This is a genomic window from Pseudomonas lalucatii (assembly GCF_018398425.1).
GTDB lineage: Bacteria > Pseudomonadota > Gammaproteobacteria > Pseudomonadales > Pseudomonadaceae > Aquipseudomonas > Aquipseudomonas lalucatii.
In genome coordinates, this window is record NZ_JADPMV010000001.1 from 1,864,460 (window position 1) to 1,922,130 (window position 57,671).

At 67.1% G+C, this 57,671-nt stretch carries 46 protein-coding genes (1 of these 46 cut by a window edge); 27 read left to right on the forward strand and 19 right to left on the reverse strand.

The features are described 5' to 3' along the window. Positions 1 to 24 precede the first annotated feature (24 nt). From I0D00_RS08515 to I0D00_RS08530, 4 genes are all read left to right on the forward strand, one after another. Entirely contained in the window at positions 25 to 210 is a 186-nt protein-coding gene (locus tag I0D00_RS08515) for a hypothetical protein (protein ID WP_213639291.1), read from the forward strand. 434 nt (positions 211 to 644) lie between these two features. Beyond that, positions 645 to 3,158, forward strand: a complete 2,514-nt coding sequence (locus I0D00_RS08520) for a CoA transferase (RefSeq protein WP_213639292.1) — start codon at positions 645 to 647, stop codon at positions 3,156 to 3,158. A 113-nt stretch (positions 3,159 to 3,271) separates the two neighbouring features. Continuing rightward, a complete protein-coding gene (locus I0D00_RS08525) occupies positions 3,272 to 4,573 on the forward strand; it encodes an MFS transporter (RefSeq protein ID WP_213639293.1) in 1,302 nt (433 codons plus the stop codon). 76 nt (positions 4,574 to 4,649) lie between these two features. Then, entirely contained in the window at positions 4,650 to 5,180 is a 531-nt protein-coding gene (locus I0D00_RS08530; RefSeq protein ID WP_213639294.1) for a hypothetical protein, read from the forward strand. Between the two features lie 52 nt (positions 5,181 to 5,232). Here the strand turns inward: I0D00_RS08530 and I0D00_RS08535 are convergent, their stop codons facing one another. From I0D00_RS08535 to I0D00_RS08565, 7 genes are all read right to left on the reverse strand, one after another. Beyond that, positions 5,233 to 6,180 carry an IS481 family transposase gene (locus I0D00_RS08535; RefSeq protein WP_213638723.1) on the reverse strand — a complete coding sequence of 316 codons (948 nt, stop codon included), beginning with the start codon at positions 6,178 to 6,180 and terminating at the stop codon, positions 5,233 to 5,235. Positions 6,181 to 6,263: 83 nt separating this feature from the next. After that, the gene (locus tag I0D00_RS08540; RefSeq protein WP_213639295.1) at positions 6,264 to 8,378 is read right to left on the reverse strand and encodes a dipeptide ABC transporter ATP-binding protein; all 2,115 of its coding nucleotides are present in this window, start codon (positions 8,376 to 8,378) and stop codon (positions 6,264 to 6,266) included. Positions 8,379 to 8,393: 15 nt separating this feature from the next. Further along, positions 8,394 to 9,215, reverse strand: coding sequence for an ABC transporter permease (locus tag I0D00_RS08545; protein ID WP_420850803.1), 822 nt, complete (start codon positions 9,213 to 9,215; stop codon positions 8,394 to 8,396). Between the two features lie 46 nt (positions 9,216 to 9,261). Continuing rightward, positions 9,262 to 10,194 (reverse strand): ABC transporter permease, encoded by a 933-nt coding sequence (locus I0D00_RS08550; RefSeq protein ID WP_213639297.1) that lies wholly within the window; start codon positions 10,192 to 10,194, stop codon positions 9,262 to 9,264. Between the two features lie 69 nt (positions 10,195 to 10,263). Next, entirely contained in the window at positions 10,264 to 11,931 is a 1,668-nt protein-coding gene (locus I0D00_RS08555) for an ABC transporter substrate-binding protein (RefSeq protein WP_213639298.1), read from the reverse strand. Positions 11,932 to 12,000: 69 nt separating this feature from the next. Then, entirely contained in the window at positions 12,001 to 13,530 is a 1,530-nt protein-coding gene (locus I0D00_RS08560) for an aldehyde dehydrogenase (RefSeq protein ID WP_213639299.1), read from the reverse strand. A gap of 138 nt (positions 13,531 to 13,668) precedes the next feature. Further along, positions 13,669 to 14,631 (reverse strand): NAD(P)-dependent oxidoreductase, encoded by a 963-nt coding sequence (locus I0D00_RS08565; protein WP_213639300.1) that lies wholly within the window; start codon positions 14,629 to 14,631, stop codon positions 13,669 to 13,671. Between the two features lie 279 nt (positions 14,632 to 14,910). Between I0D00_RS08565 and I0D00_RS08570 the strand changes: the two genes are divergently transcribed. Next, positions 14,911 to 15,813: a LysR substrate-binding domain-containing protein gene (locus I0D00_RS08570; protein ID WP_213639301.1), complete on the forward strand. Its 903-nt coding sequence runs from the start codon at positions 14,911 to 14,913 to the stop codon at positions 15,811 to 15,813. A gap of 324 nt (positions 15,814 to 16,137) precedes the next feature. Next, a complete protein-coding gene (choX, locus tag I0D00_RS08575) occupies positions 16,138 to 17,082 on the forward strand; it encodes a choline ABC transporter substrate-binding protein (protein ID WP_213639302.1) in 945 nt (314 codons plus the stop codon). A gap of 162 nt (positions 17,083 to 17,244) precedes the next feature. Here the strand turns inward: choX and I0D00_RS08580 are convergent, their stop codons facing one another. The 6 genes from I0D00_RS08580 to I0D00_RS08605 form a co-directional block, all read right to left on the reverse strand. Next, on the reverse strand, positions 17,245 to 18,414 hold the full coding sequence (locus tag I0D00_RS08580) for an iron-containing alcohol dehydrogenase (RefSeq protein ID WP_213639303.1): 1,170 nt from the start codon (positions 18,412 to 18,414) through the stop codon (positions 17,245 to 17,247). Between the two features lie 8 nt (positions 18,415 to 18,422). Further along, entirely contained in the window at positions 18,423 to 19,811 is a 1,389-nt protein-coding gene (locus I0D00_RS08585) for an aldehyde dehydrogenase family protein (protein ID WP_213639304.1), read from the reverse strand. Positions 19,812 to 19,859: 48 nt separating this feature from the next. Next, positions 19,860 to 21,233 carry a glutamine synthetase family protein gene (locus tag I0D00_RS08590; protein ID WP_213639305.1) on the reverse strand — a complete coding sequence of 458 codons (1,374 nt, stop codon included), beginning with the start codon at positions 21,231 to 21,233 and terminating at the stop codon, positions 19,860 to 19,862. A gap of 139 nt (positions 21,234 to 21,372) precedes the next feature. After that, positions 21,373 to 22,425: a TRAP transporter substrate-binding protein gene (locus tag I0D00_RS08595; RefSeq protein ID WP_213639306.1), complete on the reverse strand. Its 1,053-nt coding sequence runs from the start codon at positions 22,423 to 22,425 to the stop codon at positions 21,373 to 21,375. Positions 22,426 to 22,603: 178 nt separating this feature from the next. After that, entirely contained in the window at positions 22,604 to 23,929 is a 1,326-nt protein-coding gene (locus I0D00_RS08600; protein WP_213639307.1) for a TRAP transporter large permease, read from the reverse strand. Further along, the gene (locus I0D00_RS08605) at positions 23,929 to 24,435 is read right to left on the reverse strand and encodes a TRAP transporter small permease subunit (protein ID WP_213639308.1); all 507 of its coding nucleotides are present in this window, start codon (positions 24,433 to 24,435) and stop codon (positions 23,929 to 23,931) included. Before I0D00_RS08605 ends, I0D00_RS08600 begins: the two co-directional genes overlap by 1 nt. Positions 24,436 to 24,803: 368 nt before the next feature. Here I0D00_RS08605 and I0D00_RS08610 point away from each other — a divergent pair, with 368 nt between their 5' ends. The 21 genes from I0D00_RS08610 (at position 24,804) to I0D00_RS08710 (ending at position 49,930) form a co-directional block, all read left to right on the forward strand. Next, positions 24,804 to 25,040 carry a hypothetical protein gene (locus I0D00_RS08610; protein ID WP_213639309.1) on the forward strand — a complete coding sequence of 79 codons (237 nt, stop codon included), beginning with the start codon at positions 24,804 to 24,806 and terminating at the stop codon, positions 25,038 to 25,040. Positions 25,041 to 25,342: 302 nt separating this feature from the next. Further along, positions 25,343 to 25,717: an osmotically-inducible lipoprotein OsmE gene (gene osmE / locus I0D00_RS08615; protein ID WP_213639310.1), complete on the forward strand. Its 375-nt coding sequence runs from the start codon at positions 25,343 to 25,345 to the stop codon at positions 25,715 to 25,717. A gap of 145 nt (positions 25,718 to 25,862) precedes the next feature. Further along, the gene (locus I0D00_RS08620) at positions 25,863 to 26,774 is read left to right on the forward strand and encodes a glycerophosphodiester phosphodiesterase family protein (RefSeq protein WP_213639311.1); all 912 of its coding nucleotides are present in this window, start codon (positions 25,863 to 25,865) and stop codon (positions 26,772 to 26,774) included. A 721-nt stretch (positions 26,775 to 27,495) separates the two neighbouring features. Beyond that, entirely contained in the window at positions 27,496 to 28,083 is a 588-nt protein-coding gene (locus I0D00_RS08625) for an LOG family protein (RefSeq protein WP_213639312.1), read from the forward strand. Between the two features lie 275 nt (positions 28,084 to 28,358). Then, positions 28,359 to 28,535, forward strand: coding sequence for a hypothetical protein (locus I0D00_RS08630; RefSeq protein WP_208708330.1), 177 nt, complete (start codon positions 28,359 to 28,361; stop codon positions 28,533 to 28,535). A gap of 352 nt (positions 28,536 to 28,887) precedes the next feature. Next, positions 28,888 to 31,842 (forward strand): sensor histidine kinase, encoded by a 2,955-nt coding sequence (locus I0D00_RS08635; RefSeq protein ID WP_213639313.1) that lies wholly within the window; start codon positions 28,888 to 28,890, stop codon positions 31,840 to 31,842. A 34-nt stretch (positions 31,843 to 31,876) separates the two neighbouring features. Then, positions 31,877 to 33,304: a sigma-54-dependent transcriptional regulator gene (locus tag I0D00_RS08640; RefSeq protein WP_213639314.1), complete on the forward strand. Its 1,428-nt coding sequence runs from the start codon at positions 31,877 to 31,879 to the stop codon at positions 33,302 to 33,304. A 696-nt stretch (positions 33,305 to 34,000) separates the two neighbouring features. Beyond that, positions 34,001 to 35,398: a polynucleotide adenylyltransferase PcnB gene (locus tag I0D00_RS08645; RefSeq protein WP_213639315.1), complete on the forward strand. Its 1,398-nt coding sequence runs from the start codon at positions 34,001 to 34,003 to the stop codon at positions 35,396 to 35,398. Further along, complete coding sequence (folK, locus tag I0D00_RS08650; RefSeq protein ID WP_213639316.1) at positions 35,398 to 35,880, forward strand: 2-amino-4-hydroxy-6-hydroxymethyldihydropteridine diphosphokinase; 483 nt, start codon at positions 35,398 to 35,400, stop codon at positions 35,878 to 35,880. The genes I0D00_RS08645 and folK overlap by 1 nt, the downstream gene beginning before the upstream one ends. A gap of 185 nt (positions 35,881 to 36,065) precedes the next feature. Then, on the forward strand, positions 36,066 to 36,866 hold the full coding sequence (gene panB / locus I0D00_RS08655; RefSeq protein WP_213639317.1) for a 3-methyl-2-oxobutanoate hydroxymethyltransferase: 801 nt from the start codon (positions 36,066 to 36,068) through the stop codon (positions 36,864 to 36,866). Then, positions 36,863 to 37,723 carry a pantoate--beta-alanine ligase gene (gene panC, locus I0D00_RS08660; RefSeq protein WP_213639318.1) on the forward strand — a complete coding sequence of 287 codons (861 nt, stop codon included), beginning with the start codon at positions 36,863 to 36,865 and terminating at the stop codon, positions 37,721 to 37,723. Before panB ends, panC begins: the two co-directional genes overlap by 4 nt. A 43-nt stretch (positions 37,724 to 37,766) precedes the next feature. Then, positions 37,767 to 38,147 carry an aspartate 1-decarboxylase gene (gene panD, locus I0D00_RS08665; protein WP_213639319.1) on the forward strand — a complete coding sequence of 127 codons (381 nt, stop codon included), beginning with the start codon at positions 37,767 to 37,769 and terminating at the stop codon, positions 38,145 to 38,147. Positions 38,148 to 38,258: 111 nt separating this feature from the next. Continuing rightward, positions 38,259 to 39,923 carry a glucose-6-phosphate isomerase gene (gene pgi, locus I0D00_RS08670; RefSeq protein WP_213639320.1) on the forward strand — a complete coding sequence of 555 codons (1,665 nt, stop codon included), beginning with the start codon at positions 38,259 to 38,261 and terminating at the stop codon, positions 39,921 to 39,923. Positions 39,924 to 40,012: 89 nt separating this feature from the next. Further along, complete coding sequence (acs, locus tag I0D00_RS08675) at positions 40,013 to 41,950, forward strand: acetate--CoA ligase (RefSeq protein WP_213639321.1); 1,938 nt, start codon at positions 40,013 to 40,015, stop codon at positions 41,948 to 41,950. A 168-nt stretch (positions 41,951 to 42,118) separates the two neighbouring features. Next, on the forward strand, positions 42,119 to 43,297 hold the full coding sequence (locus tag I0D00_RS08680) for an acetyl-CoA C-acetyltransferase (RefSeq protein WP_213639322.1): 1,179 nt from the start codon (positions 42,119 to 42,121) through the stop codon (positions 43,295 to 43,297). A gap of 96 nt (positions 43,298 to 43,393) precedes the next feature. Further along, positions 43,394 to 44,410: a class I SAM-dependent rRNA methyltransferase gene (locus tag I0D00_RS08685; RefSeq protein ID WP_213639323.1), complete on the forward strand. Its 1,017-nt coding sequence runs from the start codon at positions 43,394 to 43,396 to the stop codon at positions 44,408 to 44,410. A 102-nt stretch (positions 44,411 to 44,512) separates the two neighbouring features. Then, positions 44,513 to 47,449, forward strand: a complete 2,937-nt coding sequence (locus tag I0D00_RS08690) for a DUF748 domain-containing protein (RefSeq protein WP_213639324.1) — start codon at positions 44,513 to 44,515, stop codon at positions 47,447 to 47,449. Between the two features lie 9 nt (positions 47,450 to 47,458). Next, positions 47,459 to 47,752, forward strand: a complete 294-nt coding sequence (locus tag I0D00_RS08695; protein ID WP_213639325.1) for a DUF2845 domain-containing protein — start codon at positions 47,459 to 47,461, stop codon at positions 47,750 to 47,752. Positions 47,753 to 47,808: 56 nt separating this feature from the next. Continuing rightward, complete coding sequence (locus I0D00_RS08700; RefSeq protein WP_213639326.1) at positions 47,809 to 48,108, forward strand: DUF2845 domain-containing protein; 300 nt, start codon at positions 47,809 to 47,811, stop codon at positions 48,106 to 48,108. A gap of 58 nt (positions 48,109 to 48,166) precedes the next feature. After that, a complete protein-coding gene (locus tag I0D00_RS08705) occupies positions 48,167 to 48,454 on the forward strand; it encodes a DUF2845 domain-containing protein (protein ID WP_213639327.1) in 288 nt (95 codons plus the stop codon). Positions 48,455 to 48,475: 21 nt separating this feature from the next. Then, a complete protein-coding gene (locus I0D00_RS08710) occupies positions 48,476 to 49,930 on the forward strand; it encodes a rhomboid family intramembrane serine protease (RefSeq protein ID WP_213639328.1) in 1,455 nt (484 codons plus the stop codon). Positions 49,931 to 49,987: 57 nt separating this feature from the next. Here the strand turns inward: I0D00_RS08710 and I0D00_RS08715 are convergent, their stop codons facing one another. The 6 genes from I0D00_RS08715 to infB all read right to left on the reverse strand — a co-directional run. Further along, entirely contained in the window at positions 49,988 to 51,403 is a 1,416-nt protein-coding gene (locus I0D00_RS08715; protein ID WP_213639329.1) for a tetratricopeptide repeat protein, read from the reverse strand. Between the two features lie 118 nt (positions 51,404 to 51,521). Beyond that, positions 51,522 to 53,627 carry a polyribonucleotide nucleotidyltransferase gene (gene pnp, locus I0D00_RS08720; RefSeq protein ID WP_213639330.1) on the reverse strand — a complete coding sequence of 702 codons (2,106 nt, stop codon included), beginning with the start codon at positions 53,625 to 53,627 and terminating at the stop codon, positions 51,522 to 51,524. A gap of 174 nt (positions 53,628 to 53,801) precedes the next feature. Then, positions 53,802 to 54,071, reverse strand: a complete 270-nt coding sequence (gene rpsO / locus I0D00_RS08725; protein ID WP_042554902.1) for a 30S ribosomal protein S15 — start codon at positions 54,069 to 54,071, stop codon at positions 53,802 to 53,804. Positions 54,072 to 54,227: 156 nt separating this feature from the next. Continuing rightward, the gene (gene truB, locus I0D00_RS08730; RefSeq protein ID WP_213639331.1) at positions 54,228 to 55,145 is read right to left on the reverse strand and encodes a tRNA pseudouridine(55) synthase TruB; all 918 of its coding nucleotides are present in this window, start codon (positions 55,143 to 55,145) and stop codon (positions 54,228 to 54,230) included. Positions 55,146 to 55,148: 3 nt separating this feature from the next. After that, positions 55,149 to 55,541 (reverse strand): 30S ribosome-binding factor RbfA, encoded by a 393-nt coding sequence (gene rbfA / locus I0D00_RS08735; RefSeq protein ID WP_213639332.1) that lies wholly within the window; start codon positions 55,539 to 55,541, stop codon positions 55,149 to 55,151. A 111-nt stretch (positions 55,542 to 55,652) separates the two neighbouring features. Continuing rightward, on the reverse strand, positions 55,653 to 57,671 hold the 3' portion of the coding sequence (gene infB / locus I0D00_RS08740; RefSeq protein WP_213639333.1) for a translation initiation factor IF-2. It continues 465 nt past the right edge of the window; only the last 2,019 of its 2,484 coding nucleotides appear in the window; its start codon lies beyond the right edge, outside the window; the stop codon is at positions 55,653 to 55,655.

The window sequence follows — 57,671 nt, forward strand, 5'->3', positions numbered from 1 at the left end:
GCCCGCCCCACTGGCCGCGGCTAGATGACCGAAAACAGCCGGATGGGAACCCTGTCCCTGCCGATCCGCGACGGCGCCCCTGCTGCGACGCCAACCGTCAATATCGAAACGAAACCTATTGTTATGAAGAGCAAAAACCATGAAAAGCAAAAAAATAGCGGCCTATGCCGCGCTTTTTTTTATGGATCTATTAATCAAACTACCTCATGACCTGCGCGACCGATCGCCGACCTAGGTCGCATTGACGGCTCGCCGGCCGGCCGAATGACCGGCAGGTCACGCGCTTATGCACCCATAAGAAAAAACCCGCCTAAGGTCCATTTTTTATTGCTGGTTCCGCCAAATCTTCATTCCTACTATCCGCCTCACCGAAGCAGACCAAGTACCTGCCGACCGCACCCACTGCCTCCCGCGGTGCGAGCGATAAAGGGAACGACTGGATCCGGACGGTTGAGACGAATGAACGGAACAGCGGCCAGGCGCCGTCACTGAAGACGCCAGCCATCAACTTCTCCGTTCAGCTTTCGCACTTCGATATCGGACGCTCGGGACTTGGTCATCACTCGCGACCTTATTCAAACAACACCCCCAACTTGACTGTTTTGCACCAGCAGGCTGGATCGCTCATCGAGGGATAAATTGACATGCACAACAACAATCAATTGCCTTTAACCGGTGTCCGCGTCGTCGACTTCGGCCAGCAGATCGCCGCCCCCGCCGTGGCCATGACCCTGGCCGACCTGGGCGCCACCGTGGTGCACATCGATCCGCCCCAGGGCCCGCAGTGGGACCACCCGGCCAATGCCGTGCTCAACCGCAACAAGAGCTGCCTGCGCCTGGACCTCAAGAGCGAAGCCGGGCTCGCCCAGGCCCTGAGCCTGATCGAGCAGGCCGACATCGTCATCGAGAGCTTCCGCCCCGGCGTCATGCAGAGGCTGGGCATCGACTTCGCCAAGCTGCGCGAGGCCCGTCCCGAACTGATCACCCTGTCGGTGCCGGGCTTCGCCAGTAACGACCAGCTGCGTCGTGAGTGGAAGGCCACCGAGGCCGTGGTCGCCGCCACCGCCGGCGCCTTCACCGACATGGGCTTCAACCGCGTGCTGCTGGGCCTGAACCCGAGCTTCTCGCCGCTGCCTCTGGGTTCGGCTTACGCCACCACCCTGGCCGCCGCCTCCGTCGCCCTGGCCCTGCAGGCCCGCGAGCGCAGCGGCCGTGGCGACGCCATCGAGGTGCCGGTGATCTCCGCGCTGATGGAAGGCCTGTCGTACAACTCCTACGTCATCGAAGGCCTGCCCGAGCGCTACAAGACCATGCGCGAGAAGGAGATCGAGTACCGCAAGGCCAACAACATTGCGATGGACCTGAGCTACGACGACCTGCAGGAATACCTGGACCCCTTCTACCGCACCTACAAATGCGCCGACGGCCGCATGTTCTATTGCGTCTGCCCGTCGCACCGCAACCACGCCAAGCGCGCCCTGACCGTGCTGGGCATCTATGACGAACTGGTCGCCGAGGGTCTGCCGGAAGTCAACGACCTGCACGCGCCGATCAGCGAGTGGGACGGCGAGACCTCCATCGGCGTCTACCCGCTGCCGAAGAAGTGGGCCGACCACATCTCCGCGAAGATGAAGCAGGCCTTCCTGACCAAGACCTCCGAGGAGTGGGCGAAGATCTTCGGCGAAGGCCAGATCCCCGGCGCGCCGCACCGCACCACCCAGGAGTGGGTCAACCATGAGCACACCAACGCCGCCGGCCTGATCGTCGAGGTCGACGACCCCGAGTACGGCCTGATGAAGCAGCCCGGACCCTTCGCCTGGCTGGAAGAGTGCGCCGGGCAGATGGTCAGCCCGCGGCCGCGCAAGACCGTCAGCTTCGAGCAGGCCCTGGCCGAGCTGAGTGAGGTGGCCGCCGCCGAAGTCGTGACCCGTCCGGTCGGCGACGCGATCAAGCCGGCCAGCAAGGCCGGCTGGCTCGACGGCCTGCGCATCCTCGACCTGACCAACGTGATCGCCGGCCCGCACTCCACCGCCTTCCTCGCCCGCTTCGGCGCCGAGGTGATCAAGCTCGACACCGTCAAGCCCATGTACGACCCGCTGATCGGCACCCTGTTCAGCTTCCAGACCAGCATGGGCAAGCGCAGCGCCCTGGTCGACATCATGAGCGCCGAAGGCCGCGAGGTGTTCAACCGCCTGGTGCGCTCGGTGGACATGGTGGTGATCAACGCCCCCGAGCGTCAGCTCAAGGCCCTGGGCCTGGACCACGACAGCCTGCAGGCGGTCAACCCGGGCGTGCTGTTCTGCCGCCTCGACTGCCTCGGCGGCCCGCTGCCCGGGCCGAAGACCAATTACATCGGCTACGACGACATCATCCAGGCCCACAGCGGCATCATGAGCCGCTTCGGTGGCCCGCAGACCCCGGAAGAGCACGCCCACCTCGGCACCCTGGACGTCAACTGCGGCTTCGCCGCCGGCCTGGGCATGGCCGTGTCGATCTACCACAAGCTCAAGACCGGCCAGCCGACCCGCTCGCGCACCTCGCTGTCGGCCATCACCAACCTGGCGCAGCTGTCGTTCGCCTTCGACTATGAAGGTCGCGCGCCCTTCGACGAGCCGTCCGGCCGCGAAGTGCTGGGCCACCACGCCCTGTCGCACTTCTACCAGACCGCCGAGGGTTGGCTGTACCTCGACTCCAAGCAAGCCGAACTGGCGCAACTGGAACAGGTCGAGGGTCTGGCCGGCATCAGCCAGGCCGCGGATGTCGGCGCCTTCCTCAAGGCTGCGCTGCGCAGCGCACCGGCCGCCTACTGGGCCGAGCAACTGCAGGCCGCCGACATCGCCGCGGCGGTGCCGATGTCCATCGAGTCGCTGCGTGAACAGTACAGCCGCGACGGCGATGGTAGCGTGGGCATCGACCGGGGCAGCTTCGCCTTCTCGATCCACCGCGACCACCCGAGCGGCCACTGCCTGACCCAGATCGACCACCTGGCGATCCGTCCGAGCGAAGCCAGCATCAAGGCCGTGAGCCTGCCGGAGCGCTGGGGCCACTCGACCCGCGAGGTGCTGGCCGACGCCGGCTACAGCTCGAGCGAGATCGAGTCGATGCTCGCGCGTAACATCGCCAGCCTGGGCTGGGCCAAGGAGTTCCTGCCCAGCTAAGCTCGGCCTGGCGCGGGCGGAATAGCCGTCCCGTCCGTCACCACCCGGCTCTGCCGCGCACCTGCGCGGCAGAGCCGTTTTGCCTGATGCGCCTGGCATCGTTGGGGGGAATTATGCTGCAGCAGACCGTCCGTTCCGTGTGGCCACTGTTCTTCGGCCTGGGCATCATCGGCCTGTGCATCGGCGCCCAGGGCTCGCTGCTGGGCATTCGCGCCGAACTGGAGGGCTTCGACACCCTCGCCACCGGCCTGCTGATGTCCGGCTACTACGTCGGCTTCCTGCTCGGTTCCCTGCGCGCCCCGGCGATCATCCAGCGGGTCGGCCATGTGCGCGCCTTCGCCGCGCTGACCGCGCTGGCCTCCATGACCATCCTGGTCCACTCGGTGCTCGTCGACCCCTGGGTCTGGGGGCTGATGCGCCTGCTCACCGGCTTCGCGGTGTCGGCCATCTACGTGGTGGCCGAAAGCTGGCTGAACCAGGCCGCCGACAACCGCACCCGCGGCCAGCTGCTGTCGCTGTACATGATCACCATGCTGGCCGGCCTGTCCGCCGGCCAGTTCCTGCTCAACCTGTCCGATCCGGCCGGTTTCGAGCTGTTCACCCTGATCTCCATCCTCATCAGCCTGGCGGCCATCCCCATCCTGATCACCGCCACGCCGATGCCGGCCTTCGAGAGTGCCCGCCCGGTGAGCATCGCCACCCTGTACCGCCTCGCGCCCACCGGCCTGGTCGGCTCCTTCCTGATCAATGCCTGCTACGCCATGGTCCTGGGCATGGGCTCGGTGTATGCCAGCCGCCTGGGCATGCGGGTCGAGCAGATCGCGCTATTCATGGCACTGCTGGTGCTCGGCGGCATGCTGCTGCAATGGCCCCTGGGCCGGCTGTCGGACAGCCGCGACCGGCGCACGGTGATCGCCGCGTCGGCGGTCGCCGCCCTGCTCTTCGCCCTGATCAGCGCCCAGGTCGGCCTGACCGACAACCACAGCCACCTGCTGCTGGCGCTGCTGTTCGGCGGCACCTGCTTCCCCCTGCTGGCCCTGTACCTGGCACTGACCAACGACCAACTGGAAGCCGACCAAGCCACCGGCGCCAGCAGCACCCTGCTGCTGGTCGGCGGCGTGGGCGCCAGCATCGGCCCCTTCCTGATCTCCCTGACCATGGACCGCTGGGGGCCGGCCAGCTTCTTCTGGAGCCTGGCGGCCATGGCCGCCCTGATGGCCGCCCATGCCCTCTACAAGCGCATCAGCGACCCCTTCCCGAGTACCAGCGAGAGCACCAGCCCGTTCCAGATGCAGGCGCCCTTCCCGGTGGGCTCGGTGCTGATGGAGTCGATGCCGGGGGAGGACGGCGAAGGCGAATCGCCCATCGACGACAACCCCGAGGCGGCCGGCGAAAAAGCGCCGCCCCTCGCCTGAGCGCGCGCCCCCGGCGGGCGTGGCGGCGGCGATATCGGCTATCCTTGGCGCCCCATTTCTGACCAGGAACCTCGCCATGCACGCCCAACTCGAAGAACTGATCAACAAGATAAGCTCGGGCTGCATGCTGCCGGAGGAGATCGCCCGCATCGCCGCCGAGGCCGCCCAGGCCTACGCCGACCCACAGGCCTTCCTCGCCGCCAACCCGGACATCAACTACGACGACAGCTTCCCCATCCCCCTCGGCGAATGGGTGGTGGTCGGCAGCCTGCCGGACACCGTGCTGTTCCAGGCCGACAGCTACGAGCAGCTGTTCCAGCAGATCACCGACTCCTTCGGCCCCAGCGTCAACTTCGTGCTCAAGCCCAAGCAACTGGCCAAGGTCGAACCGCTCAAGGCGCTCAACCGCATCCAGGTGCAACTCTCCAGCCTGTCGCCGGAGACCCAGGGCTATGTGCTGCTGGACTTCAGCGAGCCGCTGGACGACGAACTGCAGGCCGTGCTGGTCTACAGCAGCGACCTGCCGCGGGTAATGGCGTTGGCGGTGGAGGTGGGCATCTATGCCGCGCCGGCCTACGAGGCGTGCAAGGCGGCACAGGAGGGATAAGCGAGGCGCGGCCGTCGGCCGGCCTCCAGCGCCGCCGATAGCCGCGGTGGTGCTAGGTGTGTAAACCCAGTACGTTATTCAGTGAAAGCGGAACGCGACTGATTGGTGGCTGGTAGCCGAGGCTGGCGTGTGGCCGGTGCCAATTGTAGTGATGTAGCCAGGGCGTCAGGTGCTGTGCTCGCTGTGCCGAACTTTCATAGCTATGGGCATAGGCCCACTCGCGCAGACTGGTCTGGATGAAGCGCTCGGCCTTGCCGTTGGTGCGTGGCGTGTAAGGTTTGGTGCGCAGATGGCGCAGCCCCAATCGTCTGAGCAAACGCCGAAACGTGCGAGAGCGATAGCAGCTGCCGTTGTCGGTCATGATGCGGGTGAAACGAATGCCCAGGCTGCGGTAGTAGCGCAGCGCCTGGAGCAAGGCTTGGCAAGCACTACGACCACGCTCGTCAGGATGCAGGCTGCTGAAGGCGATGCGGCTGGCATCGTCGATGGCCACGTGGACGAATTCCCAGCCCGCGCCGTCGGAGTTCTGCTGGCGGTCGCCGGTGACCCGATGGCCAGGTCGCCAGAAACGGCCCAGCTTTTTGATATCCAGATGCAGCAGATCTCCGGGTGTCGGGTACTCGTAGCGCACCACCGGTGGCGCCGGCTCCAGCTCAGCCAGTCGATGAAAGCCGGCCCGCCGCAGGCGGCGCGCAACAGTGCTGACGGCCAAGCCTAGCTCTCTGGCGATCTGCCGATAGGTCTTGCGGCATCGCCGATGTTCGATCAGACGCTCGACCACGGTATCGGGTGTCGCATGCGGGCAGTGTTGCGGACGTGATGAACGATCCATCAACCCGGCCTCGCCTTCCTCGCGAAAGCGCCGCAACCATTTGTAGGCGGTTCGCACGCTCACACCGGCCGCCTGGGCGGCTTCTTCGACCCGCAAGCCGTGCTGGATGCGCCGAACCAAAAGGGCTCGACCGCGAGGGGTAAGACGGGCATGTTTATGCAGGTTCATCCGGGGCTCCTGGAAGGCTAGGTTGGTCGCACTTCCAGAATTCCGGGAATGCCCCGGATGAACAACCTACTGAGAGATCACACCTAGGCCACGCCGACCCGCAATGGCTGGTCCGCCGCCGGCGCCTGGACCGGAATGACGCGGTACACCGGTGCCACCTCGCGCAACTCGGTCAACGGAATGTGGCAGGCGATCTGGTGGGATCCCGACGCTTCGAGCACCGGCGGCTTCTCCTGCTCGCAGATACTGCCGAGCTTACGCGGGCAGCGGGCATTGAACGGACAGCCTGTGGGCGGATTCATCGCACTGGGGATTTCCCCCTGGAGAATCACGCGCTTCTTCTCCACACGGGTATCGGCCAGCGGAATCGCCGAGATCAGCGCTTCGGTGTAGGGGTGGTAAGGCGGCGAGAACACCTCGGCGGTGCTGCCCTGCTCGACGATATTGCCGAGATAGATCACCACCACCCGGTCGGCCAGGTAGCGCACCAGGCTCAGGTCGTGACTGATGAACACCAGGGAGGTCTGCTGCTCGGCCTGGATGTTCATCAGCAGGCGCGTGACCGCGGCACCGACCGAGACATCCAGGGCCGAGACCGGTTCATCGGCCACCACCAGGCTGGGCTGGCCGGCGAAGGCGCGGGCAATCGCCACCCGCTGCTTCTGCCCGCCGGACAACTGGCGCGGTTTGCGGTTGGCGAACTCGGCCGGCAGCTTGACCAGCTCCAGCAGCTCCAGCACCTTGGCCTGGATCGCCGCCCTGTCGCTGCAGATGCCGAACTTCTTGATCACCCGCCCCAGCTGGGAGCCGATACTCAGGCTGGGGTTGAGGGTGTCGAAAGGGTTCTGGAAGACCATCTGCATGGCCCGGGTCTGCTCGGCGCCGCGCGCAGTCACCGGCTTGTCGGCGATCTCCTGGCCATTGAGCCGCACCTGCCCGGCGCTCGCCGTTTCCAGCCCCATCAGCACCTTGGCGAAGGTCGACTTGCCGCACCCCGATTCGCCGACCACCGCCACGGTTTCGCTGGCGTGGGCCTGGAAGCTGATGTCTTCCACCGCCTTGACGATCTTCACCCGCTCGCCTTGCAAGGTGGCGCGCAGGGAGCTGTCGGTGACCTCGTAATACTTGCGCATCCGCTCGACCGACAGTTTCAACTCGCCCCGTTGCGAGGCGCTGGGCGATACCGGCGATGCGGTCTGGGACGCATTCAACGCCAGTTCCTGCCAGCGCACGCAGCGCACCGCATGACTGTCCAGCTCCGCCACCCGACTGACCGCGACCGGCTGCTGGTCACAGGTACCGGCGACGAAGTGATCGCAGCGCGGGCCGAAGAAGCAGCCCTTGGGGCGCTGGTGGGGCAAGGGCAGCTGGCCGCGAATCGGCTTCAACGGCCGGCTGTGCTTGTCGGCGGTGGCCGACGGGATACAGTCGAACAGGCCCTTGGTATAGGGATGCTTCATGTGGTCGAAGACGTTCCTGACCTGGCCCACTTCGACCACCTGGCCCGAGTACATCACGTTGACCCGGGAACAGGTTTCCAGGATCAACCCGAGGTTGTGCGAGATGTAGACCAGCGCCGTGTTGAAGCGCGCGGCGATCTCGTCGATCAGCTCGACGATGCCGGCCTCGACCGTGACGTCCAGGGCGGTGGTCGGCTCGTCCAGCAACAGCAGCGAGGGGTTGGAGAGCAGCGCCATGGCGATCACCACCCGCTGTTGCTGGCCCCCGGAAATCTGGTGCGGATAGGCGGTCATCACCCGCGCAGGGTCCGGCAGGTGCACATTGCCGAGCATCTCCAGCGATTGCTGATAGGCCTGCGCCCTGTCGAGCCTCTTGTGGTACTGCAGCACCTCCATCAGCTGCTGGCCGATGCGCAGCGAGGGGTTGAGCGAGGCCATCGGCTCCTGGTAGATCATGGCGATCTCGTTGCCCCTGATCCTGCGCAGTTCCGCCGCGCTCAGCCGCGCCAGGTCCTGACCCTTGTACCTGATCGAGCCCCCGACGATCTTCGCGCTGCCGCCCAAGTACTGCATGATGGCCATGGCCACCGTCGACTTGCCGCAGCCCGACTCACCGACCAGGCCGATACGCTCGCCCGGGTTGAGCGTCAGGTTGAAGTCCACCACCGCCGGAATCTCGCCCGCACGACTGAAGTAGGAGATGCTCAGGTTTTCGATTTCCAGGATCGGGTTGGTCATAGCCAGTCTCTCTTGTCAGTCTTTGAGCGAGATTTCGCGCAGCCCGTCGGACAGCATGTTCAGCCCCAGCACCAGCGATGAGATGGCGATGCAGGGAAAGATCGCCATGTGCGGGAAGACCGGAAACAGCTTGCGCGCCTCGCTGATCATCCCGCCCCAGTCGGGCGTGGGCGGCGGCAGGCCCATGCCGAGAAAGCCCAGCACGCCGATGGTGATGGTCACGTAGCCCATGCGCAGGCAGGCATCGACGATCAGCGGACCGCGTGCGTTCGGCAGGATCTCCACGAACATGATCCACAGGCCGCTTTCGCCGCGGGTCTGAGCGGCGGCCACGTATTCGCGGTTGCGCAGGTCCATGGCCAGGCCGCGCACGATGCGGAAGATCCCCGGTGCGCTGGCGAAGGTCACCGCCAGCACGATGTTGAGCCCGGAGGCACCGATCGAGGCGATGATCAGGATGTACAGCACCAGTACCGGGAAGGACAGGATCACGTTGGCGAGGAAGGACAGCAGGGTGTCCACCCGCCCCTGGTAATAACCGCCGGCCAGGCCCATGACGATGCCGACCAGGTAGGCGCTGAAGGTCGCCAGCGGCGCGTAGATCAGCACCGTCTGGGTGCCGTAGATGATCCGCGAGAGGATGTCCCGCCCCAGCAGGTCGGTGCCCAGCCAGAAGACCCCGCCGGCCGGGTTTTCGGCCAGGGGCTTCTGCATGGGCAGCAGGCTGCTGACCGGATCAAAGGGCGCCAGCACATCGGCGAACAGCGCGATGAACAGCCAGAACAGGCAGATGCCCGCCCCGACCATGCCCACCTTGCTCTCGCGCAACAGGCCGATGACTCGGAAGGCGGAACTATGGATCGACTGATTCATCTGCAAGTCCTCAACTGAGACGGATGCGCGGGTTGAGGTAGCCGTAGCCGATGTCGGCCAGCAACTGCGTCAGCACCGCGGCACAAACGGCCACCATGGTGCAGGCCTCGATCAGGTACACGTCGCTGTTCAGCGAGGCCTCCAGCAGCAGCGCACCGAAGCCTTTGTAGGCGAAGGCGTACTCGACCACGATGACCCCGGACAGCAGCCAGTTGATCTGCAGCATGATGATGGTGAACGGCGCAATCAGGGCGTTGCGCAGCGCGTGCCTGAGGATCACGTAGTGGTAGGGCAGGCCCTTGAGCACGGCGGTGCGGATGTAGTGGGTGGCCATCACCTCGGCCATCGAGGCACGGGTCATGCGCGCCACATAGCCGAAGCCGTAGCCGACCAGCACCATCGCCGGCAGCACCAGCTGCACCGGGTCGAAGCCGCCGGTCATGCTGCTGGTGCCCGGCAGCAGGTGCAGGGAAAAGACGAAGATGGCCGACAGGAACACCGCGCTGGCGAACTCCGGGATCGAGGTGGTGATGATGCAGATCAGCGAAATGACCCGGTCCAGCGGCGAGCCTTCCTTCATCCCGGACAGCACGCCCAGCAGGATCGACAGCGGAATCATCACACCGAAGGTGGCAGCCGCCAGGATCAGCGTGTTGCCGAGGCGGTCCCAGAGAATGTCGGCGACCGGCACACGAAATCGAATCGACTCGCCGAAGTCCCCCACGATGAAATTGCCCACCCAGCCGAGGTAGCGCTCCAGCACGAAGCGGTTGTAGCCATTGGCTTCCAGCCACAGCTGACGCTGCTCGTCCGTGGAATAGGGTCCCAGCACCTTGACCGCCACCGAATCGATGTTCAGTTCGAGGGCCAGGAACAGGATGATCGACACCACCAGCATGGTCAGCGCCATGATGGCGATGCGCCGAATAATCAGAAATGCCACTGCGCAGTCCTCCGTTCGCTTCTCGTAAAAAGGGCCGCGCCCGGCCGGGCGCGACCAAGGGAGAACAGATCAGGACAACCAGACCTTATTGAACTGATGCTGGATCGAAGGCAGCACTGCAGCCCCCTGGACCCGCTGGTGGGTGGTGTTGAAGTTCGAGCGCCACAGGGTCTGCAGGACGATGGCGTCGTCCTGCAGGATCTGCTGGATCCTGGCCATGATCTGGCGCCGCTTGTCGGACTCCAGGGTCATGCTGGCCTGGTCGAGCAGCTGGTCGAACTCCGGGTTGGCGTAGGCCGTTTCGTTCCAGGCCGCGCCACTGCGATAGGCCAGGCTGAGCACCTGAATGCCGAGCGGACGGTGGCTCCATTCGGTAAAGCCGAACGGGGTGGTCTTCCACACGTCCCAATAGCTGCCGCCGGGCATGATATTGACCTTCAGGCGGATGCCGGCCTCGCGCACCTGGTCGGAGATCGCCAGGCAGACGTTCGACTCCCAGGCCGGCTGGGCGACGCAGTCGATGACCAGGTCGATGCCGTTGGGATAGCCGGCCTCGGCCAGCAGCTGTCTGGCCTTCGCCACGTCGCGCTGCAGCTTGGGCAGCGGCGCGTACTCGGGGTGAATCGGCGCGACGTGGTGGTTCTCCGCGGCCTTGCCGAGGCCCTGGTAGCCGATCTTCAGCACCCGCTCGTTGTCCACAGCCAGCGCCAGGGCGCGGCGCACGCGGATGTCGTCGAAGGGTTTCTGGGTGATGTTCATGCGGGCCACGCCGGTGCTGGCGGTCACCGCCTCGTTGACCTGCAGGTTCGGCAGGGTGCGGTGAATGGCCACCTGATCCGGGTCCGTCAGGGTGTTCATGTCGATCTGGTCGGAGGCGAAGGCTGCCAGCTCTGCCGAGGTATCGTCGCCCAGATCGACGTAGGTGATCTGATCCAGATAGGGCGCCTCGCCCCAGTAGTCGCCGTCCGGACGGCGCTTGAGCACCGCGCTGACGCCCACCTCCATCTTCTCCAGGGTGAAGGGCCCGGTACCGACCCGGTGCTTGAGCAGATCGCCCTGGTAACCACGATGCACGATCAGCGCCGGGTAGTCGGCAATGGCCTCGGGAATGCTGATGTCCGGACGAATCAGGTTGAGCCGCACGGTGTGATCGTCGAGCCGCTGTACGGCATTGTCACCGGCGACCCGGGTCATCTTCGGCGAGCCGTCGTCATTCTTCTCGCCGGTTTCGACTTCGACCGTCAGCGCCACCAGACGACTCTGCATGGAGGAGCCGGTCTTGGGGTCCAGCCAGCGGTTGAAGTTGAACACCACGTCATCGGCGTTGAAGCTGTCGCCGTTGGACCACTTCACCCCGCGGCGCAGATGCAGCGTCACCGTCAGCAGGTCATCGGAGACCACCCAGCGTTCGGCCAGGTGCGGGCGGGTGATGCCGTCGGCGCCGATCTGGGTCAGGTTCTCGACGAAGTGGCGGGCGATATTGCCCTTGTCGGGCCAGTCGTAGAGGGCCGGATCGGTGATTTCCTTGACCCGCATGGCCACCCGCAGATTACCGCCGCGCTTGGGCGTCTCGGCCAGGGCCATGCTCGACATCGCCATGCCCGACAGCCCGTAGGCGGCCGCGACGGACATGCCCAGCAGCACCGATTTGCGCAAGAACTCGCGACGATCCAGCTTGCCGGCGTCCATCTCTTGCTTGAGTAGATCGACGTGCGGATTTATCACTTCGTTTTCCATAGCAGCCTCATGATGTTGTCTTTCTGGTGAACGACTTGGCTATTCGTTGACGCGTCGATTCCACCTGGCTCACGCCAGATCGAACCAGGCAGATTTGCTCTGGGTGTAGCCGAGCAGGCACTCGAAGGATTTGTCCCGGGTATTGCCCGATTGCTTGTAGCCGCCGAACGGTTGGGTCATGTCGCCGTCGCCGAAGCAGTTGACCCATACCACGCCGGCCTCGAGGGCCTGGACCATGCGGTGGGCGGTCTTCAGATCCCGCGTCCAGACGCTGGCGGCCAGGCCGTAGATGGAGTCGTTGGCCATGGTGATGGCCTGGGCTTCGTCGTCGAAGCGCTGCACCGCCGCCACCGGCCCGAAGATTTCGTCCCGGGCGATGCTCATGCCCTGCTCGACGCAGGTGAAGAGCGTCGGCGACACGTAGGCGCCCTGCTCCAGGCCGCCGGGTTCGCCACCGCCCATGGCCAGCTGGGCGCCCTCTCGGCATCCCTGCTCGATCTTCGCCAGCACGCCCTGCTGATGGGCGCGGGTCACCACCGGTCCCAGGGTGGTGGCGGGATTCAGCGGGTCGCCCGGGCGATAGACCTGGCGACTGCGTGCGACGAACTTTTCGACGAAGGCATCGTGAATATCGCGGTGCACCAGCAGTCGGGAACCGGCGTTGCAGACCTGGCCGGCGTTGTCGAAGATGCCGCCGTAGGCGCGCTCGACGGCGGCATCCAGGTCCTCCAGATCGGCCATGAAGATCTGCGGGCTCTTGCCCCCGGTCTCCAGCGCCACGCGCTTGAGGTTGGATTGGCCGGCATAGCCCATGATCAGCTTGCCCACGGCCGTGGAGCCGGTGAAGCTGACCTTCGCCACATCCATGTGCAGCGCCAGGGCGCGGCCGGTGACAGGTCCGTCGCCGTTGACCACGTTGAACACCCCTGGCGGGCCGCCGGCCTCGATGAACAGTTGGGCCAGGCGCAGGCAGCTGAGCGGCGCCTGCTGCGCGGGCTTGAGCACCACGCAGTTGCCGGCGGCCAGGGCCGGGGCGACCTTCCAGCTGGCCATCAGCAGCGGGTAGTTCCAGGGGGAAATGGCGCCGACGATGCCCAGCGGCTCACGCTGGATCAGGTGCAGCGTGCCCCGGGCGGTGTTGGTGACGGCCCCTTCGAGCTTGTCGATGCACTCGGCGTAATAGCGGAAGGTGGACACCACCTCCGGCAGGTCGATGGTCAGGGCATCGGTAATCGGCTTACCCATGTCCAGGGTTTCCAGCAGGGCCAGCTCGGCCTTGTGCTGCTCGATCAGCTCGGCCAGGCGAGTGAGCACGGTCATCCGCGACCGCGGCGCCATGTAGCGCCAGTGCCCGGCATGCCAGGCCCGCTTGGCGGACGCGACGGCGCGGTCGATATCGCTGCCGTCGCCTAAGGCGAGTGACGCCACTACCTCGCCCGTGGCCGGGTTGATGCTGTCGAACCGCTTGCCCTGCAGGGCCTCGACGTACTCGCCGTCGATGAACAGACCGGTTTCGATATCCAGTTTCTTCGCCAGGGTGCTCCACTCAGGCTGACCCAGGGTCTGCGGGGCTTCGGTCACGAGGGCTCGGGTCGACATGGCGCTGTCCTTGGTTGGCAAATTTGGGGAATTGAAGAGGGCATGCACGGCCGGGGCAGGACGGGCTCGATGAGCGCCGTCCGCCGATCTGCGCGCGACGCCGCCAGCGCAGTGTCTGGCGGCGCCGTACCTATCGTCTCAGGCGGTGCGGCCCGGCGGCACCACTTCGGCGCCCGCCTCTTCCGGCTCGTAGTCCACCAGCTCGGCCGGGAAGCCGGGCGCGCGCACCTCGACATCGCAGGCCTCTTCCAGGCGCTTGACGATGTTGGTCGACCACTCGCGGGCGCCGTAACGCGCCTGACCGTCCTTGAAGATGTCCAGCACCAGCGGGGAGATTTCCAGCTGCACGCCGAGTTGCTGGGCCAGGGAGTCGAACAGGCCGACGTCCTTGATCACCAGGTCCATGGTGAAGTTGACGTTGCGACTGCCGTTGAGCATCAACTGGGATTCGGTTTCATGGACGAAGGAGTTGCCCGAGGAGATGCGGATCGCCTCGTAGGTGGTGCCCAGGTCCAGGCCGGCCTTCTTGCAGACGATCAGCGCCTCCGCCAACGAGCACAGGTTGGTGGTGGCCAGGTAGTTGGTCATCACCTTGAGCACCGAGGCCGAGCCGATCTCACCGGTGTGCAAGACACGCCGGCCGAGGGTCGACAGCACCGGCAGCACGCGCTCGAAGGCGGAGCGCGCACCGCCGGCGAAGATCGAAATGTTGCCGGTGGCGGCGCGGTGGCAACCGCCGGAAACCGGACAATCCATGGCCAACGCACCGGTCGACTCGACCAGGGCGCCGAGACGCTTCACCTCGGCGTCGTCGGTGGTGCTCATCTCCAGCCAGATCTTGCCTTCGGTCAGGCCGTGGACCAGGCCGTCCTCGCCTTCCATGACCAGGGCGCAGGCGGCCGGCGACGGCAGGCAGGTGATCACCAGATCGACCTTCTCGGCCAGTTCCTTAGGCGAGTCGGCCCAGTGCGCGCCCTTGTCCAGGAAAGACTGCGCCAACTGACGGTCCAAGTCCCTGACCGTCAAGTCGTAGCCATTGCGCAGCAAACTTCCAGCAAGTTTTCCACCGACATTACCGAGGCCAATAAATCCTACTTTCATATAATCCTCTTTCTTAATTCACAGGTATCAAGGGCTATTAATTAAGCCTGCTGCACAGCAGTGCCAGTTACTTATTAACCAACACTTGCATTCGCCCTGCATCAGGAAACTGCTGGAGACTCGGAGGCCAAACTATTACCGAAGTAACGGCGCAACAATTGAGATTTTTTGCCGAAGCGGTAAATATTATTTACCGATCGCAGTCGTGCTCGGGGTATATTCCGTGACCAGGCGGTCGACGCGAATCGCCTGGTCCGGCAGGGTGAACAAGGGCAGGCAATGAGCAGCATGGATTTCCGCAAACTCCCCCCCCTCAAGTCGTTGAAGGGGTTCGAGGCCACCGCCCGGCTGGGCAGCGTCAGGCGCGCCGCCGAAGAGCTCAACCTGACCCATCCGGCCATCACCCACCAGATCCAGACCCTGGAGGAGAGCCTCGGGTTCAAGCTGTTTTCCCGCGAGGGCCGCAGCCTCGTGCTGACCGCGGAAGGCGAGCGCTACTACCCCTGCGTGCGCGGCGCCCTGGAACAACTGCTGCAGGGCGCCGAGGCCATCCGCCCAGCCGATTCGCCCAGTGTCCTGCGGGTGCAGACCTACATCAGCTTCGCCATCTGCTGGCTGGCCCATCGCCTCGCCCACTTCCGCGCGCGGCACCCGGAGATCAAGCTGCACCTGGCGACTTCCGGCGCCGACTGGGGGTTCGACGAAGCCAACGCCGATATCGGTGTGATCTACCGCAGCGCCCCTCTGCCCGCGCACCTGCACTGGGTCAAGCTGTTCGACTCCCGTTACTTTCCGGTCTGCAGCCCCAGGCTGCTGGACAACCGATCGGCAGAACTGCAGCCGCAGGACCTGATGCAGTACCCCCTGATCACGGTCAACTCAGAAGACCAGTTCTGGAACTGGCATCAGTGGTTCGAATCGACCGGACTGAGGGTCGAGAAGCCGCCGGCGACCCTGGTGGTCGATACCCTGGTGGTGGCCCTCGAGATGGCCGTGGATGGCGAAGGTATCGCGCTGGTCAACGGCCCCTTGGCCGACAGCGGTCTGCGCTCGGGCCGCCTGGTCAGGCCGGTCGAGCACTATGCCGAAGGTCAGGGACAGTGGGGCATCGTCTGCCGCAAGGAGATTCGCCAGGACCCACGCATTGTCAGCTTCACCGACTGGCTGCTGGGGGAGCGATGAGCCGGTCCGGCGCCATCCATCGATTGCTCGCCCGATGCTCGCAGAGCCCTGTCGGCAGACGATGGTCTGGCCTTCGCATGAGACATCTCCCGCGCCCCGAACACACCAAGCCATAAATAAAACATCCCGTCAGACCCGATTTTTATTGTTGGCCGAGTGTGCATATTAGTTTCTACTATCCAACAGCACACAAAGTTCCGAGCCACGTTCAAAAGCTCCATCACAATAACAACCCTGAACACGCAAGCATTTACCTGCCCCACATGGCCCCGATATTTCCAACACAGAATATCGACCTCACGCCGAGTAAATTCGAGGAACAACATGAACAACAAGTTCGCCCCTATTCTATTGAGCACAGCCCTGTGCTTCAGCGCCGGCAATCTCATGGCCCAGGAAGCCAGCTCCTGCAAGACCATCCGCATCGCCGACATCGGCTGGGTGGATAACGCCGCCAACAACAGCATTCTCGAAGTGCTGGCCGAGGGCCTGGGCTACCAGCCGAAGAAAACCATGGTGTCCCTGCCCATCACCCTCGCCTCCATCCAGAAAAAGCAGATGGACGTGTACCTGGACTACTGGTCCCCCTCCACGGACGAAACCGTCCAGCCGTACCGCGACAAGAAGACCGTCAAGATTTCGGAAGAGCCCAACATGCGCGGCGCCAAGTACACCCTGGCGGTGCCGACCTACCTGTACGAGCAGGGCCTGAAGGACTTCGCCGACATCCCCCGTTTCAAGGAGGAACTCAAAGGCAAGATCCACGGCATCGAGGCGGGCTCCGGGGGCAACAAGCAGCTCAACCAGATCATCACCGACAATAAATTCGGTCTGGGGGATTTCAAGCTGATCGAGTCCAGCGAAGCGGCGATGCGCACCGCGGTCGCCCGTGCCATCAAGAAAGAGGAGGCCATCGTCTTCCTCGCCTGGTCCCCGCACCCGATGAACCTGCAGTTCGACATGACCTACCTGTCCGGCGGCGACGACTACTTCGGCCCCAACTACGGCGCGGCCGAGGTCTACACCATCACCGCCACCGACTTTGACCAACGCTGCCCGAACGCCGCCAAGCTGGTGGCGAACCTCACCTACACCACCGACATGGAAGCCGCCCTGATGGCGCGCATCATGGAGCGTGAAGAACCGACCACCGTGGCCAGGGACTGGATCAGGAGCAACCCGCAGTGGCTCGCCACCTGGCTGGCCGACGTGACCACCATTGACGGCAAGGACGGCCTGGATGCCGTGAAGAACCATCTGGGTCTCTGAACCCTGACCCTGGTCTCGGGCATTCTGCCACGAGACCTGGCCCTCTCCGACCGCCGACTCCGGCGACAGCTCGACCCGGCATCAGCCACCGCCCGCCTGCCCGCAACAGGGCGCCAGCACATCAGCCCTGAGCCATCAGCTGCTGAGCCATTGCCCCACGCTTTATAACGTCCCGCGTAGCGCCTTCTCGAACAGCTGGCTGTACTGGCTCGCGCTGAAGGGGATCGGGTTGGTACCCGCCGACGGATCGACTTCGGCCATCTGCCCGACCTGTTCGATGCGGGTGTCGTCGATGCCGATCTCGCCGAGGCTGTGGGGGATGCCCACCTCGCTGCGCAACTCCAGCACCCAGTCGAGCACGCCGTCGAAGCCCGGCTTGGCCAGGTTGAGGTAGCGCGCCAGGCGGTACATCTGCGGGCCGATGCTTTCCTGGTTGGCCTGCAGCACATAGGGCATCAGCACCGCATTGAGCAGGCCGTGGTGGGCGTCGTACAACGCGCCGAGCGGGTGGGCCAGGGCGTGCATGGCGCCGAGGCCGCGCTGGAAGGCGGTGGCGCCCATGGTCGAGGCCACCAGCATCTGCAGCCGCGCCTCGACATCCGCGCCGTGGCTCACCGCCCGCGGCAGGTAGTGCTGCACCAGGCGCATGCCTTCCAGGGCGATGCCTTCGGCCATGGGGTGGAACAGTGGCGAGCAGTAGGCCTCCAGGCTGTGCGACAGGGCGTCCATGCCGGTGGCAGCGGTGATCTTGGCCGGCAGGCCGATGGTCAGCTGCGGGTCGAGGATGACCAGCGCCGGCAACATGCGGGCGTGGAAGATGATGCGCTTGACGTGCGCCGCCTCGTCGGTGATCACCGAGGCGCGGCCGACCTCCGAGCCGGTGCCGGCGGTGGTCGGCACCGCCACCACGGGCGCCATGCCGGCGACCTTGACCCGCAGGCAGTTGTCGCCGATGTCCTCGAAGTCCCACAGGGGGCGGTCCTGGCCGACCATCAGGGCGATGGCCTTGCCGGCGTCCAGCGCCGAGCCGCCGCCGAAGGCGACGACGCCGTCATGGCCGCCGGCCTTGAAGGCCGCCACCCCGTCCATCACGTTCTGCCCGGTGGGGTTGCCCTTGATCGCCGAGAACAGCCCGGCCTTGAGACCGTCGTCGCGGCACTGCAGCAGGGCGTCGTCGATGATCGACAGCGCCGCCAGGCCGGGGTCGGTGACCAGCAGCGGCGCGCTCATGCCCAGCTCGCGGCAGGCGGCCGGCAGCTCGCGGATGCGCCCGGCGCCGACGCGGATCGCGGTGGGGTAGTTCCAGTTCATGCGGTAGTGGTTCAGGTCCATGGCGCGCCTCACAACTGGGTCTTGAAGTGGAAGGATTTCGGCCGGGTCAGCTGCTCGTAGCCGAGGCTCGACAGGGTGCAGCCGCGCCCGGAGTGCTTGACCCCGGTCCAGGCCAGTTCCGGGTCGAGGTAGTCGCAGCGATTGAGGAACACGGTGCCCGCCTCGACCCGCTCGGCCAGGGCCTGGGCGGCCTCGACGTCGCGGCTGAAGATGGCGGCGGTGAGGCCGAACTCGCTGTCGTTCATCAGCCCCACGGCCTCCTCGTCGTCCTTGACCTTCTGGATGCCGACCACCGGGCCGAAGGACTCCTCGGTCATCACCCGCATGCCGTGGTGCACGCCGGTCAGCACCTGAGGCGCCAGATAGGCCGAGCCGGGCCGGTCGAGGGCGAAGCTCGCCGCGTCGATATGGGCTATGGCCCCCAGGGCGATGGCCTCGTTGACCTGCCGGCGGACGAAGTCCGCCGCCTCGGCGCGCACCAGCGGGCCAAGCGTGGTCTCCGGGTCGTCGGGACGCCCCAGCCGGTACTGCTTGACCAACGCCACGGCCCGCTCGACGAAGGCGTCGAACAGCGACTCGTGCACGTAGATGCGCTCGATGCCGCAGCAGGACTGCCCGGAATTGAAGAAGGCGCCGTCGATGGCGGTTTCCACGGCGTGGTCAAGGTCGGCATCGGCGCGCACGTAGGCCGGGTCCTTGCCGCCCAGCTCCAGGCCGGTGCCGATGAAACGCCCGGCTGCCGCCCGCTCGACCATGGCGCCGCCCGGCACCGAGCCGGTGAAGGCCACGTACTGCACCGCCGGCGCCGTGATCAGCCGTTCGGTGTCGGCGTGACTGAGGTGCAGGTACTGGAACACCCCATCCGGCAGGCCGGCCTCGGCGAAGGCCTCGACCATGCGTTCGGCGCACAGCGGGGTCTGCGCCGAGTGCTTGAGCAGCACCGCGTTGCCGGCCAGCAGCGCCGGCATCACCGCGTTCACCGCGGTCAGGTAGGGGTAGTTCCAGGGCGCGATGACCAGGGCCACGCCCAGCGGCTCGCGGCGGATGAAGCGAGTGAAGCCGGGTTTGTCCGGCAGGCGGATGTCGGCCAGGGCGCTCTCGGCGATATCGGCCATGTGGCTGGCGCGCTCGACGAAGCCGCGAACCTCGCCGGCGCAGTAGCGAATCGGTCGGCCCATCATCCGGCACAGCTCCTCGGCCAGCTGGGCTTCCTTAACGGCGAAGGCGGCGATGGCCCGGCGGCCGATGGCGACCCGCTTGCTCAGGGGGGTGGCTTTCCAGGCCAGCTGGGCCCGTTCGGCCTTGGCCAGGGCCGCTTCGATCTGCGCGGCCGTGGCCAGGTCACGCTCGACGTAGAGCGCGCCGTCGATCGGTGAAATGCACTGCAACTTGCTCATTGCCACACTCCAGTACAGGGGCGTGGGCGCCGTGGCGCCGCCCGACGATCAGATGATTTCGAAGTAGCGATCGAGCTCCCAATCGCTGACATGCCGACGGTATTCACGTTCCTCCCATTCGCGGCTGGCGGCGAAATGCTCGACGAACGGGTCGCCGAACAGCTCCCGCGCCGCCTGGGAGGCCTTCAGCCGCTGCGCCGCATCCCACAGGGTGCGCGGCAGGGCCAGCTCCGGCGGATGCTTCTGCGCGTAGGCGTTGCCGGATACCGGCTCGGTCGGCTGCCATTTCTGCATCACCCCGTAGAGTCCCGAGCCGATGGCCACCGACAGGGCCAGGAAGGGGTTGCCGTCGGCGGCGCCCAGGCGGTACTCCTGGCGCTGCGACTTGTCGCTGCCGGGGATCACCCGCAGCGCCGCGGTGCGGTTCTCCACGCCCCAGGTGGCATCGGTCGGCGCCCAGAAGCCGGGGATCAGCCGGCGGTAGCTGTTCAGGGTCGGCGCCACCATGCACAGGAACTCGGGCATCAGGCGCTGCTGGCCGGCGAGGAACTGGCGCTGCACCTCGCTCATGCAGTGCGCCTGGCTGGGGTCGTGGAAGGCCGACTTGCCGCTCTCGCGCTCGCGCAGGGAGACGTGGATATGCCCGCTCTGCCCCGGGTACTTGCCCGACCACTTGGCCATGAAGGTGGCCATCAGGCCGTTGCGCTGGGCCAGCACCTTCATGAAGGTCTTGAACAGCGCGCCCTTGTCCGCCGCGGCCTCGGCCTGGTCGTAGGCGATGGCCGCCTCCAGCACGCCGGGACCGGTCTCGGTGTGCAGGCCCTCGATGGGGAAGTCCATCTGCTCGCCCAGCTCGAGAATCTGGTGGTACAGCTCGGCATGCACCGAGTTGCGGATCATCGAGTAGCCGAACCAGTCCGGGGTAAACGGCTTGAGGTTGCGAAAGCCCTTCTCCCGCGCCGACTCCGGGGTCTCCTCGAACATGAAGAACTCGTACTCCAGCGCGGCGAAGGGGTCGAAGCCCATCTCCTGGCAGCGCCGCACCACCCGCCGCAGGGTACCGCGCGGGCAGACCGCCTCGGCCTGCAGGTCGAACTCGCAGATGAACAGCAGCATGCCGTTCTCGAAGGGAATCTCCCGGCAGGTGTGCGGCAGCACCCGCACCGGCGCGTCCGGGTAGCCGGTGTGCCAGCCGGTGTAGCTGGCGTTGTCGTACAGCTGGTCCTTGACGTCCCAGCCCAGGACCACGTCGCAGAAGGCGAAGCCCGAGTCCAGCGCCGAGAAGAACTTGCTGCGGCTCAGGTACTTGCCGCGCATCACCCCGTCGTTGTCGAACACCCCGACCTTGATGTGACTGAGCCCGCGCTCCTCGACGATGCGCTTGGCGTCCTCGATGGTCTTCACTTCTCGCGGTTTGAGCATATGCACCCCCATCTTGTTGTTATGACCGACGTCCCCTGTCGGTGGTCAGCTCCCGCCTACTGCAGCCGATGCCGAAACGCACGGCGCCCCTGCCCGCGGCACCAGCCCGGGCACGGGCGCGCGCGACGGCCCGGCGGCCTCAGTAGCGATAGGGCGGGCCGGCCTTGGCCATCAGGGCGTTGTACTTCTTGAAGATCTCCACCACCTTGGCGCTGCGCGGGCTGGCCTTGGCGATCTCGTCCCAGAACTTGTGCGCCTCGTCCTCCACGGTTTTCCATTCCGCATCGGGAATGGTGGTCAGCTGCAGCTTGCCGCCCTCCACCCGCAGCTGCGCCTCGCCGCCCCAGTACCAGTGCTGGCGGTAGTAGTGGGAGCTGTCCATGCACAGCTTGAACAGGGTCTGCAGGTGCGCGGGGACCTCGGCCCACTTCGCCGAGTTGGCGAAGTAGGAGCCGATCCAGGCGCCGGAGATGTTGTTGGTGAGGAAGTACTTGGTGACGTCGGCCCAGCCGACGGTGTAGTCCTCGGTGATGCCCGACCAGGTGATGCCGTCCAGCTCGCCGGTCTGCACCGCCACCTCGACGTCCTCCCAGGGCAGGGTCACCGGGATCACGCCGAAGCGGGAGAGGAACTTGCCGGCCGTGGGGAAGGTGAAGATGCGCTTGCCCTTGAGGTCGGCGAGGCTGCGGATCGGCTCGACCGTGGCGAAATGGCAGGGGTCCCAGGCGCCGGCGCCGAGCCAGGTGACGCCCTCGACCTCGCCGTAGGCCTCCTCCCAGATCTGCCGCAGGCCGTACTTCTCGAACAGCACCGGCACGTCCAGGCTGTAGCGGGTGGCGAAGGGGAAGTAGCCGCCGAACACCGAGACGTCCACCGGCGCGGCGATGGAGTCGTCGTCGCTCTGCACCGCGTCGATGGTGCCGCGCTGCATGGCGCGGAACAGCTCGCCGGTGGGCACCAGCTGATCGGCGAAGTACAGCTGGATCTCCATCTCGCCGTTGGCCGCCAGGTTGAAGGCGTCGATGGACGGCTTGATCACGTGCTCGGCCAGGGCCGGGCCGGCGTAGGTCTGCAGGCGCCAGGTGATCTTCTTCGGCTCCTGCGCGTAGATATGCGCCGAGCCCAGGGCCGTAGCGCCCACCGCGCCGGTGGTGACCGCGGCGGTCTTGAGGAACTTGCGTCTCGTACTCATGCTGTTATCTCCAGTGAATGTCGATCCAGATGTCATACAACCGCATGGCACCACTGCGACCCGGCGAGGTCGGTGCAGCGTGTTCAGGTGGGCGCGTTACCCCGCAGGGCGGCCAGCGCCTGTCGCCGCTCGGGGTGGATAAACCAACTGCCACCGAGCCTCTCCTGAATTCTTCGGGTCAGCGCGCGTAGTGCCATTGCGGCAGCCACAACGCGATCTGCGGAAACATCATCACCAGCACCAGGGCCAGCACCATGATCAGCACGAAGGGGGTGACCGAGACGTAGATGTCGCGCAGGGTCACCTCCGGCGGCGCCATGGCGCGCATGAGGAACAGGTTGTAGCCGAAGGGCGGGGTCATGTAGGCGATCTGGCAGGTGATGGTGTAGAGCACGCCGTACCAGATCAGGTCGAAGCCCAGGGCGCCGACCAGGGGTACGTAGAGCGGCGCGACTATCACCAGCATGGCGGTGTCGTCGAGGAACATGCCCATCAGGATGAATGACAGCTGCATCATGATCAGCACCTGCCAGGGCCCCAGTTCCAGGCGGTCGATGAAGAAGGCCTCGATGGCGTTGACCGCGCCGAGGCCGTCGAACACCGCACCGAAACACAGGGCGGCGAGGATGATCCACATGAACATGCAGCTGATGCCGAGGGTCTTGCGCAGGGTGTCCTCCATCACCTGGGCGGTCAGCCGGCCCTTGACCAGGGCGGTGAAGGTGGCGGCGGCGGCGCCCACCGCCGAGCTTTCCACCAGGCTGGTGATGCCCATCAGGAACAGCCCGGTCATGCAGAAGAAGATGAACAGCGGCGCGATGCCGGCCTTGAGCAGGCGCAGCTTCTCGCCCCAGCCGATCTGCTCGCGTTCCTCCTCGGCCAGGGCCGGCCCCAGGTGGGGCTGCAGGCGGCAGCGGATGACGATGTAGAGGACGAACAGTCCGGCCATCATCAGCCCCGGAAACACCCCGGCCAGCCACAGCTGGCCCACCGGCTGGCGGGCGATCATGCCGTACAGCACCAGCACCACGCTGGGCGGAATGAGGATGCCCAGGGAGCTGCCGGCCTGGATCACCCCGGTGACCATGACCTTGTCGTAACCGCGGCGCAGCAACTCCGGCAGGGCGATGCTGGCGCCGATGGCCATGCCGGCGACGCTCAGGCCGTTCATCGCCGAGATCGCCACCATCAGGCCGATGGTGCCGATGGCCAGGCCGCCGTGCAGCGGCCCCATCCACACGTGGAACATGCGGTAGAGGTCTTCGGCCAGGCCGGACTCCGACAGCATGTAGCCCATGTAGACGAACATCGGCAGGGTCAGCAGCGGGTACCACTTCATCAGCTTCATCGCCGCGCTGAAGGCGATCTCCGAGCCGCCGTCGCCCCACAGCAGCAAGGCGGCGCTGACCGCAACGAAGCCGATGGCGCCGAACACCCGCTTGCCGGTGAGCAGCAGCAACATCATCGAGGAGAACATCAGCAGGGCGATGAGCTCGTAACTCATTACAGCGTCTCCCCGCGGGCCGCGGCGATATCCTTGAAGAAGGTGGCGATGGTCTGCAGCAGCATCAGCGCCACGCCAACGGTCATGATGATCTTGATCGGCGCCATGGGCGGCGACCAGGCCGAGTAGCTGGTCTCGCCGTACTGCAAGGCGTACTGGGTCGAGGAGATGCCGCCGTAGAGCAGGAACACCAGGTAGAAGATCAGGAAGCCGACGGTGATGGCGTCCATGATCGCGCTGGTGCGCGGCGACCAGCGGCTGTAGAACAGATCCATGCGCACATGGGCGTCCAGTTGCATGGAGTAGCCGCCGCCGAGGAGGAAGTAGGCGACCATGAGGAACTGCGCGGTTTCCAGGGTCCAGAGCGCCGGGTCGGCGAAGGTCTTGCTGATGGAGGAGTACAGCAGCACCGCCAGCATGGCGAAGATCAGGTACATGGCGAACCGGCCTATCACCCGGTTCATGGCGTCCACTCCCCGCACGAACAGCCGAATCGCCTTGGGCATGCAGTTCTCTTCGAATTGGTTGTTATCCCGTCAGACTAGCCGAAGATTTAACAAAGCCAACCGAGGCCGAAGCGCCCCATCGAGCCACGGGCGGCAACGGCCCGGCGCCGTGCTGCCGCGGTCCCGTGCGCGGGGAACGCCGGCGGGTGCGCCGCCGGCGGCTCGAGGATGCGCGGCGAGCGCAGCCTGGCGCAGAACGAAATACCAGGCAACTAACGGGCAAAATCGTCAAACTCCTTCGAACGCCAGAAACGCCCCAAGCATCACGCCAGTCGATGGGCACTATCGAGGCGCTCAACTTCTTGCGGCGCCCGGCAACCCCTAGCATGGCCCTCCACAGTCATCGTTCTCCAACAGGAGGAGCCATCATGAAACGCCAACTCGCCATCGCCCTGATCCTCGGCCTGTTCGCCGCCAACGCCTTCGCCCTGCCGAGCCTCAACCCACAGCCGCTGCTCGGAGAGCTCAGGGACGGCAGTGAAGAACAGCGTCCGCAGGACCGCCACCTCGCCGAAGACGGTGCCGAGCGCACCCCGGGCCAGCAGCGCCTGCACCTCGCCGAGGGGGGCGCAGAGCGCCTGCTGGAACAACGCCGGGCCGGCTGAGCCCTGCCTTGCCGGGCAGGCGGGCATCCACAACCGCAGGCAAGATCGGCGCCGCCGGCACGGAGCGGAGAAGTTCCGCGGCGCCACTACCTCGCGCAGATTCGGGACCGCGGGACCGGCGCCTTGCCGGACCTGCCTGGAGGCCGCAGGGCGCCCGAGCGGCTACCATGAATCCAGAGGCGCCAGTGCCACACCACGCGAGTACGACTCGCCGCGAAACTGCGGCCCCCGGGACGGGCCCGGCCGCTACGCCCGCGCAGTGCACTGCCGAGTCGCCGCCCCGCGTCCCGACGGAGGTCACCATGAACAAGCCAACCCTGGCCGTCCTTGCCCTGCTGGCCACCCTGCCCGGCTGCGCCGCCCCCCTGGGCCATCCGGCCGCCTACCTGACCTATCGCGACGAGCCGCTGGTGGCGCAGGTCGCCCTGGACATGAACCAGCAGCAGGTGCGGGACATCGCCGGTGCCCCGTCTGGCGTGCTGCAGCGCAGCGTCAGCCCGGGCAGCTGCCACGACTACATCCTCACCAGGGACGGCCAGCCCCAGGCCTACCATGTCAGCTTCGACTCGGCCGGGCGCGTCGATGGCAAGGGTTTCAGCACCTGCACCCAGATGGAAGACCGCGAGCGCGCCCGGGCGCGCTCGCCCATGGGGATCGGCGGCGGAGGCGGCTACTGAGCGTGTGCGCCCGCGGCGTGCGGCCCGGCGGTGCCGCACGCTGTCCGCAAAGGTGTGCCGGCTGTCGCATTTCACCTCTCGCCGCCCACCGGTTCCTTTGTCATAGTCCAGGGCTCGTCCCTTATCGGCCTTCCTGGAAACGCTCATGCTGCGTCTCGCTCGTTTTCTCCTCGCCCCCTTGTTGCTGATCGTCATCGCCCTGCTCACCCTGCAGCTGACCAGCCGCCCGGCGTCGCCGCCGGCCGTGCTCGCGGCCCTGGGCGAGCGGCCCCTGGTGATCGCCCATCGCGGCGGCAAGGGCCTGTGGCCGGAAAACAGCCTGTTCGCCTTCGAGCGTGCCAATGCCCTGGGCGTGGACATGCTGGAGATGGACCTGCACCTTTCCAGCGACGGCGAACTGGTGGTCATCCACGACAGCACCCTGGAGCGCACCACCAACGGCCAGGGGCCGGTCGCCGCCCTCGGCCTCGCCCAGCTGCAGGCCCTGGACGCCGGCTACCGCTGGACCGCCGACGGCGGCGAGAGCTACCCCTACCGCGGCCAGGGCATTCGCATCCCGAGCTTCGCCGAGGTGCTCGAGCGCTTTCCGGACACCCCCAAGGTGATCGAGATCAAGGTGCCGGACGTCGGCATGGAGGCGCAGCTGTGCGCGATGCTGCACGCCAACGGCCAGCGTGATCGGGTATTGGTCGGCAGCTTCTACGAGCGCAGCCTGCAGCTGTTCCGCGAACACTGCCCCGGGGTCGCCACCTCCGCCGGCCCCGGCTCGGTGCGCCTGCTGGTGGCCCTCGATTGGCTGGGCCTGGGTGGCGTGCTCTCGCCCTCCTACCAGGCGCTGCAGATCCCCGAGCGCCACAGCGGCCTGCCGATCGCCAGCGCCGGCCTGCTGCAGACCGCCCGGAAGCGCGGGCTCAACGTGCAGCTGTGGACCATCAACGAGCAGCCGGCGATGCGCCGTCTGCTCGACCTGGGCGCCAACGGCCTGATCACCGACTACCCGGACCGCGCCCTGCAGCTGCTCGGCCGCTCGACCCGGATCGGGGCGCTGGGCGAATAGCCGCGGCAATCGTTCAAGAATCGATCAGTCCACGCCAGGCCGCGCCCCGCCGGGCCTGGCGCCGGTCACCCGCAGCTTATCCACAGCTCGTTCCACAGCCAGGCTGGATAACTCGCCCCGCCCCCGCCGACCGCGAGCCAGGCCGGCGACCGTACACCGCTCGAGCCTTGACTTCCGGGCCCACGCCAGGGCCGCTCGAGAGCAGGCCCGCGTCCTGATCAGAAAACAACCTGCCCGCGAGAAGCCAGAGCCTGCCTGGCCTGCAGCCGCTTACCCGACAGTTATCAACAGCCCTACCCACAGTAGTCGTGGACAACTCAGAGGCCCGGCAATGCCTCCGACCGAACGACTAACCTCATGTTTTAACTCAACAAAAACCAGCAGATCAAAATTCGACCAGCGCGCCCAAAGGGCCTCGGCGCAAGGCGCGCACGGCTCTACCACCACCTTATCCACAGCTCGCTCCACAGTCTGAGTGGACAACTGGTGCTCGGCGGCTATCGCACCGATCGAGACATTCAACGAGCCGCTTCCCCGGCCGGGGCGTAGCCTGCCCCACAGCACTCAAGGAGAAACGCCATGCCCCTCGACGACCTGATCCGCGGCCTGCTGGCCGCCTACGCCTGCGGCGCCAGTGGCAGCAGCCGCGACTAGGACCTCCCCTTGGTCGCACCGCCCCGACTCGCTAACCTGTGGCCCTCAGTCACCCAAGGAGTCGAGCATGACCTTGCGCTCAATCTGCGTATTCTGCGGCGCCAGCCCCGGCGCCCACCCCATCTACCGCCAGGCCGCGGAGAGCCTGGGCCGCCACCTCGCCGAACAGGGCCTGCAGCTGGTCTACGGCGGCGGCGCGGTCGGCCTGATGGGGGTGGTGGCGGACGCGGCCCTGGCCGCCGGCGGCGAGGTCATCGGCATCATCCCGCAGAGCCTGGAACGCGCGGAAATCGGCCATCAGGGCCTGACCCGCCTGGAGGTGGTCGACGGCATGCACGCGCGCAAGGCGCGCATGGCCGAGCTCGCCGACGCCTTCATCGCCCTGCCCGGCGGCCTCGGCACCCTGGAGGAGCTGTTCGAGGTGTGGACCTGGGGCCAGCTCGGCTACCACGGCAAGCCCCTCGGCCTGCTCGACGTCGGCGGTTTCTACGCCAAGCTCGGCGACTTCCTCGACCACCTGGTCGCCGAACGCTTCGTCCGCTCCCAGCACCGCGCCATGCTGCAACTGGACGACTCGCCGGCCGGGCTGTTGCAGGCGCTGCGCCAGTGGCAGCCGAGCGCGGCGCCGAAATGGCTCGACCGCCGCCCCGATTGAGCCCCTCCCGCCGGTTCTGGCATGGGCCGGCACGGTCACGCCTAACCGGGCCCCATGGCGGCCGACCGCTGCACCGGCCGCTCCCGCCCCACCAGAGAAGGACGCCTCGCATGGCCGGCATAGTCGCCGGCGCCCTGGCCCTGGCCGCCGTCACGCAGCCCCCCCGGCATCGCCCTGAGCCGCCAGCGGCGCGAGCCGCGCGCACCAACAGCGCCGACCTACGCAGGCCGGCGCGCATCCGTTACCATCGCCACACTCCCGAGACGAGACGCGGCATGTATATCTATCGATTGGTCCTGATCCTGGTAGTGGGGATCTACCTGTTCTCCCCGGCCATCATGGACTGGTGGACCGACCCCAACGGCGCCTGGTACCGCCCCTACCTGCTGTGGCTGATCCTCATAGTGGTGACCTTTATCCTGCAGAGCCAGCGCGATACCGATGAACTCTGAAACAGGGCAGCGAATCCTGGCGACCGCCCCTTATCATTCTTCGCAGAGCCCGCGCGATGCCTATGAACGCCGAAACAGGGCAGCGAATCCTGGCGACCGCCCCTTATCATTCTTCGCAGAGCCCGCGCGATGCCTATGAACGCCGAAACGGGGCAGCGAGTCCTGGCGACCGCCCCTTATCATTCTTCGCAGAGCCCGCGCGATGCCTATGAACGCCGAAACGGGGCAGCGAATCCTGGCGACCGCCCCTTATCATTCTTCACCGGGCTCGCACGATACCCATGAGCCATGACCCGCAGCGGCGCACCGCCCTCGCAGACTGCCCACCCTCGTCACCCGCAGAGCCGACCAGATGCCGATGAGCTTTAGCCTGACCGAACTGATCCTGATCAGCGCCGCCTACCTGCTGGTGCTGTTCGGGGTCGCCTGGGTCAGCGAACACGGCCTGATCCCGCGCTGGATCATCCGCCACCCCCTGACCTACACCCTGTCGCTGGGCGTCTACGCCAGCGCCTGGGCCTTCTACGGCACGGTGGGCCTGGCCTACCAGTACGGTTACGGCTTCCTCGCCAGCTACCTGGGGGTGTCCGGCGCCTTCCTCCTGGCGCCGGTGCTGCTCTATCCCATACTGCGCATCACCCGTACCTACCAGCTGTCGTCGCTGGCCGACCTGTTCGCCTTCCGCTTCCGCAGCACCTGGGCCGGCGCCCTGAGCACGGTGTTCATGCTGATCGGCGTGCTGCCGCTGCTGGCCCTGCAGATCCAGGCGGTGGCCGACTCCATCGGCATCCTCACCCAGGAACCGGTGAAGGACCGCGTGGCCCTGGCCTTCTGCGGCCTGATCATCCTCTTCACCACCCTGTTCGGCGCCCGCCATATCGCCACCCGCGAGAAGCACGAGGGCCTGGTGTTCGCCATCGCCTTCGAGTCGGTGGTCAAGCTCGGCGCCCTGGCCGCCATCGGCCTCTATGCGCTGTACGGCGTATTCGGCGGCCCGCAGGAGCTGGAGCGCTGGCTGGTGCAGAACCAGGCGGCGCTGACCAGCCTGCACACGCCGCTGCAGGAGGGTCCCTGGCGCACCCTGCTGCTGGTGTTCTTCGCCTCGGCCATCGTCATGCCGCACATGTACCACATGACCTTCACCGAGAACCTCAACCCGCGGGCCATGGTCAGCGCCAGCTGGGGCCTGCCGCTGTTCCTGCTGCTGATGAGCCTGGCGGTGCCGCTGATCCTCTGGGCCGGCCTGCGCCTGGGCGCGACCACCAACCCGGAGTACTTCACCCTCGGCCTGGGCCTGGCGCTGAACAGCCAGACCCTGGCGCTGATCGCCTACGTCGGCGGCCTGTCGGCCTCCAGCGGGTTGATCATCGTCACCACCCTGGCGCTGTCCGGCATGGTCCTCAACCATGTGGTGCTGCCGCTGTACCAGCCGCCGTCCGAGGGCAACATCTACCGCTGGCTGAAGTGGACGCGGCGGGCGCTGATCTTCGCCATCATCATGGCCGGCTTCGGCTTCTATCACCTGCTCGGCGCCGAGCAGGACCTGGCCAACCTGGGCATCGTCGCCTTCGTCGCCACCCTGCAGTTCCTCCCCGGGGTGCTCTCGGTGCTGTACTGGCCGACCGCCAACCGCCGCGGCTTCATCGCCGGCCTGCTGGCCGGCATCGGCGTCTGGGTGGTGGGCATGCTGCTGCCGATGGTCGGCAACCTGCAGGGCTTCTACCTGCCGCTGTTCAACCTGGTCTACGTGCTGGACGACAGCAGCTGGCACTTCGCGGCGATCGGCTCGCTGGCGGCCAACGTGCTGGTGTTCACCCTGGTGTCGCTGTTCACCGAGGCCAGCCCCGAGGAGAAGAGCGCCGCCGAGGCCTGCGCGGTGGACAACGTGCGCCGCCCGCAACGCCGCGAACTGCTGGCCCTGTCGCCCCAGGAGTTCGCCGCCCAGCTGGCCAAGCCCCTGGGCGCCAAGACCGCCCAGCGCGAGGTCGAGCAGGCCCTGCGCGACCTGCACCTGCCCTTCGACGAAGGCCGCCCCTATGCCCTGCGCCGCCTGCGCGACCGCATCGAGGCCAACCTCTCCGGCCTGATGGGCCCCAGCGTGGCCCAGGACATAGTCGAGACCTTCCTGCCCTACAAGGCCGGCAGCGAAAAATACGTCACCGAGGACATCCACTTCATCGAGAGCCGCCTGGAGGACTACCACTCGCGCCTCACCGGCCTGGCCGCGGAACTCGACGCCCTGCGTCGCTACCACCGCCAGACCCTGCAGGAACTGCCCATGGGCGTCTGCTCGCTGGCCAAGGACCAGGAGATCCTCATGTGGAACAAGGCCATGGAGGAGCTCACCGAAATCCCCGCGCAGCGCGTGGTCGGCTCGCGTCTGGCCACCCTCGGCGAGCCCTGGCTCGGCCTGCTGACGCGCTTCATCGAGCTGCCCGACCAGCACCTGCACAAGCAACAGCTGGACCTGGACGGCCAGGTGCGCTGGCTCAATCTGCACAAGGCGGCAATCGACGAGCCGCTGGCGCCGGGCAACAGCGGCCTGGTGCTGCTGGTCGAGGACCTCACCGAGACGCAGATGCTGGAAGACAAGCTGGTGCACTCCGAGCGCCTGGCCAGCATCGGCCGCCTGGCCGCCGGGGTGGCCCACGAGATCGGCAACCCCATCACCGGCATCGCCTGCCTGGCGCAGAACCTGCGCGAGGAGCGCGAAGGCGACGGCGAGCTGACCGAGATCAGCGCGCAGATCCTCGAACAGACCAAGCGGGTGTCGCGCATCGTCCAGTCGCTGATGAGCTTCGCCCACTCCGGCGCCCACCTGCAGGCCGACGAGGCGGTGTCCCTGGCCCAGGTGGCGCAGGACGCCATCGGCCTGCTGGCGCTGAACCGGCGCAGCGTCGATGTGCAGTTCTTCAACCTGTGCGACCCGGAACACTGGGCCGAAGGCGACCCGCAGCGCCTGGCCCAGGTGCTGATCAACCTGCTGTCCAACGCCCGCGACGCCTCGCCGCCGGGCGCGGCGATCCGGGTCAGGAGCGAGGCCTCCGAGCACACCGTCGACCTCATAGTCGAGGACGAGGGCAGCGGCATTCCCAAGGCGATCATGGACCGCCTGTTCGAACCCTTCTTCACCACCAAGGAGGTCGGCAAGGGCACCGGACTCGGCCTCGCGCTGGTCTATTCCATCGTGGAAGAGCATTATGGACAAATAACAATCGACAGCCCGGCCGACCCCGAGCGCCAGCTCGGCACCCGCATTCGGGTGACCCTGCCGCGGCATGTCGAGGCGACGTCCATAGCGAATTGAACCAGCGACCTGAGACCGTCGAGAGACCAGATTAATGCCTCATATTTTGATCGTCGAAGACGAAACCATCATCCGCTCTGCCCTGCGCCGCCTGCTCGAGCGCAACCAGTACCAGGTCAGCGAAGCCGGCTCGGTCCAGGAAGCGCAGGAGCGCTTCAGCATCCCCGGCTTCGACCTGATCGTCAGCGACCTGCGCCTGCCCGGCGCGCCCGGCACCGAGCTGATCAAGCTGGCCGAGGGCGCCCCGGTGCTGATCATGACCAGCTACGCCAGCCTGCGCTCGGCGGTGGACTCGATGAAGATGGGCGCGGTCGACTACATCGCCAAACCCTTCGACCATGACGAGATGCTGCAGGCCGTGGCGCGCATCCTGCGCGACCGCCAGACGGCCAAGAGCAGCCCGGCCGAGCGCCCCGCCAACGGCCGCGGCGGCAGCGACAAGGGTGCCGCGGACAGCAACGGCGAGATCGGCATCATCGGCTCCTGCGCCCCCATGCAGGAACTCTACGGCAAGATCCGCAAGGTCGCGCCGACCGACTCCAACGTGCTGATCCAGGGCGAGTCGGGCACCGGCAAGGAGCTGGTCGCCCGCGCCCTGCACAATCTGTCCAGGCGCGCCAAGGCGCCGCTGATCTCGGTCAACTGCGCGGCGATTCCCGAGACCCTGATCGAGTCCGAGCTGTTCGGCCACGAGAAGGGCGCCTTCACCGGCGCCAGCGCCGGCCGCGCCGGCCTGGTCGAGGCCGCCGATGGCGGCACCCTGTTCCTCGACGAGATCGGCGAGCTGCCGCTGGAAGCCCAGGCCCGCCTGCTGCGCGTGCTGCAGGAGGGCGAGATCCGCCGGGTCGGCTCGGTGCAGTCGCAGAAGGTCGACGTGCGCCTGATCGCCGCCACCCACCGCGACCTCAAGAGCCTGGCCAAGGTCGGCCAGTTCCGCGAGGACCTCTACTACCGCCTGCACGTCATCGCCCTGAAGCTGCCGGCGCTGCGCGAGCGCGGCAGCGACGTGATCGAGATCGCCCGCGCCTTCCTGCTGCGCCAGTGCACACGCATGGGCCGCGACGACCTGCATTTCGCCCCGGACGCCGAACAGGCGATCCGTCACTATTCCTGGCCGGGCAACGTCCGCGAACTGGAGAACGCCATCGAGCGCGCGGTGATCCTCTGCGAGAACACGGCCATCTCGGCCGAGCTGCTGGGCATCGACATCGAGCTGGACAACCTGGAGGACGCCGACGAGGAGTTCGCCGGCACCCCGGGCCAGAGCAGCAACAGCAGCCTGGAGCCGACCGAGGACCTGTCGCTGGAAGACTACTTCCAGCACTTCGTGCTGGAGCACCAGGACCACATGACCGAGACCGAACTGGCGCGCAAGCTCGGCATCAGCCGCAAGTGCCTGTGGGAGCGCCGTCAGCGCCTGGGCATCCCGCGGCGCAAATCCGGGGCGGCGACCGGCACCTGAGCGTCGCCGGCGGACAAGCGCGCCGCGCGGAGGTTCCCTCCCGAACCGTTACCGAATCGACATTGCGTAACAAAAGCCGGGGCTATCGGTAACGAAGACCCGGCTTTTTTGTCGCCCACGGATACCGTAGCAGTAGCTCAAGCCATTGTTCTACAAGGATTATCAAAACCTGGCACGGCTTATGCTCTCTCTACGGCACAACAACAATAACAAGCGACGCCACACAATAAGAACAAGACGTATCGACTCCAGCACAACAAGAACAACAGGGCGGAGGCGCAGCTAACTGATCATTTTGGAACGGAATTGCCTTTGGGGTTCGCCCCACGACCAGGCCGAGAACAATAAAACTGCCACGAGGCAGCTCCCGCACTGGTTGGGTCACGGAAGGATCATGGCAACATCAGCATCCAAAGTAATCCGTTTGCTATTGACTCCCGGCTTGGGAGGTTCTCCACGGGTCCTTGACCCGACGGAGCGAGCAACCCAACAAGAACAACAAGCTCGCCATAATAATAAAAACGAAGCACGCACCTACTTGGGGGGGAGCCTAGGCTCCCCCAGTAGCTTCTGCCCCGCCCAAACCGACGCATTCCCGCCGCTTCCTACACCATCCCCCGACTCGATGCTAGAATCCGCGCCACTCTCGCGGCCATCACCTATTCTGGCCAGTCATTCCGTCAAACAGTGCATCCCATGCTGAAAAAGCTGTTCAAGTCTCTACGTTCCCCCCTGCGCCGCGCCAAACACTCGCACAGCACCCCCGAGGTCCTGAGCAACCGCCAGCACCCGATCCACCGCGGGGACATCAGCCGCCATGCCATCGGCGTGGTCGAGCGCCTGCAGAGTGCCGGCTACCAGGCCTATCTGGTCGGCGGCTGCGTGCGCGACCTGCTGCTGGACCTCGACCCCAAGGATTTCGACGTCGCCACCAGCGCCACCCCCGAGCAGGTTCGCGCCGAGTTCCGCAACGCCCGGGTGATCGGTCGCCGCTTCAAGCTGGTGCACGTGCATTTCGGCCGCGAGATCATCGAGGTCGCCACCTTCCGCGCCAACCATCCCCAGGACGAAGACGACGACCCGCGCGCGGCACGCCACGAGAGCGGGCGCATCCTGCGCGACAACGTCTACGGCAGCCTGGAGGACGATGCCCAGCGCCGCGACTTCACCATCAACGCGCTGTACTACGACCCGGGCAACGAGCGCATCCTCGACTACGCCCACGGCGTGCACGACATCCGCAACCACCTGATCCGCCTGATCGGCGATCCGACCCAGCGCTACCAGGAAGACCCGGTGCGCATGCTGCGGGCGGTGCGCTTCGCCGCCAAGCTGGATTTCGATATCGAAAAACACAGCGCCGCACCGATCTACAAGCTGGCGCCCATGCTCGGCGAGATCCCCGCCGCGCGCCTGTTCGACGAGGTGCTCAAGCTGTTCCTCGCCGGCTACGCGGTCTATACCTACGAGCTGCTGGTGGACTATGGCCTGTTCGGTCAGCTGTTCCCGGCCAGCGCCGCGGCGCTCAAGCACAACCCGGACTACACCGATACCCTGATCCACAACGCCCTGGCCAACACCGACCTGCGCATCCAGCAGGGCAAGCCGGTGACCCCGGCGTTCCTCTTCGCCGCGCTGCTCTGGCCGGCGCTGCCGGCCCGCGTGCTGAAGCTGCAGGAGCGCGGCATGCCGCCGATCCCGGCGATGCAGGAGGCGGCCCACGAGCTGATCAGCGAACAGTGCCAGCGCATCGCCGTGCCCAAGCGCTTCACCCTGCCGATCCGCGAGATCTGGGACATGCAGGAGCGCCTGCCGCGGCGCAGCGGCAAACGCGCCGACCTGCTGCTGGAGAACCCGCGCTTCCGTGCCGGCTACGACTTCCTCCTGCTGCGCGAGAGCGCCGGCGAGCAGACCGATGGCCTGGGCGACTGGTGGACCGTCTATCAGGATGCCAGCGACAGCGAGCGGCGCAGCATGATCCGCGACCTCAGCGGCAAGGACGACGGCCCCGCTGCGCCGCGCAAGCGCAAGCGCAGCGGCGGCCGACGCAAGCGCGGCGCCGACGCCGGCACGACCAAGCCCGGCAACGACTGATGGAACGGGTCTATATCGGCCTGGGCAGCAACCTGGCCGAGCCACACGAGCAACTGCGCGGCGCCCTCGCGGCACTGGCCGCGCTGCCCGACTCGCGACTCGCGGCCACCTCGTCCTTCTATGCCAGCGACCCGCTCGGCCCGGCGGACCAGCCGCGCTACGTCAACGCCGTGGCCGCACTGGACACCGCGCTCAGCCCGCTGGCCCTGCTCGACGCCCTGCAGGCCATCGAGCTGAGCCAGGGGCGCACGCGCAAGGCCGAACGCTGGGGACCGCGCACCCTCGACCTGGACATCCTGCTGTTCGGCCAGCGCCAGCTCGACGAACCGCGCCTGTGCGTGCCGCACTACCACATGCACGCCCGGCCCTTCGTGCTCTACCCCCTGGCCGAACTGGCCCCCGAGTTGCGCCTGCCGGACGGCCGCCACCTGAGCGAACTGCTCGCCGCCTGCCCCTTCGCCGGCCTGGAGCGCCTGGACTGACGGCAAGCGCCGCGACAGCCCCGGTAACGTCCGTAACAAGTCGGTAACACCCGCAATTGACTTCGAGCCGCCCCATCTGGACTATAGGCGTCCCGTTGCCCCGCACCGGTGAAATCCGCGGCCAATGCAGGCCGATTAGAAGCAGCCCGACTGCCGGCTGGACGCCTGAGTGAGGACGATCTTTCATGCCTGACGTTACCCTGAGCACCCTGCAGAGCCTCAAGCAGAGTGGCGAGAAGATCGCCATGCTGACCTGCTACGACGCCACCTTCGCCCAGGCCGCCTGCCAGGCCGGGGTCGAAATGCTGCTGGTCGGCGACTCCCTCGGCATGGTCCTGCAGGGGCACGACAGCACCCTGCCGGTCAGCGTCGCCGAAATGGCCTACCACGTCGCCAGCGTCAAGCGCGGCAATCAGGGCGCACTGATCCTCGCCGACCTGCCGTTCATGGCCTACGCCACCAACGAGCAGACCCTGGCCAACAGCGCCACCCTGATGCAGGCCGGCGCCCACATGGTCAAACTGGAAGGCGCCGCCTGGCTGGCCGAGCCTATCCGCCTGCTGGCCGAGCGCGGCGTGCCGGTCTGCGCCCATCTCGGCCTGACCCCGCAGGCGGTCAACCTGCTCGGCGGCTACAAGGTCCAGGGCCGCCAGGAGGCCCAGGCACGGCAGATGCGCGCCGACGCCATGGCCCTGGAGCAGGCCGGCGCGGCCATGCTGCTGCTCGAGTGCGTGCCCAGCGAACTGGCCGCCGAGATCAGCCAGGCGGTGAAGATTCCGGTGATCGGCATCGGCGCCGGCAACGCCACCGATGGCCAGGTCCTGGTGCTGCACGACATGCTCGGTTTGTCCCTCAGCGGCCGCACGCCGAAATTCGTCAAGGACTTCATGGCCGGCCAGAGCAGCATCCAGGCGGCGCTCGGCGCCTACGTCAGGGCGGTCAAGGACGCCAGCTTCCCCGCCGCCGAACACGGGTTCTCCGCATGAACACGGTCAAGACCATCCGCGACCTGCGCGCGGCCGTGGCCCAGGCACGCGCCGAGGGCAAGCAGATCGGCTTCGTGCCGACCATGGGCAACCTGCACGCCGGCCATGCCGCCCTGGTGACCAAGGCCGCCCAGCGCGCCGACTTCGTGGTGGCGAGCATCTTCGTCAACCCGCTGCAGTTCGGCCCCAACGAAGACCTCGCCACCTACCCGCGCACCCTCGCCGCGGACCAGGACAGGCTGCTCGAGGCCGGCTGCCACCTGCTGTTCACCCCGGACGTCGAGGAGATGTATCCGGACGGCATGGCCGGCCAGACCCGCGTCAGCGTGCCGGGCGTCGCCGAGGGCCTGTGCGGCGCCAGCCGCCCCGGGCACTTCGAGGGCGTCGCCACCGTGGTGACCAAGCTGCTCAACATGGTGCAGCCGGACCTGGCGGTGTTCGGCCAGAAGGACTTCCAGCAGCTGGCGGTGATCCGCACCCTGGTGCGCGACCTGAACATGCCGATCCAGATCATCGGCGAGCCGACGGTGCGCGCCGAGGACGGCCTGGCGCTGTCCTCGCGCAACGGCTACCTGACTCCCGAACAACGCGCCGTGGCGCCGACCCTGTACCGCGGCCTGCAACGGATCGCCGCGGCGCTGCGTGCAGGCGAGCGCAACTTCGCCGAGCTGGTCGCCGCCGCCCAGGAGCAACAGCGCGCCGCCGGCTTCCGCCCCGACTACCTGGAGATTCGCCAGGCGAACAGCCTGCGCCCGGCCACCCCCGAGGACCGCCAGCTGGTGATACTGGTCGCCGCCTTCATCGGCAGCACCCGCCTGATCGACAACCTGGCGCTCGACCTCGACGCCACCCCCTGACCCGGCAGGCACCTGCTGCCGCCACCCGCTTATGGAGAACGCCATGCACGCGATCATGCTCAAGGCCAAACTGCACCGCGCCGAAGTCACCCATGCCGTGCTCGACTACGAGGGCTCCTGCGCCATCGACGGCGAGTGGCTGGACCTGGCCGGCATCCACGAGTACGAGCAGATCCAGATCTACAACATCGACAACGGCGAACGTTTCACCACCTATGCGATTCGCGGCGAAGCCGGTTCGCGGATGATCTCGGTGAACGGCGCCGCGGCGCACAAGGCCAAGGTCGGCGACCGCGTGATCATTTGCGCCTACGCCCACTACAGCGAGGCCGAACTGGCCAGCTTCAAGCCACGCATGCTGTACATGGCGCCGGGCAACGAACTGAGCCACACCAGCAACGCGATCCCGGTGCAGGTTGCCTGAGTCGACACCACCCCGGTTACACTCAAAGCCCGGACACGGCCTGTGCTCCGGGCTTTTTATTGTCCCGGGAGCAGATTCCCGCGACCGCCTCAGCAGAAGGAAGCCCCCGCAATGACGTACTACCAGCACCCGCTCGATGTCACCGCCCTGCCGGCCTGGCAGGCGCTGCAGGACCATCGGGCCCGCTTGCAGAACTTCAGCATGCGCGAGGCGTTCGACTCCGACCCCGAGCGCTTCGGCCAGCTGTCGCTGAGCAGCTGCGGCCTGTTTCTCGACTACTCGAAGAACCTGATCACCGGCGAGACCCGCGACCTGCTGGTGCGCCTGGCCCGGGAGTGCGGCCTGCAGCAGGCGATCGACGCGCTGTTCGACGGCGAGGCGGTCAACGCCTCGGAAGGCCGCCCGGCCCTGCACACCGCCCTGCGCCGGCCGATCGGCGACCGCGTGCTGGTCGACGGCGTCGACGTGATGCCCGAGGTGCACCGGGTGCTGCACCAGATGACCGAGCTGGTCGGCCGCGTGCACGACGGCCTGTGGCGCGGCTACAGCGAGAAGCCGATCACCGACGTGGTCAACATCGGCATCGGCGGCTCCTTCCTCGGCCCGCAGCTGGTCTCCGAGGCCCTGCTGCCCTTCGCCCAGCGCGGCGTGCGCTGCCACTACCTGGCCAACATCGACGGCAGCTCCTTCCACGAACTGGCGGCCAGGCTGAAGGCCGAGACCACCCTGTTCATCGTCTCCTCGAAGTCCTTCGGTACCCTGGAAACCCTGAAGAACGCCCAGGCCGCGCGCCGCTGGTACCTCGCCCAGGGCGGTTCCGAGGCCGAGCTGTACCGCCACTTCATCGCCGTCACCAGCAACCAGGAGGCGGCGGTGGCCTTCGGCATCCACGCGGAGAACATCCTGCCGATGTGGGACTGGGTCGGCGGCCGCTATTCGCTGTGGTCGGCCATCGGCCTGCCGATCGCCATGTCCATCGGCATGTCCAACTTCAAGGAGCTGCTGTCCGGCGCCTACAGCATGGACCAGCACTTCCGGGAAGCCCCCTTCGAGCAGAACATGCCGGTGCTGCTGGCCCTGCTGGGCATCTGGTACGGCAACTTCTGGGGCGCGCAGACCCAGGCGATCCTGCCCTACGACCACTACCTGCGCAACATCACCAAGCACCTGCAGCAGCTGGACATGGAGTCCAACGGCAAGCGCGTGCTGCAGGACGGCCGCCCTGCGCCCTGCGCCACCGGGCCGGTGATCTGGGGCGGCGTCGGCTGCAACGGCCAGCACGCCTACCACCAGTTGTTGCACCAGGGCACCCTGCTGATTCCGGCCGACTTCATCGTGCCGGTGGTCAGCTACAACCCGGTGGCCGACCATCACCAGTGGCTCTATGCCAACTGCCTGTCGCAGAGCCAGGCGCTGATGCTCGGCAAGACCCAGGCCGAGGCCGAGGCGGAACTGCGCGCCAAGGGCCTGGAGGAGACCCGGGTCAGCCAGCTCGCCGCGCACAAGGTGATCCCCGGCAACCGCCCGAGCAACACCCTGGTACTCGAGCGGGTCAGTCCGCGCCGCCTCGGCGCCCTGGTGGCGCTGTACGAGCACAAGGTGTTCGCCCAGAGTGCGATCTGGGGCATCAACGCCTTCGACCAGTGGGGCGTGGAACTGGGCAAGGAGCTGGGCAAGGGCGTCTATTCGCGCCTGCTGGGTGCCGAGCAGAGCACGGCCGAGGACCAATCCACCCAGGGCCTGATCGACTTCTTCCGCGCCCGCCACCGCGGCTGAGCCCGCCGGCGACCGGCACTTGAACCCGGCCACCGCTTGGGTGCTAACCTTACGGACATCGCGGACACAACCAGACAAAAGGACCCGCCATGTTTGAGATCACCCGCCACCCCGTGGCCGATGCCGTGCGCCAGCGCGCCCACCTCGACGCAGAGGCCTACGAGCGCCTGTACCGGCAGTCGGTGGAACAGCCGGAAACCTTCTGGGCCGAGCAGGCCAAGGCCTTCCTCGACTGGTTCAAGCCCTGGCTCAGCGTGCACCACGTCGACATGCACAAGGGCCAAGCCAGCTGGTTCAAGGGCGGCCAGCTGAACGTCAGCTACAACTGCATCGACCGCCACCTGCTGCAGCGCGGCGAGCAGGTCGCGCTGATCTGGGAAGGCGACAACCCCAGCGAGTCCGCCCACATCAGCTACAACAAGCTGCACCACCAGGTCTGCCGCCTGGCCAATGTGCTCAAGAGCCGCGGCGTGCAGAAGGGCGACCGGGTCTGCATCTACATGCCGATGGTCCCGGAGGCGGCCTATGCCATGCTCGCCTGCGCGCGCATCGGCGCGGTGCACTCGGTGGTGTTCGGCGGCTTCTCCCCCGACGCCCTGCGCGACCGCATCCTGGATGCCGATTGCCGCACGGTGATCACCGCCGACGAAGGCGTGCGCGGCGGCAAGTACGTGCCGCTCAAGGCCAACGTCGACAAGGCCCTGCACAGCTGCCCGAACGTCTCCACCGTGCTGGTGGTGCAGCGCACCCAGGGCAGCATCGACTGGAATCCCGACCGCGACCTCTGGTACCACGAGGCCCTGCACGGTGCCAGCGGCGACTGCCCGCCCGAGCCGATGGACGCCGAGGACCCGTTGTTCATCCTCTATACCTCGGGCTCCACCGGCAAGCCCAAGGGCGTGCTGCACACCACCGGCGGCTACCTGCTGCAGGCGGCGATGACCCACAAGTACGTGTTCGACTACCACGACGGCGACGTCTACTGGTGCACCGCCGATGTCGGCTGGGTCACCGGCCACAGCTACATCGTCTACGGCCCGCTGGCCAACGGCGCCACCAGCCTGATCTTCGAGGGCGTGCCGAACTACCCGGACGCCTCGCGTTTCTGGCAGGTCATCGACAAGCACCAGGTGAATATCTTCTACACCGCGCCGACCGCCATCCGCGCGCTGATGCGCGAGGGCGAGGCCCCCGTCAAGAGCGCCTCGCGCAGCAGCCTGCGCCTGCTCGGCTCGGTGGGCGAGCCGATCAACCCGGAAGCCTGGGAGTGGTACTTCAACGTGGTCGGCGAGCGCCGCTGCCCGATCGTCGACACCTGGTGGCAGACCGAGACCGGCGCCATCATGATCGCCCCGCTGCCGGGCGCCACCGACCTCAAGCCCGGCTCGGCGACCCGCCCGTTCTTCGGCGTGCAGCCGGTGCTGCTGGACGAGAAGGGCCAGGAAATCGACGGCCCGGGCAGCGGCGTGCTGGCGATCAAGGCCAGCTGGCCGAGCCAGATCCGCAGCGTCTACGGCGACCACCAGCGGCTGATCGATACCTACTTCAAGCCCTACCCCGGCTACTACTTCAGCGGCGACGGCGCGCGCCGCGACGAGGACGGCTACTACTGGATCACCGGCCGGGTCGACGACGTGATCAACGTCTCCGGCCACCGCATCGGCACCGCCGAGGTGGAAAGCGCCCTGGTGCTGCACGACGCGGTGGCCGAGGCCGCGGTGGTCGGCTACCCCCACGACGTCAAGGGCCAGGGCATCTACGCCTTCGTCACCCCGATGAACGGGGTGGCGCCGAGCGACGAGCTGCAGAAGGAACTGCTGACCCTGGTCGCCAAGGAAATCGGCAGCTTCGCCAAGCCCGAGCTGCTGCAGTGGGCCCCCGGACTGCCCAAGACCCGCTCCGGCAAGATCATGCGGCGCATCCTGCGCAAGATCGCCTGCAACGAGCTGGACAGCCTCGGCGACACCTCGACGCTGGCCGACCCGTCGGTGGTCGACGGCCTGATCGACCAGCGCCTAAACCGCTGAGCGGCGCCCCCTCCCCGCCCGCCACCGCGGGGCGATGCCCGGCATCGCCCCGCGGCCGGCACCGGCCACCTGACCGCCCGGTTCGCGTACTGGTCGGAGGCCGAAGCTCTGTGCCACCATAACGGCCCTTTCGCGGCCCGCCGCGCCCGTCATTCGTGAGGATCGATCATGCAAGAAGTCGTCATCGTCGCCGCCACCCGCACCGCCATCGGCAGCTTCCAGGGCTCGCTGGCTGGCATTCCGGCCGTCGAACTGGGCGCCGCGGTGATCCGCCGCCTGCTGGAGCAGACCGGCCTGAACGGCGCCGAGGTCGACGAGGTGATCCTCGGCCAGGTGCTCACCGCCGGTGCCGGGCAGAACCCCGCGCGCCAGGCCGCGATCCGCGCCGGCCTGCCCCACGCGGTGCCGGCCCTGACCCTGAACAAGGTCTGCGGCTCGGGGCTCAAGGCCCTGCACCTGGGCGCCCAGGCGATTCGCTGCGGCGACGCCGAAGTGATCATCGCCGGCGGCATGGAGAACATGAGCCTGGCCCCCCATGTCGTGCCCAACATGCGCAGCGGCCTGCGCATGGGCCACGGCCAGCTGCTCGACAGCATGATCCACGACGGCCTGTGGGACGCCTTCAACGACTACCACATGGGCATCACCGCCGAGAACCTGGCCGACAAGTACCAGATCGGCCGCGCGGAGCAGGACGCCTTCGCCGCCGAGTCGCAGCGCAAGGCCGCCGCGGCCATCGAGTCGGGGCGCTTCGCCGAGGAGATCACGCCGATCCTCATTCCCCAGCGCAAGGGCGAGCCCACCGCCTTCGCCACCGACGAGCAACCCCGCGCCGGCACCACCCTGGAGTCCCTGGCCAGCAGCAAGCCGGCGTTCAAGAAGGACGGCAGCGTCACCTCCGGCAACGCCTCCAGCCTCAACGACGGCGCCGCCGCGGTGCTGCTGATGAGCGCCGCCAAGGCCGAGGCCCTGGGCCTGCCGGTGCTGGCGCGCATCGCGGCCTATGCCAACGCCGGGGTCGATCCGGCGATCATGGGCATCGCCCCGGTCTCGGCCACCCGCCGCTGCCTGGACAAGGCCGGCTGGAGCCTGGATCAGCTGGACCTGATCGAGGCCAACGAGGCCTTCGCCGTGCAGGCCCTGGCGGTCGGCAAGGAGCTGGGCTGGGACGCGGCCAGGGTCAACGTCAACGGCGGCGCCATCGCCCTGGGCCACCCGATCGGCGGCTCGGGTTGCCGGGTGCTGGTGACCCTGCTGCACGAGATGATCAAGCGCGACGCCAGGAAGGGCCTGGCCACCCTGTGCATCGGCGGCGGCCAGGGCGTGGCCCTGGCCATCGAGCGCTAGACGCCGTCGTCGCACGACTGAAGGCCGGCGCCGCCTCGAGAGAGGCCGCCGGCTTTTTTTGCTAGACTGCGCGCCCCTCTTAGCGAGTCGCCGCGCATGTCCTCTCTCGACCAGGCGCTGCGCGCCGCCCTCCACAACCGCCAGACGCTGCTCGCCGACCTGCACGGCCAGGGCAGCGACTGCTACCGCCTGTTCCACGGCAGCCAGGAAGGCGCCGGCGGCCTGACTCTGGACCGCTACGGCCCGCAATTGCTGGTGCAGAGCTTCCACCAGCGCCTCGAGCGCGAGCAGCTGCTGGGCCTGGCCGAGCAGTGCCGCGCATGGCTCGACCTGCCCCTGCTGCTGGTCTACAACGACCGTTCCCAGGGCAATTCGCGGATCGACCGCAGTGACCCGGTCTACCGGGCCGAGGACAACGCCCTGGCCGACCTGGTCGGCCATGAGTGGGGCCTGGCCTACCGGGTACGCGGCCGTCATCCCGGCCAGGACCCCCTGCTGTTCCTCGACCTGCGCGAGGCCCGCGGCTGGGTCAAGGCGCACAGCGCCGGCAAGTCGGTGCTCAACCTGTTCGCCTACACCTGTGGCGTCGGCCTGGCGGCCGCCGCCGGCGGCGCCCGCGAGGTGGTCAACCTGGATTTCGCCGAGGGCAACCTGGCGGTCGGCCGCGAGAACGGCGCACTCAACCCGCAGCTGCCGCCCATGCAGTTCGTCCAGTCCGACTATTTCCCGGCCATCCGCCAGCTGGCCGGCCTGCCGGTGGCCCAGCGCCGCGGCCACAAGCTGCCCAGCTACCCGCGCCTGACCGCGCGCCAGTTCGACTTGGTGTTCCTCGACCCGCCGGCCTGGGCCAAGAGCGCCTTCGGCACCGTCGACCTGCTGCGCGACTACCAGAGCCTGCTCAAGCCGGCGATCCTCGCCACGGCCGACGACGGCGTGCTGGTGTGCTGCAACAACCTGGCGAAGGTCGCCCTGGCCGACTGGCGCGAGCAGGTACTGCGCTGCGCCGCCAAGCTCGGTCGCCCGGTGCGCGACTGCCAGGTGCTGGCGCCGGCGGCGGACTTTCCCTCCCCGGATGGCCAACCCCCGCTGAAAACCCTGATCCTGCAATTCTGAGTCGCACCCCGGAGGCTGAAAAGCCGTCACCGCCGACAATTTGAACCCGCGACCCATGCCATACTCCAAGGCACTTCGCCTCGGAACAGTTGCCGCATCTTCATGCACAAAGGACTGAAACGCGCCCTCGGCGCCCTGTTGATCGCCAGCGTCCTCTACAGCCTGCTGGGCTTCCTCATCCTGCCGGGGATCGCCCTGCGCATCGCCAACCAGCAGCTGGCGCTGTACGCCACCCTGCCCGCCCGCCTCGAGCGCCTGCAGTTCAACCCCTTCAGCCTGGAGCTCAGCCTGTGGGGGCTGCGCATCGGCGAGCCGGACCAGCAGCAGCTGGCCTTCGCGCGCCTGTACGCCGACCTGCAGCTGGACAGCCTGTGGCGCGGCGCCTTGCACCTGGCGGCCGTCGAGCTGGACGGGGGCCATGGCGAGGTGCGGCTGGCCCGCGACGGCACGCTCAACCTGAGCCGGCTGTTCAGGCTGCCGGAGCGCCCGCAACAGACGTCCGAAGAGCCGGCCGGCGAGCTCTTCCCCCTGCGCATCGACCGCCTGCGCCTGAGCGAAGCGAGCCTGCGTTTTGAAGACCTGCGCCCCGGCGAGCCGGTGAACCTGGCCTACGACTCGCTCAACCTGGACCTGCACAACCTCAGCACCCTGGCCGGCGACAATGCCGAGATGAAGCTGGTGGCCAGCGGCCCCCAGGGCGCACGGATCGACTGGCAAGGCCAGTTCGGCCTGGCGCCCCTCGCCTCCGATGGCCAGCTGCGCGTCTCCGGAGTCCGCCTGCAAACCTTCTGGCCCTACGTGCGCGACGCCGTGCCCCTGGCACTGAAGGACGGCCAGCTCGAGCTGAGCACGGACTACCGCCTGAGCCTGGCCCAGGGCACCGAACTGCTGTTGAGCAACGCGGCCGTCGGCGTCGCCGCCATCGCCCTCGACAGCCCGGATGGTCGCCCGCTGCTGCGCCTGGAACGCCTGGACATCGGCGAGACCCGCGTGGACCTGGGCAAACGCCAGGTGCTGGTCGGCAAGCTGCGCAGCCGCAACCTGGAAACCTGGGCCGCCCGCGAAGCCGACGGCCAGCTGGACTGGCACAGGCTGCTGGCCGGCCCGCCCGCCACTGCGTCATCCCCGCAGCCGGCCCCTGACGCTACCGCCAGGCAGGATGCGCCTGCGGCGAGGAGCGACACGGCGGACAAGACCACGCCGGCCCCCGCCTGGCAGGTGTTGCTGCGCGACGTGCAGCTGCGCGAGTACCGGGTCCACCTGGCCGACCGTGTGCCGCAGCAGCAGGTGGCGCTGGAGCTCGGCCCCCTCGATCTCGACCTGAGCGACTTCGACAGCCGCGGCACCTCGCCCTTCACCCTCAAGCTCAATACCGGCCTGGGCCAGCAGGGACGGCTGCAGGCCGAGGGTCAGGCGCAGCTGAGCCCCACCACGGCCAGCCTGAAGGTCGCCAGTCGCGATATCGACCTGCGCCTGGCCCAGGCCTACCTCAGCCCTTACCTGCGCCTGGAACTGCGCAGCGGCCAGCTCGGCAGCGACCTGCAGGTCGATCTCGTCGGCACCGCGCCGCTGCGCTTCAGCGTCCGCGGCAGCGCCCAGGTCGACCAGCTGCACAGCCTCGATACCCTCAAGGAGCGCGACTTCGTGCGCTGGCAAAGGCTCGACCTGGACGGCATCGACTACCGACACGGCGACACGCTGAACATCGACAAGGTGCGCCTGCACCAGCCCTACGCGCGTTTCATCATCAACGAGGACCTGAGCACCAACCTCAACGAACTGCTGATCGCCCAGCCCCAGGCGCCCGCCGCGGCAAGCACGCCGGCCGGCGAGCCGCTGGGCATTCGCATCGGCGAGGTGAGCATCGCCGAGGGTTCGGCCAACTTCGCCGACTTCAGCCTGACCCCCAACTTCGCCACCGCCATCCAGCAGCTGGGCGGCCGCATCGGCACCCTCGACAGTCGCAGTACCAAGCCGGCCAGGGTCAGCCTCAGCGGCAAGGTCGACCGCTATGCGCCGATGAGCGTCGAGGGCAGCCTCAACCCCTTCGACCCGCTGGACAGCCTGGATATCGCCACCCGGTTCAAGCAGGTCGAACTGACCACCCTGACCCCCTATTCCGGCAAGTTCGCCGGCTACCGCATCCGCAAGGGCCGGCTCAACCTGGACCTGCACTACCGCATCAGCAAGGGCCAGTTGCAGGCGCAGAACAGCGTGCTGGTCGAGCAGCTGCAACTCGGCGAGAAGGTCGACAGCCCCAGCGCGGTCGACCTGCCGGTGCGCCTGGCCGTCGCCCTGCTCAAGGACCCGGACGGCCGGATCGCCCTCCAGCTGCCGGTCCAGGGCGACCTCAACAACCCCGAGTTCAGCGTGATGCCGATCGTCTGGAAGACCCTGCGCAACCTGGTGCTGCGCGCCGCCCAGGCGCCGTTCAAGTTCATCGGCGGCCTGGTCAGCGGCGGTGCCGACATGGACCTGAGCCAAGTGTCGTTCGCCGCCGGCAGTGCCGAACTCGATGGCCCGGCGCGGGCCGGTCTGGACACCCTGGCCGGCGCATTGCGCGAGCGACCGGCACTGCGCCTGGAGGTCGAGGGGCTGAGCGCCGAGGGCAGCGATGGCGCGCCGCTGGCCGCACAACGCCTGCAGCGCGAGTACCAGGCCAGCTACTACAAGATCCTCCAGCGCCGGGGCGATGCCGTACCGGCCGAGCCGGCCCTGTTGCCGGTGCCCGAGGACCAGCATGCCGCGCTGCTCGAAGGCATCTACCGCAGCCGCCTGAAGCAGCAGCCCCCCGCCGAATGGGGCGAGCTGGACGAACCACAGCGTGCGGCGCGGCTGCGCGACGCGGTGCTGCAGTCCTGGGCCCAGAGCAAGCTGCTGCAGCGCCAGCTGGCCCAGGCCCGCGCCGCCGCCATCAAGGACTATCTGGTCGACCGCGGCGGCCTGGCCGACGCGCGCATCTACCTGCTGGATGTCAGCCGCGGCAAACCTGAGGCCGACGGACGAGTGGCCAGCCCCCTGCACCTCGATAGCGAATAAGCTGAGCAGATGATCATGAAAACCCTCAGCCTGACCCTGCTCATGGGCTGCGCCGGCCTCGCCCAGGCCGACACCCTGCGTTGCGGCAGCCAGCTGGTCAGCCTCGGCGACCGCAGTTTCGAGGTCGAGCGGAAATGCGGCGAACCGGCCTTCCGCGACCTGGTCGGCTACACCCTGGGGCCCTACGAGCGGCGCGAGTTCAAGATCGAGGAGTGGGTCTACGGCCCCAGCAACGGGGTGCTGAGCATTCTCACCTTCGAGGGCAACCGCCTGACCCGCATCGAGCGGCGCCGCCAGCGCTGACGCGCGCCCGTCCAGGGTATAGGCTGAAGCCCTCCGAGCCGTTCCCGGTGGCCCCGATGAAATCCCTCGTGCTGATCCTCGCTCTGACCCTGTCGACCGCGGCCGCCGCGGCCTCGACCCTGCGCTGCGGCAGCGCCCTGGTCAGCCGCGACGACAGCGCCAGCGAGGTCCTCGACAAATGCGGCGAGCCGCGCAGCCGCGACTTCCTCGGCTACCGCGAGGTGCTGGACTACTACGGCTTTCGCCACGAAGTGGCGGTGGAGGAATGGACCTACGGCCCGCGCAACGGCATGTACCACTTCCTGCGCTTCGAGGGTAATCGCCTGCAGCGCATCGACAGCAAACGCGGCAACTGACAAGCCGCGGTGCGGCTGCTAGGCTCGCCGCTCCATCCCGGAACAAGGAAGCTCCAGCATGCGCCGCACCAGCCTGTCCATCGTTCTGCTCCTGAGCGTCACCTGTGCCCAGGCCTCCCTGCGTTGCGAGCACGGCCTCGCCAGCAAGGGCGACCGTACCAGCGAAGTCCAGGCCAAGTGTGGCCAGGCGGCCAGCCGCGAGCTGGTCGGCTATACCGAGAACGCCGCCGGCGACCGGGAGCTGCCGATCGAGGAGTGGGTCTATGGCCCGCGCAACGGCATGTACTACTACCTGACCTTCCAGGGCGGCCGCCTGCAGCGGATCGACAGCCAGCGCGGCAACTGACGCCTGCGGGTCGACTAATTCATGCTCATTCTCCCCGCCGAACACCCGCTGGACTGGAACAGGCCGCCGGTCGTCACCCTGCTGCTGATCCTGCTCAACGTGCTGATCTACTTCGCCTACCAGGGCGGCGATCAGGCGCGCGAGGCCCAGGCGATACAGACCTATCTCGACGGCGGCCTGCTCGGCCGCGAACGGACCCTGTTTCTCGACGCCTTCAGCGCGCGCCACGCGCTGGATGCCGAACAGCGACGCCAGGTCGACGCCATGCGCCGCAGCGACCTGGCGCGCCTGGTGCTCTACGACCTGCAGTTCGAGAGCCGCCTGCGGCACAACCCCGCCTACCAGGGCGACCCGGCCTGGCAGGCCGCGCGCGCTAAGGCGGAGGCCGCGCGCGACCGCATCAGCAGCCTGCGCTTCGGTTTCATCCCGGCCCGCTTCAGTGTCGAGGGGCTGTTCGGCGCCATGTTCCTGCACGGCGACTTCGGCCACCTGGCCAGCAACATGCTGTTCCTGTTCATCTTCGGCTTCGCCCTGGAGATCGCCCTGGGGCGCTGGCTGTACCTCGGCCTCTACCTGCTCAGCGGCGTGGCCTCGCACCTGCTGTGGTGGATCATGGACCCGGTCTGGGTCAGCGGCGTCGGCGCCTCCGGGGCCATCTCCGGGCTGATGGGCATGTACCTGGGGGTCTACGGCCTGCGCCGGATCAACTTCTTCTACTGGCTGGGCCCGCTGTTCGGCTACTTCCGCGCCCCGGCGCTGTGGATACTGCCGGTGTGGCTGGGCAAGGAGCTGTATGGCCTGCTGCTGGCCGACGACAACGTCAACTACTACGCCCACCTCGGCGGCCTCGGCGCCGGCTTCCTCGCGGTCTGGCTGCCGCGCCTGGGCGGCCAGCTCGAGGTCGACCAGGCCTACCTGCACAAGGAGGACCCGGACGCGCCGTTCAAGCGCGAGCTGGAGAACCTGGATCGCGCGATCGGCAGCTTCGCCCTCGACCAGGCGGCCAGCCGCGGCCGGCAACTGCTCGAGCGTCACCCCGGGCGCCTGGAGCTGCTCGAACGCCTCTACCCGCTGGCTCGCAGCCGCCAGGACAAGGTGCTGCTCGGTGGCGTGCTGCGCCAGCTGTTCGCGTTGCCGCTGCCCACCACCAACCTGCCGCTGCTACAGCGCCTGGCCGAGGATTGCGCCGCGCCCGACCAACCCCTGCTGCAACATCCGGCCGTGCAACTGCACCTGCTGCGCCACCTGCTACAGGCCGAGCAGCACGCCCTGGCCCTGGCCGCCTGGCGCCGCCTCAGCCGCACCGCCCAGCCGCCCGCCGAGCTACCGGCGCTGACCCTGCGCCTGGGCAAGCTCCTCGGTCGCCAACGGGACCTGAGCGGCCTCGCCGAGCTCGGCCAGTTCCTCGCTCGGCGCTACCCCCACGCCGACCAGACCACCCAGCTGGGCCTGCTCCGCCGCCACCTGGCACGCTGAGCGCGCCGCCCCGACAGTCGCGGGCCAGCCTGGCACGGGCGCGGCCCGGAATCCGCCTCAGGCGAGACTGGCGAGCCTACCCAGGGCTGTCTCCAGGCTCGCCACCTCATCCATCAGCGGCGACTGGGGGTAGCGGGCGCGGATGAAGGCCAGCAGCTTCTGCGCCGGTTCAATCTGCCCCAGGCCTTCGGCGAAGCCGCGACTGGCCAGCAGGTAGGCCCGCGGGATATGCGGGTAGTCGGGAAAGCGCCGGTGCAGGTTACGCAGCAGGCTCAAGCCTTCCCGGGTCTTGTGCCGCTGCAGCAACGCCTCGGCCACCCGTTCGCAGACCAGGGCATCGTCGGGCAGATAGTCCGCCCCGAGCTGGCGCACATTGAGCAGGGCGGTTGCCGCCAGCGCCGGGTTCGCGCGGGCGGCCAGCGGCAGGTAATGGGCCAGATGGCGCAGGCAGCGCTCACGGGCATTGAGGCCGAACAGCAACTGGTGGAAGCGCTCGTTGAGCCGCAGGTCATCGGCATCACGCTCCAGGGCCCTGGCCAGGGCATCCAGGGCCTGGCCGCTCTGCCCCTCCTTGAGGCGGATCTCCGCCTCGGCCAGGGCGCGCCGGCGCAGGTACTCCGGCGCCGGATAGGCCGCAGAGGCGTTTTCATCGGCGATCACGTAACCCAGGGCGCCCTGATACTGGAACACCGCATACCCCATCATCGCGCACATCACCACGCCGAAATAACCGAACAGGAAGGCCGCCACCGGCAGCAGCACTACCCGCGGCAGGCCGCTGGCGAGCATATGGGTGACCCAGCTCGGCGACTGCCAGAGGATGAACAGGAAGGCGCAGAGGATCAGGTAGCGCCAGCCCATGGCTCCGATCACCTGGCCGACCTGCTCCGGGCTCAGCGCCGCCGCCAACTCCTTGTCCAGCGCCAGGCGGATGATGCTGGCCGGCAGCGCCAGCAGCAGGCCGATATTCACCGTCCAGTACAACGCCTCGCTGTCGAAGTCGGCCGCCAGCCAAAGCGCGGCGAAGGCGATGAGAAACACCGCCAGCTGCTTGCAGAACAGGCTGAAGCCCTCGCCGCCGAAGGCACTGAGCAGACTCGGCGCCTGCCGGTCGGCCTGGCTGCTGGCCTCGATCACGCCGTGGAAGTACTTGGTCGCCACGCTGAACAACAGCACCCAGAGCACTATCCAGCGCGGCATGAACAGGCTGGCCAGGGCCAGCAGGGCGGCGAACGCCAGCGGGCCACCCTGCAGGGCATAGACGAAGAACGCGGGGATGCGCTCCCAGAACGGCTGGGCGCTGTTGGCCGCACCGAGGAACTGCAGCCGGGCGCTGCACAGGGGGCAGGCCGGGGTGTCGTCCGGGGCATCGGCATTCAAGGGGACGCAGCAGTCGCCATAGGCGCGCTGGCAGGGCAGACACTGCCAGGTGGCAGGTTGGCCCGGGTGGTAGCGGCAGAGGGTCTTGTCCATAAGAGGGTGGTCCTGGTGCGGCGTGCAAAAGCCGTCGAAGGGGCGGCGGCGCTATTGTCCAGGCAAAAAAAGAGGGCCGCAATGCGGCCCTCTCGTTCAGCGTGACAGTCGCCCGCTATCAGACACCCGAGGCTTCCGCCGCGGCGACGTCCTTGATCGATAGCTTGATCCGGCCGCGGTTGTCCACGTCCAGCACCAGGACCTTCACTTCCTGGCCTTCCTTGAGCACGTCGGTGACCTTCTCGACGCGCTGATCGCTCAGCATCGAGATGTGCACCAGGCCGTCCTTGCCCGGCAGGATGTTGACGAAGGCGCCGAAGTCGACGATGCGCTCGACCTTGCCGACGTAGATCTTGCCGATCTCGGCCTCGGCGGTGATGCCCAGCACGCGCTGACGCGCGGCCTCGGCCGCTTCCTTGGTCTCGCCGAAGATCTTGATGGTGCCGTCGTCCTCGATGTCGATGGAGGCCTTGGTCTCCTCGCAGATGGCGCGGATGGTGGCGCCGCCCTTGCCGATCACGTCGCGGATCTTGTCCTGGTCGATCTTCATCGCGATCATGGTCGGCGCGTTGGCCGACAGCTCGCTGCGCGACTGGGCGATCACCTGGTTCATCTGGCCGAGGATGTTCAGGCGCGCTTCCAGGGCCTGGCCCAGGGCGATTTCCATGATCTCTTCGGTGATGCCCTGGATCTTGATGTCCATCTGCAGCGCGGTGACGCCCTTGGCGGTACCGGCGACCTTGAAGTCCATGTCGCCCAGGTGGTCTTCGTCGCCGAGGATGTCGGTCAGCACGGCGAACTTCTCGCCTTCCTTGACCAGGCCCATGGCGATACCGGCCACCGGCGCCTTCATCGGCACGCCGGCGTCCATCAGCGCCAGGGAGGCACCGCAGACCGAGGCCATGGAGGACGAACCGTTGGATTCGGTGATTTCCGAGACCACGCGGATGGTGTAGGGGAACTCGTCGGCGCTCGGCAGCATGGCCGAGACGCTGCGGCGGGCCAGGCGGCCGTGACCGATTTCGCGACGACCGGCGCCGCCCATGCGACCACACTCACCGACCGAGAACGGCGGGAAGTTGTAGTGCAGCATGAAGGGGTCCTTCTTCTCGCCTTCCAGGGTATCGAGCAGCTGGGCGTCGCGGGCGGTGCCGAGGGTGGCGACCACCAGGGCCTGGGTCTCGCCACGGGTGAACAGCGCCGAACCGTGGGTCTTGGCCAACACGCCGACCTCGATGGCCAGCGGGCGCACGGTGCGGGTGTCGCGGCCGTCGATGCGCGGCTGACCGTTGACGATGTTCTCGCGCACGGTGCGGTACTCGATCTCGCCGAAGGCCTCCTTGACCTCGCCAGCGCTCGGCTGGCCTTCTTCGCCGGACAGCTTGGCCACGGCCTGGTCACGCAGTTCGCCCAGACGGTTGTAGCGATCCTGTTTGACGGTGATGGTGTAGGCCTTGGAGATTTCCGCGCCGAACTCGCCACGAATGGCGTTCAGCAGTGCGGTGTTCTCCGCCTTCGGCTGCCAGTCCCAGGTCGGCTTGCCGGCTTCGGCGGCCAGTTCCTTGACGGCCTGGATCACCGACTGGAACTCCTGGTGGGCGAACAGCACGGCGCCCAGCATCTGGTCTTCGGTCAGCTCCTTGGCTTCCGACTCGACCATCAGCACGGCGTCTTCGGTACCGGCCACGACCATGTCCAGGCTGGAGGCCTTGAGCTGCTCGTAGGTCGGGTTCAGCAGGTAGCCGGTGCTCTCGTGGAAGGCCACGCGGGCGGCGCCGATCGGGCCGTCGAAGGGAATGCCGGAGACGGCCAGGGCGGCCGAGGTGCCGATCATCGCGGCGACGTCCGGGTCGGTCTTCTTGCTGGTGGAGACCACGGTGCAGACGACCTGCACTTCATTCATGAAGCCTTCCGGGAACAGCGGACGGATCGGTCGGTCGATCAGGCGCGAGGTCAGGGTTTCCTTCTCGGAAGGACGGCCTTCGCGCTTGAAGAAGCCACCGGGGATCTTGCCCGCGGCGTAGGTCTTCTCCTGGTAGTGCACGGACAGCGGGAAGAAGCCCTTGCTCGGGTCGGCGGTCTTGGCACCGACCACGGTCACCAGCACGCTGACGTCGTCGTCGACGGTGACCAGCACGGCGCCGGAAGCCTGACGGGCGATGCGGCCAGTCTCGAGGGTGACGGTCGACTGACCGAACTGGAATTTCTTGATTACCGGGTTCACGGTGTTTTCCTTCTCTCTGTTGCCTTTGGGGAAATCTGGATGGTGCGAAATTCGTGGGCAGTCGCGGGAGTCGGACCCGCTCCTGTCCAAAATGCATCGGGCTGAAACGCAAAAGCTGGAAGCGGGGACCAGCCCCACTTCCAGCTTCGGCATTCAGCTGCGCGCCAGCATTGCTTAGCGACGCAGACCCAGGCGACCGATCAGGGCGCTGTAACGACTGGTGTCCTTGCCCTTCAGGTAGTCCAGCAGCTTACGACGCTGGTTAACCATGCGGATCAGACCACGACGGGAGTGGTGGTCCTTGCCGTTGGCCTTGAAGTGGCCTTGCAGCTTGTTGATGTTGGCGGACAGCAGGGCTACCTGCACTTCCGGGCTACCGGTGTCGCCTTCAGCTTGCTTGTAGTCGTTAACGATCTGGGCTTTTTCTTCAACGCTGAGTGCCATGTGGGCATCCTCTCAGTTAGGAAACTGCTGCAGAACAACAGTTCCAATAGGCCGGGAATCGCTTCCCGTGTTTTAAAAGGAGGAATGACCGTGCCTATTAACAGCCACCCTCGATGTGGACGATCGGACCTCGAGAGATTCGACCGCCCGCTACGGTCATACCGACCGAATCAAGCGACGCGGCGCGATGCGCCCGTCTTCGCTCACTTCACCGATACCGATGAAGCGGCCATTGTGATCTTGCACCCGCACCATGCCGAACTTCGGCGCCTCCGGTGCCCGTACCGGCTGCCCCTGCAGCCAGTAGAACGCGCTGTGCTCGGAGAACTGCAGCAGCGGCCAGTGGTGCAGGCCGCTGTCGACCGGCAGCAGGAAGCGGTCAAGCGCCTCGTTGCCGCCGTCGGCATGGGCCTGCTCCAGCTCTTCCAGGCTGACGGTCTGCGCCAGGGCGAAAGGGCCGGCCTTGGTCCTGCACAGTTCCGCGACATGGGCGCCGCAGCCGAGTAACCGGCCGAGGTCCTCGACCAGGGTGCGGATATAGGTGCCCTTGCTGCACTCCACCGCCAGGCGCGCCTGCTCCGCCTCGCAGGCCAGCAATTCCAGGCGCGCAATAGTAACAGAACGCGCCTCGCGCTCCACTACCTCGCCGGCGCGCGCCAGCTTGTACAGCGGCTGGCCATCGCGCTTGAGCGCCGAGTACATGGGCGGTATCTGACTGATTTCACCGCGAAATTGCGGCAGCAGCGCCTCGATTTCGGCGCGACCAACGGTCACCTGCTGGCGCTCGAGCACCTCGCCCTCGGCGTCGCCGGTGCTGGTGGTCACCCCCAGCTGCATCAGGGTCTCGTAGCCCTTGTCGGCATCCAGCAGGTACTGGGAGAACTTGGTCGCCTCGCCGAAGCACAGCGGCAACACGCCGGTGGCCAGGGGGTCGAGACTGCCGGTGTGGCCGGCCTTCTCGGCATTGAGCAACCAGCGCACCTTCTGCAGCGCCGCGTTGGAGCTGAAGCCGCGCGGCTTGTCCAGCAGGATGATGCCGTTGACCTGACGACGGATACGCTTTACCTGGGCCACGGCTTACTCCTCGGCCTTGCCGGTATCGTGCTGGCTGTCTTCCGCCACCGCACGATCGATCAGGGCCGACAGGTGGGCGCCACGGCTGACGCTCTCGTCGTAATGGAAGCGCAATTGCGGCACGCTGCGCAGCTTCATGGCCTTGCCCAGCTGCATGCGCAGGAAACCACCGGCGTCGTTGAGCACCTTGAGGCTCTGGGCGACGTGATCGACGCCGTCATCGGCGGCCATCACGGTGATGAAGATCTTCGCGTGGCCGACGTCGCGGCTGACTTCCACGGCGGTGATGGTCACCAGCCCCAGGCGCGGGTCCTTGACCTCACGGCGAATCAACTGCGCCAGCTCGCGCTGCATCTGGTCGCCGATACGCTGGGTCCGGCTATAGTCTTTTGCCATCTCTACTACCTTCCACTCGCCGCGACGCGTCGAAAGGCATCGGGCTCAAAAGCGGCAAACGCCCGGCCGCGCAGAAGCGGGGCCGGGCGTTGCATGTTGCGACCCGCGCCTTTACAGGCTGCGCGCCACCTGGACTTTCTCGAACACTTCGATCTTGTCGCCGACCTTGACGTCGTTGTAGCTCTTCACCGCGATACCGCACTCCATGCCGGCCCGCACTTCGGACATGTCGTCCTTGAAGCGGCGCAGGGACTCCAGTTCGCCTTCGAAGATCACCACGTCGTCGCGCAGTACGCGGATCGGACGGTTACGGTGCACCACGCCCTCGACGACCATGCACCCGGCCACCGCGCCGAACTTCGGCGAGCGGAACACGTCGCGGACCTCGGCGATGCCCAGGATGTTCTCCCGCACGTCGCTGCCCAGCATGCCGGTGAGGGCCTTCTTGACGTCCTCGATGATGTCGTAGATGACGTTGTAGTAACGCATGTCCAGGCCTTCCTGCTCGACGATCTTCCGGGCGCCGGCATCGGCGCGCACGTTGAAGCCGAACAGCACGGCGTTGGAGGCCAGCGCCAGGTTGGCGTCGGATTCGGTGATACCACCGACGCCGCCACCGACCACGCGCACCTGCACCTCGTCGTTGCCCAGGCCGCTGAGCGAGCCCTGCAGGGCCTCCAGCGAACCGCGCACATCGGACTTGAGGACGATGTTGAGGGTCTTCTTCTCGTCCTGGCCCATGTTCTCGAAGATGTTTTCCAGCTTGCCGGCGTGAGCACGGGCCAGCTTGACCTCGCGGAACTTGCCCTGGCGGAACAGTGCGACTTCGCGGGCCTTCTTCTCGTCGGCGACCACAGTCATCTCGTCACCGGCCTCCGGCGTGCCGTCCAGACCGAGGATCTCGACCGGAATCGACGGGCCGGCTTCCTTCACCGGCTTGCCATTCTCGTCGAGCATGGCGCGAATGCGGCCGTAGTTGGAGCCGACCAGCACCATGTCGCCCTGACGCAGGGTACCGTCCTGTACCAGCACGGTCGCCACCGGACCACGGCCCTTGTCCAGACGCGACTCGACCACCACGCCACGGCCCGGGGCCGACGGCGTGGCCTTGAGTTCGAGCACCTCGGCCTGCAGCAGAACGGCTTCGAGCAGGTCTTCGACGCCGGTACCGAGCTTGGCGGAGACATGCACGTAGGGGGCATCGCCGCCCCACTCTTCCGGGATCACATCCAGTGCGGCCAGGCCGTTCTTGATGTTGTCCGGGTTGGCATCGGGCTTGTCGATCTTGTTCACCGCGACCACGATCGGCACGCCAGCGGCTTTCGCATGCTGCACGGCCTCCTGGGTCTGCGGCATCACGCCATCGTCGGCCGCCACCACCAGGATGACGATGTCGGTGGCCTGGGCACCACGGGCACGCATCTGGGTAAAGGCAGCGTGGCCGGGGGTATCGAGGAAGGTGACCATGCCACGGTCGGTTTCCACGTGATAGGCGCCGATGTGCTGGGTAATGCCGCCGGCTTCGCCCGCAGCCACCTTGGCGCGACGGATGTAGTCGAGCAGCGAGGTCTTGCCGTGGTCGACGTGCCCCATCACGGTCACCACCGGCGCCCGGGAAATCGCCTCACCCTCGAACTTGAGGGAAGCAGCCAGCTGCTCCTCGAGGGCGTTGTCGCTGACCAGCTTGACCTTGTGGCCCAGCTCTTCGGCGATCAGCTGCGCGGTTTCCTGATCCAGCACCTGGTTGATGGTCACCGGGGTGCCCATCTTGAACATGAATTTGATCACCTCGGCGGCCTTCACCGACATCTGCTGGGCCAGCTCGCCGACGGTGATGGTCTCGCCAATCGCCACTTCGCGGACGATCGGCCCGCTCGGGCTCTGGAAGCCGTGCTGGTTACGCTTCTTCAGCTTGGACTTGCCACGGCCGCCGCGGCGGAAGCCGTCGCTCTCTTCGTCGACGGTACGCGGCGCGACGCGCGGCGCCGGCGCCTTTTCCTTGACGGTCGGACGGTGCTGAGTGGTCTTGCGCTCGCCGCGACGGTCGTCGTCGCTGCGCACCTTGTCGGGGCGACGAGGCTCGTCTTTCTTGCGCTCTTCGACCACGGGCGCGGCTACCGGCAGCTCGAC

What these genes read in the sequence shown, in the direction of transcription:
- pgi (WP_213639320.1), top strand. Translation starts at nt 38,259, where the DNA reads ATGACGTACTACCAGCACCCGCTCGATGTCACCGCCCTGCCGGCCTGG.
- I0D00_RS08590 (WP_213639305.1), bottom strand. Translation starts at nt 21,233, where the DNA reads ATGCTCAAACCGCGAGAAGTGAAGACCATCGAGGACGCCAAGCGCATC.
- I0D00_RS08710 (WP_213639328.1), top strand. Translation starts at nt 48,476, where the DNA reads ATGCTCATTCTCCCCGCCGAACACCCGCTGGACTGGAACAGGCCGCCG.
- rpsO (WP_042554902.1), bottom strand. Translation starts at nt 54,071, where the DNA reads ATGGCACTCAGCGTTGAAGAAAAAGCCCAGATCGTTAACGACTACAAG.
- I0D00_RS08560 (WP_213639299.1), bottom strand. Translation starts at nt 13,530, where the DNA reads ATGTCGACCCGAGCCCTCGTGACCGAAGCCCCGCAGACCCTGGGTCAG.
- I0D00_RS08555 (WP_213639298.1), bottom strand. Translation starts at nt 11,931, where the DNA reads ATGGAAAACGAAGTGATAAATCCGCACGTCGATCTACTCAAGCAAGAG.
- I0D00_RS08570 (WP_213639301.1), top strand. Translation starts at nt 14,911, where the DNA reads ATGAGCAGCATGGATTTCCGCAAACTCCCCCCCCTCAAGTCGTTGAAG.
- I0D00_RS08600 (WP_213639307.1), bottom strand. Translation starts at nt 23,929, where the DNA reads ATGAGTTACGAGCTCATCGCCCTGCTGATGTTCTCCTCGATGATGTTG.
- I0D00_RS08520 (WP_213639292.1), top strand. Translation starts at nt 645, where the DNA reads ATGCACAACAACAATCAATTGCCTTTAACCGGTGTCCGCGTCGTCGAC.
- acs (WP_213639321.1), top strand. Translation starts at nt 40,013, where the DNA reads ATGTTTGAGATCACCCGCCACCCCGTGGCCGATGCCGTGCGCCAGCGC.
- I0D00_RS08640 (WP_213639314.1), top strand. Translation starts at nt 31,877, where the DNA reads ATGCCTCATATTTTGATCGTCGAAGACGAAACCATCATCCGCTCTGCC.
- I0D00_RS08620 (WP_213639311.1), top strand. Translation starts at nt 25,863, where the DNA reads ATGCTGCGTCTCGCTCGTTTTCTCCTCGCCCCCTTGTTGCTGATCGTC.
- I0D00_RS08630 (WP_208708330.1), top strand. Translation starts at nt 28,359, where the DNA reads ATGTATATCTATCGATTGGTCCTGATCCTGGTAGTGGGGATCTACCTG.
- I0D00_RS08705 (WP_213639327.1), top strand. Translation starts at nt 48,167, where the DNA reads ATGCGCCGCACCAGCCTGTCCATCGTTCTGCTCCTGAGCGTCACCTGT.
- I0D00_RS08685 (WP_213639323.1), top strand. Translation starts at nt 43,394, where the DNA reads ATGTCCTCTCTCGACCAGGCGCTGCGCGCCGCCCTCCACAACCGCCAG.
- I0D00_RS08690 (WP_213639324.1), top strand. Translation starts at nt 44,513, where the DNA reads ATGCACAAAGGACTGAAACGCGCCCTCGGCGCCCTGTTGATCGCCAGC.
- I0D00_RS08625 (WP_213639312.1), top strand. Translation starts at nt 27,496, where the DNA reads ATGACCTTGCGCTCAATCTGCGTATTCTGCGGCGCCAGCCCCGGCGCC.
- I0D00_RS08565 (WP_213639300.1), bottom strand. Translation starts at nt 14,631, where the DNA reads ATGAAAGTAGGATTTATTGGCCTCGGTAATGTCGGTGGAAAACTTGCT.
- panC (WP_213639318.1), top strand. Translation starts at nt 36,863, where the DNA reads ATGAACACGGTCAAGACCATCCGCGACCTGCGCGCGGCCGTGGCCCAG.
- I0D00_RS08680 (WP_213639322.1), top strand. Translation starts at nt 42,119, where the DNA reads ATGCAAGAAGTCGTCATCGTCGCCGCCACCCGCACCGCCATCGGCAGC.
- I0D00_RS08610 (WP_213639309.1), top strand. Translation starts at nt 24,804, where the DNA reads ATGAAACGCCAACTCGCCATCGCCCTGATCCTCGGCCTGTTCGCCGCC.
- I0D00_RS08540 (WP_213639295.1), bottom strand. Translation starts at nt 8,378, where the DNA reads ATGACCAACCCGATCCTGGAAATCGAAAACCTGAGCATCTCCTACTTC.
- I0D00_RS08695 (WP_213639325.1), top strand. Translation starts at nt 47,459, where the DNA reads ATGATCATGAAAACCCTCAGCCTGACCCTGCTCATGGGCTGCGCCGGC.
- I0D00_RS08700 (WP_213639326.1), top strand. Translation starts at nt 47,809, where the DNA reads ATGAAATCCCTCGTGCTGATCCTCGCTCTGACCCTGTCGACCGCGGCC.
- rbfA (WP_213639332.1), bottom strand. Translation starts at nt 55,541, where the DNA reads ATGGCAAAAGACTATAGCCGGACCCAGCGTATCGGCGACCAGATGCAG.
- I0D00_RS08585 (WP_213639304.1), bottom strand. Translation starts at nt 19,811, where the DNA reads ATGAGCAAGTTGCAGTGCATTTCACCGATCGACGGCGCGCTCTACGTC.
- panB (WP_213639317.1), top strand. Translation starts at nt 36,066, where the DNA reads ATGCCTGACGTTACCCTGAGCACCCTGCAGAGCCTCAAGCAGAGTGGC.
- I0D00_RS08530 (WP_213639294.1), top strand. Translation starts at nt 4,650, where the DNA reads ATGCACGCCCAACTCGAAGAACTGATCAACAAGATAAGCTCGGGCTGC.
- panD (WP_213639319.1), top strand. Translation starts at nt 37,767, where the DNA reads ATGCACGCGATCATGCTCAAGGCCAAACTGCACCGCGCCGAAGTCACC.
- I0D00_RS08605 (WP_213639308.1), bottom strand. Translation starts at nt 24,435, where the DNA reads ATGCCCAAGGCGATTCGGCTGTTCGTGCGGGGAGTGGACGCCATGAAC.
- I0D00_RS08525 (WP_213639293.1), top strand. Translation starts at nt 3,272, where the DNA reads ATGCTGCAGCAGACCGTCCGTTCCGTGTGGCCACTGTTCTTCGGCCTG.
- folK (WP_213639316.1), top strand. Translation starts at nt 35,398, where the DNA reads ATGGAACGGGTCTATATCGGCCTGGGCAGCAACCTGGCCGAGCCACAC.
- I0D00_RS08635 (WP_213639313.1), top strand. Translation starts at nt 28,888, where the DNA reads ATGCCGATGAGCTTTAGCCTGACCGAACTGATCCTGATCAGCGCCGCC.
- osmE (WP_213639310.1), top strand. Translation starts at nt 25,343, where the DNA reads ATGAACAAGCCAACCCTGGCCGTCCTTGCCCTGCTGGCCACCCTGCCC.
- I0D00_RS08535 (WP_213638723.1), bottom strand. Translation starts at nt 6,180, where the DNA reads ATGAACCTGCATAAACATGCCCGTCTTACCCCTCGCGGTCGAGCCCTT.
- I0D00_RS08515 (WP_213639291.1), top strand. Translation starts at nt 25, where the DNA reads ATGACCGAAAACAGCCGGATGGGAACCCTGTCCCTGCCGATCCGCGAC.
- I0D00_RS08645 (WP_213639315.1), top strand. Translation starts at nt 34,001, where the DNA reads ATGCTGAAAAAGCTGTTCAAGTCTCTACGTTCCCCCCTGCGCCGCGCC.
- choX (WP_213639302.1), top strand. Translation starts at nt 16,138, where the DNA reads ATGAACAACAAGTTCGCCCCTATTCTATTGAGCACAGCCCTGTGCTTC.
- I0D00_RS08715 (WP_213639329.1), bottom strand. Translation starts at nt 51,403, where the DNA reads ATGGACAAGACCCTCTGCCGCTACCACCCGGGCCAACCTGCCACCTGG.
- I0D00_RS08580 (WP_213639303.1), bottom strand. Translation starts at nt 18,414, where the DNA reads ATGGACCTGAACCACTACCGCATGAACTGGAACTACCCCACCGCGATC.
- I0D00_RS08595 (WP_213639306.1), bottom strand. Translation starts at nt 22,425, where the DNA reads ATGAGTACGAGACGCAAGTTCCTCAAGACCGCCGCGGTCACCACCGGC.